Raw genomic sequence first — 57,671 nt, forward strand, 5'->3', positions numbered from 1 at the left:
ATCGTTTGTTTCTGGCTGCCTTGTGCCATTTCTTTCGATTCAATCGCCAAATCGGTGCGCACGGTGTAGTTTTGCAAATCCAATGTCATCTTTCGCTGCCTCCCTTGAACCATTTGAGCATATTGTGTGGGAAAAAGACGGGCTTTATGCACTCTGCTGAACAACCATGCAAAATCTGTTGCAATTTACATTCTAGCGTGATAGAATATTTTAAGTTGTGAAACGTTTGTATTCATGCGAATGCCTTACAGGAGGTGAATGTAATGCCAAACATCAAATCCGCTGTTAAACGCGTAAAAACGAGCGACAAGCGCCGCGCACTCAACGCTTCTCAGAAGTCTGCACTCCGCACAGCTGTTAAAGCTGCTGATGCTGCTCTGGTAAGCAACGAAGTTGAAACTGCGAAAGCTGCGATTCAAGCTGCTTCCAAAAAGCTGGACAAGGCTGTAACTAAAGGTCTGGTTCACAAAAATGCAGCTGCACGCAAAAAGTCTCGCTTGGCGAAAAAACTGAACGCTCTTTCCGCACAAGCGTAAGAAGCGTTACTTATACGAACCAATGGAAAAATCCTGAACAGCATGGGCTTTCAGGATTTTTTAGCATCTGTTCCGCCGAGAAGACACAAAAACATAGCAATAAAAAACCAACCTGAGGCCAATTCCAAGCCGTATGTCAGAATTCATCTGCATACTTTACTTCGGAAAACGCACAGGTTGTTTTTTTGCGATTATTCCCTTGATAGTTTTACATAACCATCACGCGCCAAGTCTTAACAAAAACAGCTCCAGACCCAGCACTTTGTCCACAGCACCCGTTTTCATCTGATAATCGAGTTCGCTCAAGTGACTGAGAATTTTGCGCAGACGGTCCGCTTCAAATTTGCGAGCCTGTTCCCCGGCGATTTTCACGGCATACGGGTGCAGTCCGAGCTGACTGGCAATCTGCTGCTGTGAGTAGCTTTGCTGCCCCAATTCCTTCACCTGAATCATGATGCGAAATTGACGGGCGATGAGCGCTGCGATTTTGATTGGCTCCTCTCGCTGCTTAAGCAGCTCATAGAAGAGTGCAAGCGCCTTTTCCAGCCTCAAATTCGCTAACTCCTCCACCAATGCAAACACGTTTTGTTCGGTGCTTCGCGCCACGAGTGACTCAATATCTGCACGTCGAATCGTGCCGCCGCTGCCAGCAAACAAACAAAGCTTGTCCACCTCGGCAGATAACGTCTGCAGCCCCGTTCCAGCGTAACTGATCAGCGTATCTGCTGCGCCCGCTTCTAAGGCAACATCCCGCTGCTTCGCAAGCTTCACAATCCACTGCACTAGTTCTTCTCCACTTAACGGAGCAAACGCTAATACAACCGCCTGTTTCTTGGCAGCCTTCACCAGCTTTTTCCGCTCGTCCAGCTTATCGCCCTGCGCCAAAAAAACGATCGTGCTGTACTCAGCCGGATTATCCATATATGTAATCAAACGATCGACCTGATGCTCTATTTTCGCTTCTTTGCCCGCAGTAAACAAGCTGGTGTCCCTGACAATAATCAATTTACGCGGAACGAGAAAGGGAACCGTTTCTGCTTCTTCCACAACAGCTTCAATCGGTGTTTCGGAGAGATCATAAGGAATGACAGCAAAATCCTGATGCTCCTCTTCAATGACCTGTGTTTTCAGCATCTCCGTAAATTGCTGGATCTGATACTTCTCCGTTCCGTACAACACGTAGATTGACGCCGGATCTCCACTGCGTATTGCCTTTGTTGCACTTTTGACATCCATTCACCGTGCCTCCTTATGCCTCTTATCCTACCAGAAAAAACACAAGACAACAAAGGGACCTTCATCCGTTTATGGATAAAGGCCCCCGTTCTGCATCTATATAAACGCAAACACCAGCCATTCTAGAAATAACCAGTGCGCGGTCATACGACGTCAGTTGGATCAGTGATCGAATACTCTGTAGTTAATTTTAGTATATGCTTGTCATAACGAAAGGTTCTTTGTTGTAATAAAATAGGTTTTACTTGAGATTTCAGGCTTATTTTGCAGGCGGTGTTTCCGAAGCTGCATTCGGCTTGAATGAATTCTTCGTTGTTGTTCCGTCTTTGTCCGTTTCATAGCTGAACTGTTTACCATCCTGGGACCAGCTTGCGGATTTCAACGTTCCCTCTATATTCCGCTGCTCAATCAGATTCAGCATATCTGGATCATTGGCAGATTTTGCATAAACACTTAACTGGTCACCCATCAGCATAACTACATACGCTCCGTCAGGCGATTTCCATTCTTTTGCAGTTGTTGCATCCGATCCTGTATTTCCCGGATCAGTGGCCGTTAACCCTTGCGATTGTTGTCCGTCAGCCGTATCCCCACCCGCTCCGGAGTCATTGTTGGTTATTCCTCGAGCCGGTGCATCCTCATTAGGAATTATCGTTTGGGCTGAAAAGGTCTCGTCTGCTTGATCATTCTGTTCAGGCATGCTTTTTGGGTCCATGGCATTTGAATCAGCCCCATTACCAGCATTGGTTCCAGGCTGCTTCTGATCTAGGCCCTGATTCGGTTTCTCATTTTTCTGGGAAGGGGCCGCATCCACCGAAGGGCTGCTTTCCTGCTTTCCTTGATCTGGGGCATCCGCTCCTCTGGTAGAAGGTTCCACAGGTTTCTGATCCGCCTGATGATCAGGTGCTTGCGTTTCAGTACCATTACCTGCTTCGGGCTGATCTGCTTGCGGCTGTTCAGAACGTTCCTGAAGCGAATCATTTGAATCAGGTGCAGTTACACTTCCATCTTCCTGAGAAGGTGAGCTGCCTTGGTCATTATTCACTTCCATGCTCAGAGCAGACTGACCAGCATTGCTTTCTTGGGATGCCCCCGACTTCATCATCATAGAGTCTGCATTCTCGATCTGTTCCGGCTTATAACCAAATATGGCGAAACCTAATACAACAGCAGCCGCTGTTGCACCCATCGACATGCGACCTGCCATCGAATTAAACCATTTGGTTTTTGCTTTTCGCTCTCCTGAACTGGAACGCTGCAAATTCTCAAACGCCGCAGGGACAGGACTCATTTCTTGCACAGTGCTGCTTTGTTCCTTGCGTGCTTCATCAATTGCATCCAATTGAGGCATAATTGCATCAACCAGACTGAACCTGGGGCTTACTTTCGGCAAATCTTCCAGTTCTCTGGATAGAGCTCTAAGCATGCTAAAATTTTCGGCGCACTCCGGACACTTGGCCACATGCTGCAGCATTTGCGTCGCTTCCGCCTCGCTCAGATCATGATCCAGATACCGGTGCATCCATTCCACCACCTCTTCGCATTTCATCCTGTCACACCACCTTTCTGATACTCCTGTAGTAGATTCTGTAACTGTTGTCTGGCTCTAAATAAGTAAGACTTCACCGTATTGAGCGGAAGATCGAGACAATCCGCAATTTCGTTGTAGGATAAATCCTGCAAATATCTCAGAACAATGACGGTCCGATGATGCTCTGGCAGCTTGTTGATCGCTTCTTGTATATCCTTCGCCACATAAGTGGACATCACTTCGAATTCCACATTCTGTTTATCCTGAAAAACCATTTCATGCTCATCAATGGATACGGATGGCTTGGTTCTTCTGAACTTGTCAATACAGATGTTGGTAACGATGCGCTGCACCCAGGTTTTGAACTGGGCTTTCTCTTCATAAGAATTAATCTTGGTGTAAATTCGGATCAACGCTTCCTGCGCAGCATCCAAGGCATCCTGTTCATTATTTAGAATGTAATATGCGGTACGATAGACATGCTGTTCAATCTCCCGCAATAGGGTAATTAGAGCGTCGCGATCGCCCGATTGAGCGGCTCTGATGAGTTCCGGCTCTACCACAAAGGATCCCCCTCTCCCTGCAACCTTACTGACGTGATCATCGATAAAATTGTTGCAAAGTTAAGTATATTTTAATTTTCCATCACAAAATAACGGCTTATGTATAGGGGCCGCTGAATCTTATCTAAGAATAACAGAAAATGCAAACGTAGTCACCAGACGTCTGGCTTTAGGGATTCCAGTACTTACACGACTCAAAACAAATGCAATGGCATACATTATAGCCAAGTGCTTTTACTGAGCCAAAAATAAAAAAAGTCGAAATTTGTTCAAATCTTAAGGTTTTTTTAATGCAATTTTCATGAAAATAGTGTATTGTAAATTTACATTCATAACACGAGGTGATGAGCATGCCAGCTCTAGCGAAAATTCAACAATTAAAAGAACAAATGCCAAAAGAATATCAAAGCATTTCCCATTTTGTGGAGCACGCTTTGGAATCCATCGATACACTGGTTGAAGAGCACCGCAAATATGTTGCTGCACAAGCGTTATACGGCGATAAAATTGTCGGATCGGAAGAGCGTTTGTACAGAGAAACCGTACTTGATGTCAGAGCTCAGCTTCTGACTACGCTGGAAAAAACAGTCGAAGACATTTTGCATAAAGGCGACAAACATTGGAACAAACATTTTAAGGACGGCGTGGAGTAATCAACACTTTCATTATTATTCATTGATCAGATCGGATATGAAAAAGCCCCTTTTCCAAAATCCTCTTTTGAAAGAGAGTGTTGGAGAAAGAGGCTTTTTTGTCATGTCCTTATTCAACATCCATGATAAAATAGATATATTAAATAGACTCTATATAAGGAGTATTTTGAAATGAAAGCTATTCTTATTGACGATGAACTGTTAGCCTTGTCTTATTTGGAGTTTCAATTATTGAAGATGGACCATTCCATCCTGGAAATCATCAGTAAACTCACTAACCCTTACGATGCCATCGAATTAGTGAAGCATACCAAAGTGGATATAGCGTTTATTGATATTGAGCTGCCCGAGATAAATGGAATTGAACTCGCAGAAAGATTGCTGGAATATAATCCTGATCTGAAGGTCGTATTTATTACCGCTAATCAAGAATACGCTGTCGAGGGCTTTGATTTAAACGCAATTGATTATATTGTCAAGCCAATTCGTTTTGAACGGTTGTCCAAAACAATGCATCGCATCAACGAAATCATACCATTAATGTGAATGATCGTGTAAGAGACGATATTCAACACTGGTTCAAGGAATGGCAAAAACACCAACTCCCTTAAAGCTTAAAATGATAAGAATGTTTGCTGACCCTACCTATTACGTTTGAAAAGGATTGTTCATGTTGAAATTGCTCACGCGTACTCAAAAAAACTTAGCAAAACATAAAATAGCCTGGTTAATCCTAATCTACTCCGCAGCTTTAATTGGAATGAGACTGTTATGGTATACGGAGTTCTCTCCGCCCAATCAGCCCCATGCAGCACAGGGAAAATTTGATTTATCCAACTGGGTTTTTGATGATAAACATACAATTACACTGAATGGAGAATGGGACTTCTACCCCGAAACCTTCATTTCCCCTGACATAGCCATTAGTGATACATTTAATGCCGCCAATTCGACAATTGTTCCCGGTACATACAATGATACAAGTTCAGGAGCCAATTTCGGTACATATCGACTACAAGTACAACTACCCAAATCAAATACATCCTACGGGATTCACATTCCTCAAATTAAATCAGCTTATCGCATTTATGTGAATGGCAAGCTTTTATATGCATCGGGGTCTCCTGATGAAACGGCGATTCGAACAATTTCCAAGGTCGTACCGTATACAGGTAACTTTACTGTGGATCAGTCCACAATGGATATTATCATTCATGTAAGTAATTTCCACTATCACAACAAAGGTGGCATTATTGAATCCATCAAATTTGGGTCTCAATCCGCAGTTATTAATGAAGTACATTTTAGTGAAAACATGCAATTGCTAGTAGCTATTATTTTGCTGCTTCACATGTTGTATGTCATAATCCTGCTTTTCGTCGGCCACCGAAAGAAGGAACTTTTTTATTTTGCCGGAATTATTTGTTTTGCCTTACTTGTTACGTTATTAGATGACGACAGAATGATGCTCCGTTGGCTCCCGATCAATTTTGAATGGGCGATACGTATGAGAATTATTGGGTACTCAGCCCTTTCATACTGTTTAGTGTTATGTACAAAGCACTTACTAAGGGTGAATAATTTCAGAAAATTTATTTCCGGCTTCTCTATTTTCTTTTATACCTATATAATTGCAACCCTTTTCTTTCCTCTTGCTTGGTTGGATTATAGCTCAAAGATTTTAAGTATTTTCATGTTTTCCGCCATTTTACTTGTACCTATTATTTCAAGACAGGCTGTGAGAACAGGTCAAGAAGCCGCTATTTCCATATTACTTGCCGGCGTTGCCGTATCATTCAATATGGTATTCAGCGGACTGTTCAAGTCATGGATGAATCAAGATTTGCCGTTTTACCCCATTGATCTTATAGTAGCCTTTGTTGTTTTTGCCTCTTTCTGGTTTGTACGCTTTACTAAAACTGCAATTCGTGCCGAAAAACAAGCGGAGGTGCTCAAGAAAGTAGACAAGCAAAAAGATGAGTTTCTTGCTAATACGTCACATGAGCTTCGCAACCCGCTTCATGCGATCATTAATATGACTCAATCCATCATCGTTAGAAGGAGCAGCAAGCTGGATGCACCTGATCATGAAGATTTGAAGCTGATTGCCAAAATTGGACAAAGAATGTCACATCTGCTTGATGACCTGATTGATATTTCCCTTCTTAAAGATAGCCGGCTAACACTGGATACAACAAGTGTGTCGTTGCCTTCAATAGCAAAAGTCGTTGTTCACATGCTGAACTACATGACAGCGAACAGAAATGTGCAGCTACGGAACGAGATTCCCGATTCATTGCCTAACGTGGCAGCAGATGAGAATCGCCTTACTCAAATTATATTTAATTTAGTGCACAATGCTTTGAAATTCACTAAAGAGGGACATGTTTCACTTCATGCAGAAATCGTGAATGAATATGCTCACATCCATATTATCGATACAGGCATCGGGATTCACGAGAAAATGCAACAAAGGATTTTCTATCCGTACGAACAAGCTGATTCCAGCATCACATCTCAAGGCAGCGGTTTAGGCCTGGGTCTCAGCATATGCAAAAATTTAGTTGAACTCCATGGCGGAACATTGGAGCTTAGATCTGTAGTGGGAGAAGGATCAGTTTTTACTTTCACCCTACCTTTGGCCTCTGCCACCAAAGCCTTGGACAACGTTAAGATCATGGATGATTCTATCGTTCTATCAGGACAACACGCAATAATTGGCAATATGGAGTCTGCGTTCTCTTCAGAAAATATGCACGAGATCGACCGTATCGCAGGATCCATTCTTTTAGTGGATGACGATGCCATCAACTTGAAAGTTATTAAGTCTTTAATTGAACTTGATCACTATAAGGTTATCGCGGTAACGAATGCTGATGATGCCCTGCGAGAAGTATCCCATAATCAGTGGGATCTGGTTATCACGGATGTCATGATGCCCGAAATGTCCGGTTATGAGCTTACGGAAAGGATACGTAAAAAATTTACTATTTTCGAACTGCCGATATTGCTATTGACAGCAAGGAACAGACCTGAAGATATTCATACAGGCTTTCTTGCCGGAGCAAATGATTATTTGACCAAACCGGTTGAAATGCTGGAGCTACAGTCAAGAATTCGTGCGTTAATTCATTTTAAACAATCCGTTGACGAGCAATTGCGTATGGAAGCTGCATGGCTACAGGCTCAGATTCAGCCTCATTTCTTATTTAACACCATCAATTCTATCGTTTCGCTTAGTGTGATTGATTCTGATCGCATGATTAAACTTCTTGAGGCATTTGGTGATTATCTGAAGGGAAGTTTTAACTCGAATAATTTAGAACGCTTGGTACCCCTGTCTCATGAGCTTGATTTACTGCGAGCATATTTATATATCGAACAAGAACGGTTCGGAGAACGATTGGAGGTAGAATGGAACTTTGCGGATGATCTGAATGTTAGGCTTCCACCATTAACAATCCAGCCTCTTGCAGAAAATGCAATTCGTCACGGAATATTGAAGCGTGCAAGAGGAGGTAAGCTAACCATTTCGGCTATAAAAAAACAGGATTATGTTCAATTCGTCATTCAAGATAACGGTATCGGTATGGATGAGAAAACACGCTCCTCGCTATTCGACAGCAGGAAAAAAGCAGGAATATCCGGTGTCGGAATAACCAATACAGATCGACGACTCAAGAAAATTTACGGTCAAGGCCTGACGATTCAAAGTATATCCGGCGAAGGAACCACGATATCCTTCATTGTACCAAGGTAAAAAGAATCACGACTCAATTCCACCTGACAGAGTTGAATCGTGGTTCTTTTATTATTTTTGAAGTTCAAGCCACCTCAATACATCCCTAGCCTTCACCTGAATCAGCCCAGGAGCATCGGTTTTCTCAAGTTGTGGAAAAAGTTCCTTATACTTTGAAACATATTCACTCACACACCATCTTACTGCCCAGTTAATATCTATAGACCACGGAATCCACAGGTGTACCTCCGTTTCATTGGCATCCTGCAAAAGCCCGTATGCATACCAACCTCGAACTCCCCCTTCATGCTCCATACGAAGTTGCTTCCAATATAAAGCTCTTTCCTCTGCATCCTTCGGCTTCATCAGAGCATGGACTGCAATCTTTCTAACGATTGAAGATGTATCTCGCGAATATCGCCATAGTTCCTCCCTGTTTATTTGCTCTTGCTCGACGAGCCGGGATAAAGCCAGACCTCTCTCGACTTCATCAGAAGATCGAATTGAAGGCTTAACTGCATCTGATTTCACACTCGATTTCCAAAGGATGCGTTGTTCTGGTTGTCCTTCGAATTCCAGACTTCTTATGGCTCTGCCCACATTAACTCTGGGAGCATTATTTTCATAGTCTACAAACGGGTCTGCATGACGCAGGAGTGTACTGCACAGGTGCTCTTTATTTAACCCTGGGTATTTTGAAAATAAATATGTGGCAGCACCCGCTATTAGCGTGGCTGCTCCAGAGGTTCCTCCATAATAGGAAACCTGCCCCTCTTCACATGTGACAGATTCACAAAACGGTAAGGTTAAATGAAGCCTTGGTGCTAAAATGTCCGGCCTGAAGTGCCCGTCTCCATTTCTGCCGAAGGGTTCATCGGGAAATGGTATGTGCACATAACGGTCCCTGGTTCCACAATCATCGTAACCGCCCACCGCAAAATAGTCGATTGGCGGCATCACATTTCCTAATCTCGTATTTCCATTGGCACAGACCACCAGCACACCTTTCTGCACAGCGGATTGTAAAGCCCGGACCGTGGAATGCTCCTGACTGTTTCTCAGAAGAACGATATCTTCCGAAGCATGCCAGCCTGTACTCAGAATAATTTTGCAATTCCATGCCTTTTGCTCCAATATCCAATCCACACCTGCTTTTAAACGCTCTCCTTCGCCTTCCCTAAAAGCACCATGATCAAGCACAATCATATGGGCCGCAGGGCAAAGTCCGATATGTATGTCTCCGTTGATTGCAAAAGGCTCATGTGATAGTGCCAATACAGTTTGCAAACCATGCATTCCCGCTCCTTCATCCTGTCCTTTCAGGAAAGAGTCAGCATAAGCTTGATAAGCCACTTCCTCGTTACAATGTACAGACAAATCAGGTTGAACCGTAATGTACTTAAGTCGATGGCCCAAATGACGTAGAGCAGGATGCGGCTTTAATCGATCAATGATAATGATACCGACATCTTGACCAGATGTATCAAAATTCGGCGGTTCCAAAAAACCAAGCCGTGCCCATGTCGGATCAGGAATCTTCATTTTATCACCTCAAGAGATCTCTTATCCCATGCAGCAAGCATCAAGAAAAATTTTGAATGGACAATGCCCTAAACATCTGATTAATGATGCCAACAATCTCTTCAACATAATCTTGATAAAAGAAATGCCCTCCATTAAATGCATAATAGTTTACAGTACTGCTAAATATTCTATTCCAATCCTCTATCGAACCAATCATTGAACTGTCTTTGCTTCCATATAATATAGAAACCTCTTGTTCTATTGGCTCTCTCACCTGATACTTATATGTTTCAACCAATCTGAAATCATCCCTTATTATAGGAAGAAAATAATCTAATAGTTCTCTATTTTGAACGAATTCATCTGGTAATCCCCCTAATTGAACGATCTCCTGCAAAAATAATTCATCAGACAGCTTATATCTTTGTGCCCCCGGCTCTCTTATATGAAAGGGGGCTGTTTTCCCAGAAAGATAAACATGAACGGGTTGATTCATACCCGCTTTTTTTATTTGATCCAGCGTTTCATATGCAATTAATGCCCCCATGCTATGACCAAATAACGCATAGTCTCTGCCATGTAAGGTATGTTTAATTTGTTCCACCACGTCCATAGAAGCATTCTGTATATCGGCGTATGGAGATTTTGACAGCATTTTTCCTCGTCCAGGGTATTCAAAAGGCATGCATTCTATTTCTTTGTCCAAAACCTTAATCCAGGAATTAAATAAATATGAAGATCCACCCGCATGAGGCAAGCAATAAAGCACAAAAGGTTTCATGTGGACTCCTTTCTCATAACTATGTTTTAAAATCACCTTAAAATATCTGTACAAGGTTCCATTTCTATATAAGTTGAACTAAAGATCTTACACAATCCACTCCATGACAGAGCTGGAGAGTAGCGGTTATCCCCAGATTTTTTCGATTCCTTTTATAAAGGGGAAAAATAAGCCCTCTACCTTTTAGCTTTTTATTGAACAAATAACATTTTATCTCAATTCATTGCTTTTTCCTAGTAGAGTTTCTTTTAAAGACAATGTTCAGAGTGGGTAGCGGAGAAAGGTGCATTATGGTCCCCTATCTCTTTTCAGAGTATTTTAATACATATGCAATTCAATTTAGAGTCAATAGACCTGTTATTCATATCTATTCTAGTGGTTTTTCGTCCTTCACCAGCTTGTACCGCACATCCATCCTTCCATTCTTCACCTTCATCTGCACCTCGCCCATCTTGTCTGTCCGATAAATCCGGGAACCCTCCTGTTCCAAACGTTTCATCACCTCAGGATTTGGATGACCATAGGTATTGTTAACGCCGGCAGAGATTAATGCAGCTTTGGCATTCCAGTATTGCAGCCATGCATCCGAAGAGGAGGTTTTACTACCATGATGAGCGGCCTTGAGTACATCAATTGATATGGGGGACGATGACGATAAGGGTCTCAGTCCCATTGACGCCTCTGCCAGCGAACCGTCCTGGATCGCATACAGCACATCCTGCTCCGTTGCGGCATCCATATCCCCGGTAAACAGCATAGACGTACCTGCCATCTCCAGTAAAAAAACAACCGACGCAGCGTTCTGATTCTCGTAAACGGGAATCTCCCCCGATGAATCCGGCAGTCCATCAGGTTCAGGTGAGAGGAAGTGCAGCGTCGTCTCCCGATCCGGCTTATAGGCCATGCCTTGACGTATAGCGAACAGCGGAATTTGGCGCTGCGTAGCCGTATCCAGCAGCTGATCAAATTTCTCTTTTCCACTTGTCGTTCCATTAAACATCAATCGTTTCACCGGAATTTGCTCCAGTACCGCCTGTAAACCGCCAGCATGATCCTGATCCGCATGGGTTGCAATGACGGCATCCAGCTGATGAATGCCTCTCTTTTTCAATAAGGGCACAACGACCTTGGCTCCCACTTCATACGGATCACGTCTCGTTTTCCATGATGCTTCATTGCCCCCAAAGTTAATCGTGCCTCCACCATCGACGAGGATATGTTTGCCTCCCGGTGTGGTGATGAGCGTGCTGTCCCCCTGACCAATGTCCAGAAATTGCACCACTCCAGTGCCCGCAGGCTGCGGGGTTTGGTATGCCCACCATAGACCGGCCACAAAACTGATGGCAAGCACACCGCATAACCAGCGTTGGCCCTTGCTGATCTGCACTTCGCTATAAAATCCCGCACCTTTGGCTGTAAAGGCACTGGCATACTCCGGCCAGGCGATACTGGCCCCGAGCGTCGCGAGTGAACCTTGATCTGTGCCAGCTGTTCGCATAGGCTGAGCATGCTGCGCTGAAAGCTGCATAGGATTATGCACCCGCGCTATGTTTGGCGATTCAGTTCCAGCAAAATGAGAAATAGACGAACTCTGTCCCAGCTTAGATCCCATCGAAGCGGCAGCTTGCCCCTGCAAACTATGTGTTGCACTAGCCATTTGTCGATCCATATGAAGCGGAGCCGTGTCCTCTTCTCCTGCTTTTACACCATGCGGTGCATCACCACCGCTCCTCTGATGAAGCAAATATAGCAGCACATACAAGATCGCATAGTAGGCCGTAATCCATAACAGAGAAGGCGATGCCCAGATCATGACAAAACCAGGCAAGCTGTTCATCCATTCCACGGTCAGAAAAGTGATCTGATTCAACTGAACCGCAATCCACGCCAGAATTTTTGCAGCAGGGAGCCACACGAAGGACAGAATCATTGCTACCGTTCCCAGGGGTAACACCACTGCGCTAATCAAGGACACTAGCAGCAAGTTAGCGGCAAAAGAAAGCAGCGAGAACTGGTTAAAGTACAGAATCGTGACTGGAAAAGAAATCAGCTGTGCCGTCACCGTTACCGATGCTGTTGCCGCGAGTGCTTTGGGCCACCTGCTGAACAGTCTGTTGATGAGCGGCATATAGATCATCAACCCTGTCGTCACCAGAAAGGACAGCTGAAAGCTGACATTTAGTAAAAAATACGGATTCCACCACATCATCAGGAGAGCCGCTGCACTTATAATCTGAAGACCATCTCTGGCTAATCCGCGTTTCGTCATATATAAACCGATCATCGACATCATACCTGCGCGTATAACAGAGGGAGAGCCTCCCGATAGCAGCACATATGCCGGAATCAGAATCAGTGCGACAGTCAAGGCTGTCTCTCTTGTCAATCTCAGCCATGACATCAGCGCCAACAAGGATGCAACATAAACCGCGACATGTGTACCCGAGATGGCAAGGATATGTGTCAGTCCAAGTTGAGAGAATTGACCATACGTACCCGGGTCAATATCCTTTGCCATGCCGATGATTAGTCCCTTCATGTAACCGGCATGTGGCTCAGGAAACAACCGATCAACTGCTGAACCTAGCAGCTGCCTTGCCGAATCCGCCCATCGAAATATGTTGATCCGTTCCCATCCTTGGGGAGTCATCGCAGTAACCGAATCAGCACCTTTCACCTTAAACATCCAATGAATATACTGCGTCCTGAGGTAATGTCGATAGTCGAATCCACCGAAATTTCTTGCTTCACCCGGAAGGGCCAAAGAGCCTGATAGTGTAAGCTTGTCTCCCCGCTTCCATGCTGCTGCAATACGCTGCTCCTGCTCTTCCATCAAGCGAACTTGCACGATAATTCGCTCATCGATCATAGTTGAAGGAACTTGTGACTGCGCCTCCTGAGCCATAATAGATGAAAGCTGTAACTCGAAACTTGCCCGATCCCCATCAACCCGCACGTCTGAAGCAAGTTCTCCTTCCACGATGGCATCTAACCCGTCAATGACCTCCGTAGACAGCTGTAAATATTGGGACAGACGGCTCGAATTATGAGAATCGTTCCACTCCCACTGAACTACACCCCCAATGAATGCAGCAAGCAAAAGAATGCTGAGCCACCCGCTCACAGGAATATGAAGCAAACGAAGCACAAGCGGAAGGCAGGCCACAGCTCCGACCATACCCCAAAATAGTGCCCAGCCTGTCAACATACATGCCATACCGCTTCCGCACAGCCAAAAAATTGTAAAGCAAAGCAGCGGTCTGCCTTTCATGCCATCCCCTCTCCCTTCTGGAACCATGCCAGAAAATACACAAAAACCCCCGGAAGCCTGTTCAGGCTTGCCGGAGGTTCTTCCCCGTACTTACTTTTCCACTTATTTTCACTTACTTTTCCTACCTCGACATGCCCAACTTGCTGTTCAGATCAGTTGCTTACCGTCATCATCGTCTCCCGTGGTGGCTGGTAATTGTCCAGTCTACGGAATGTAATGCCTTTCTGCTGCATCATATGGGTCACTTTGCTGGTATCTTTGGGATACGAGCGATGAAAAACAATTTCAGTCACACCGCTGTTTGCCAGCACGTTGGCACATGTCCAGCAAGGCTCATCGGTTACATAGACGGAGGAGCCTTCCCGATCAATGCGATCCGTGAACAAAAGCAGATTCTGCTCCGCATGAATCGTACGAATACAGCGCTGCTTTTTGACCATTTCCTCATGGCCATCCGTTACCACCAGCTCATATTCCTCCGCAATCATGCAGCCTGCCTCGGAACAGTCCAGCACTCCCATCGGCGCGCCGTTATATGCGGTTCCCAGCAGCTTTTTCCCTTGAACCAGCACCGCACCTACATGCCGTCGCGGGCAGCGAGAACGTGTGGACACCATATACGCGATATCCATAAAATACGTGTCCCAATCCTTGCGAAGCTCTACTGTACTCATTCAGTCTCCTCCTCATGCTCTGCCCCATCTTATCCTGTCGAACTTACTGAATCTGTATATATGGAGCCATCTTCTGCAGCATCTTCGTGCCGATGCCCTTCACCTTCGTAAGATCGCTGACCTTCGCAAATGGCCCGTGTGTATTACGGTAATCCACAATGGCCTGAGCTTTCTTCTGTCCGATTCCCGGGAGCTCGGTAAGCTTCGAGACGGAGGCAGCGTTAATATTAATTTTGCCATTGTCGGTTGTTTCAACTGCTGCATCAACGACCGGATCAACCTGAGACTGCTTATCCCCTGCCTCTAATTTAATCTCAGTAGCATTGATACCCGTTCCAGCCTGCTTTTGCACGTTCCCGCCGTCCTGTACTGACACAGCCGCCGCAGTGTTTTCCTGAACCGAAGCAGCCGACTGTACAGCAGAAGAATTCTGCGCACTTGTCGGCTGCTCGATGCCGAGCTGCATCGGTTCCCAGCCGCTAGGCGGCTGTTCACTTCTGCCCGACCATAATATTAATATGCTCCCAACCACCGCTGCAGCAATGGTCATGCCTTTATTCCATCTCATTCTTCGCACTCTCCCTCATATTCAAAATAAATATCATTTCGAACACGGGCGGTGCTTCCGAACCGTTTAATCTTTTTATTTCAACAATTTCATGCATATTTATGTCATTTGAATCAGGACTTCATGCATAGAATAGAAGGAGGATACTGCGCCATTACCGTAAAGCATGAAAGGAGGCCTGAACCAATGAAGGTTGGATTTATCGGAACCGGCAGCATGGGCAGTCTGCTGATCTATGCCCTGATCCAATCCGGTGCACTCGAACCCCGTCAGATTGCAGCAAGCAATCGAACCCCTTCCAAAGTACGGCAGCTATCGCTCCGTTACCCTGGTCTGCATGAATCGCAGAGCAATCGGGAAACGGTGATTCGCAGCAACATCATCTTCCTGTGCGTGAAGCCGCTGGAGTTCAAACATGTTATCGACGATATCCTGCCTGTTGTGAATTCCAATCATATAATTGTCTCGATCACCAGCCCCGTGCAGCTGCGTCATCTGGAATCTTCACTTCCTTGCAAAGTCTCCAAGGTGATCCCGAGTGTTACACATCAGGTCGGCAGCGGAGCTACCCTTTTTATCCACGGAGAACGAATGACTGCTGAAGACCGCTCTGTACTGGAATCTCTGTTAAGTCATATCGGCAGACCCTACCAAGTGGATGAAGCCTGCACTCGAATCACATCCGACTTCTCCAGCTGCGGACCTGCATTCATATCATTCTTTCTCGAAGAATGGATCGAAAGTGCTGTGCGCCTGACGGGTATTAAACGAGCAGACGCCTGTGCTCTTGCCGGAGAGATGCTGCTCGGAACAGGCAAGCTGTTAACCGAGGGAGGGTACACTCCGCAAGAGCTTCAGGCCCGTGTTGCCGTACCTGGCGGCATAACCGCCCAGGCACTTGCCCTGCTGCGAAACAACCTGAATGGTGTATTCGACAGTTTGATTCACACAACACATGAGAAATATGATGAAGATTTAATCAAGCTGGATGAGGTGTTTCGTGCCAGTGAAATTAACCGGCAACAATATTAACCAGTTTGCCTGGAACGGCAATGACTTTGCGAACAGTCTTGCCTTCCAGCGCCTGTTTCACAGGAGTCAGCTCCATCGTGTAATCCTGCATCCCCTGTGCATCCAGATCCTTCGCGATCGTGGTGCGGGTTACAATTTTACCGTTAACTTGAACGACAATCTCCACTTCTGCATCCACAGTCATGGACTCATCATATTCAGGCCAAGCCACGTACGTAATTCCACCCTCATGCCCCAGACGGCTCCACAGCTCTTCCGCCATATGCGGCGCCAGAGGTGACAGCAGCTGAACAAAGTTTTCCATCGCTTCACGAGGCAGTGTATCTGCTTTGTACGCATCGTTGATGAAGATCATCAGCTGACTGATTGCAGTATTAAAACGCAGATGCTCCAGATCTTCCGTTACTTTTTTGATCGTTTTATGAGTTGTTCGTTTGAACTCGTCGGTTCCACCGTCAGCTGTAATCTTATCATTAATCGCGCCAGTATCTTCGTTAATGAAGAGACGCCATACGCGGGACAAGAAACGATGCATCCCCTCTACCCCGTTAGCATTCCAAGGTTTGGTCGCTTCCAGAGGCCCCATGAACATCTCATACAGACGCAGTGTATCTGCACCGAATTCGTTAACAATCTCATCCGGGTTAATGACATTACCGCGAGATTTACTCATTTTTTCATTGTTGGTACCCAGAATCATGCCCTGGTTCACCAGCTTTTGGAACGGCTCTTTGGTGTGTACCACACCCAGATCATACAGCACTTTGTGCCAGAAACGTGCATACAGCAAGTGAAGTACGGCATGCTCCGCTCCACCGATGTACAGGTCAACCGGCAGCCATTGCTGCTGTTTCTCCTGAGAAATCAGCTCCTTGTCATTGTGCGGATCAATGAACCGCAGGTAATACCAGCAGCTTCCTGCCCATTGCGGCATTGTATTCGTTTCGCGACGAGCCTTCATGCCCGTTTCCGGATCAACGGTATTCACCCAATCCGTCACATTGGCCAGTGGTGATTCACCTGTGCCCGATGGTTTGATCTGATCAATATCCGGCAACAGCAGCGGCAGCTGATCTTCCGGTACGGTCTTCATCGTTCCGTCCTCCAGATGCAGAATCGGAATCGGCTCTCCCCAGTAACGTTGACGGCTAAACAACCAGTCGCGCAGACGATACGTTGTTTTTCCTTGTCCTTTGCCGTGCTCTTCGAGCCAGGCAATCATCTTCGCCGCAGCCTCTGCATTATTCAATCCGTTCAGGAAGTCGGAGTTCACGTGTGATCCGTCGCCTGTAAACGCCTCTTTGGTTACATCTCCGCCTTCAATAACTTCGATGATATTCAGGTTGAATTGCGTTGCAAATTCCCAGTCACGTGCATCATGACCCGGAACAGCCATTACAGCACCAGTACCATAACCAGCCAGTACATAGTCCGCAATCCAGATTGGCAGCTTCGCTCCGTTAACCGGATTGATTGCATACGCACCTGTGAACACACCGGTTTTGTCTTTGGCCAGATCGGTACGTTCCAGATCACTCTTGCGAGCAGCCTGCTCCTGATAAGCCTTAACCGCTTCACGTTGTGCTTCAGACGTAATGACATCTACCAGTTCATGCTCTGGCGCCAGAACAGCAAAGCTTGCACCGAACAATGTATCCGCACGGGTCGTAAATACTTTAATAACCTCTTCACGGCCCTCAATCGCAAAAACAACTTCTGCCCCGGTTGATTTGCCGATCCAGTTGCGCTGCATATCCTTGATGCTTTCGGACCAATCCAGCTCTTCCAGATCCTCCAGCAAACGCTCTGCATATTCTGTAATTTTCAGCACCCATTGACGCATCGGTTTGCGCACAACCGGATGTCCACCACGTTCACTCTTGCCATCAATAACTTCTTCGTTCGCAAGCACCGTACCCAGCGCTTCACACCAGTTGACTGGCACTTCATCGACATAGGCCAGACCCTTTTTGTAGAGCTGGATGAAGATCCATTGTGTCCATTTGTAATACTCGGGGTCCGTTGTGCTGATCTCGCGATCCCAGTCATACGAGAAACCGAGAGACTTGATCTGACGACGGAAGTTATCAATATTACGGAAAGTAATGTGACGCGGGTGCTCTCCTGTATCGAGTGCATGCTGCTCCGCAGGCAGACCGAAAGCGTCCCAACCCATTGGATGCAATACATTGTATCCACGCATCCGTTTGTAACGGGATACGATGTCTGTTGCAGTATAACCTTCCGGGTGACCTACGTGCAGTCCGGAGCCCGACGGATACGGGAACATATCCAGTGCATAAAACTTCGGTTTGGACGGGTCCTCACCTGTTTTAAACGTTTTGTTTTCATCCCAGTATTGCTGCCAGTTTTTCTCCATCACTTGCGGCTGATAGCCGTGCTTCGGCTGATGATTCTCACTCATCTATATTCCTCCTTCAGGTTTATACGCGCTTTTAAAGCAACAAAAAAACCTCAGCATCCCGTAGCGTTTGCAGCGCTAGGGACGAGAGGTTGAATTCCCGTGGTACCACCCTAGTTAGCGGACGAACGTGCTTCGTCATCCACTCCCTTTAGACCTGTAACGGCGGTTAACCGATGCGGATTTCCTTCCCGTTCTACACTCAGGGCATAGAACCATGTAATCACCGCATTTCTCCAAGGCGAGTTCGCAAATTACTGTCAATCGGCTTGCACCAACCGCCGACTCTCTGTGATGTACAGAATTTACTACTGATCCTTATCATCGAAATATGTATACAATATCGGGAACATTATATACAAACGAAAGCACAAAGTCAATATGTCCCGTCATATTCATGACTTTGGGCGATAAACCCGCCTCATACGACCTTAAACATTTACAGCAAAACCAAATGCTCAGCTTTGCTTAAAACGTACGATGCCTTCCTCCATATTACGAATCGTTGACTGGATATGTTCCTGATCATCGTACTGGCGGTAGTTACATTCAATGCGCAGGGCCAAATCAAAATACAGATCGTACAGACTTCTGCGCTTATGCTCATTTTCCGTAGTAATTGCCCGGCCATACCCTTTTATAAACCCTGGGGTGTAGTTAAAGTGGCTGAAATAATGCTCCATAAGCGGATCTCCCCACAGTGAGCGTTCAAAATCTATAATGCCTGTAATCTGCTTATCCTGCACCAGTATATTGCCATCCCACAGATCCCAGCTGATCAGAACCGATTCGGTTACTTCATCCAATGCATCCGATTTCTCTTCAATCAAACGTCTCAGCTCATCGTAATCGATCCCGATATTAACTTTGGCCGCTTCGCCATCTGCCAGCATATCCTCCATTAACATGGAAAAAGCTTCTCTCCACGTCGCACGCTGTCTGTCCTTGCCCGAAAAATAACCAAACTGTTCACCTTGGATCTCATTGATCCGCCGATTGTATAATCCTAATTGCTGCTCAATCCCATCCTGTACTTCCTGTGTAAATTCAGCCTTGATCTGGTTGTACGGCTTTCCGGACATAAGGTCCATAACAAAATACTGTGCCGGAGCCATAGTTAATGAATCATCATAAGCGAGCACCTTGGGCACAGGAACATCCCCCAGCTTGGCAACAAGCTGCAGAGCTTGCACTTCAGCCGTCATCAGATCCTGTTCACAACGCATCATATGAGTCGCAGCCGAAGGCGCAATCTTCAGGACAACGTTCCGTTCGTCACCAAGCTTTATTTTATAAGCCTGGTTTGCCCAGCCGTCAATCATTTCCTCATAATGTTGAATCGTGGCGTCCAAGTGATGCTTAATAATCAGATCCAGCTGTTCTTTGCTCAATCTCGTTTTATATGTACTTTCCATGAATGTGTTCCCCCTTTTATTAAAGTTAATCGCATTTCAATCAGATGCTTAAACTTCACTCCAACGAACAAAACAAACTCCGGCTCCCTATAGAAAACGCTTTCTAGACATATTAATTATGTCCCTTTTTACCTTGTGCAGCAATACTTTTATGCATATCTTATTCAAAAAAGCTGCCCCTAGCCCGCATTTTGCATGCAGTCTAAGGACAGCTCGTTATTTTGAATGATACATTATCATTTCACAGCTACATAGAACAAACGCTCCGCATGATCCCCAGCCTCGTTCCATTCAAAGTCAGCATAGACCTTCACATCACGAAAGCCCGCTTTGCTTAACTCCAGCTTCATCCAATCCGGGTCATATGCACGCTGCACATGAACTTCCTCGAACCGCCGATACGTATCCTTGCTGCCATCCTCCACACGCGAGAAAATACTCAAATGATGCTCGATCTCACACCGGTCCTGATCCAGATCGCAGGTCCAGATGTAGGATACGGAGCGCTCATCCAGTACAAAGGGCTGCTCTTGCTCGTATCGGATTAATGTGTTCGGATGATGCACATCAAACAGGAATGTGCCTCCCGGCTTCAGCATCTCATACGTGCGAACGAAGGTACGAACGACATCCTCGGATTCCAGAAGGTAGTTCACACAATCACAGAATGAAATGACCGAGTCTACCGGCTCAGGCACTCTCCAGTCCCGCATATCCTGCTGCACCCAGCGTACGCTGCCTTCCCGGTACAGACGATGTCCCTGAGAAGTGGCTTCCATTTTACTGCGCGCAACAGACAGCATATCAGCCGAGAGATCAATGCCCGTCACCTCAAAACCGGAGTTTACCAGCGGGATTGTGATGGAACCTGTTCCACAGCCAAGCTCTGCCACACTTTTGGGCATGCCATGCTGCTCCCAGGCTGTTCGTGCAAACCTTATCCAATCCGGATAAGGCATATCTTCCATTAATTCATCGTAAACGTAGGCAAATTTCCGGTAAGACATGTCGGCACCGCACTTTCAATTTCATTTACTTCTCTTCTGGCTGCTGCTTCGGTGCGGATTCGGACAGATACGTCCAGTTTTCCTTCTGCACCACCAGACCATCCTTCATCAGCTTGCCAAGAGCCCGCTTGAACGCCGATTTACTGATGCCGAAACGCTGTTTGATAATGTCCGGCGGTGTCGCATCGGAGTACGGCATGCCGCCCATCGGGCGCTCCTTCATAAAAGCAAGCAGCTTGTCTGCATCTTCGTTACGCCCAACCTCTTTGCGCTGTGTCATCGCCAGATTCACACGTCCGTCTTCACGTACCAGCGTAACCCGGCATTTTACTTTCTCTCCCAGACGCAGCATGTGACTGCGCTCGGAGGAATGAATCATGCCAATCGCACCGAAGCCAAGCACACCGCCGTCCACAAGTACAAATGTCCCCATCTGAAGCGGCTTGTACACCAAAGCCTCAACCCACTGGTTCACCCAGGTAGTTGGGGCATGGAAAGCAAGGGGAGCAAGCTCACGTTCTCCGGCCAGTTTGGCGCGCAATCGTCCTTGCTTGTCATGCTCCATGATGACAAACACTTCGTCTCCAACTTGAGGGCGCAGTTCTTCAAGCTCTGGCAATTCACGAATGGGAAGCAGCAGCTGGCGTCCGAGTCCAATCTCCAGAAAACATCCCAGTCTCGGATGCACATCCGCTACGACCAGTTTAGCCATCTCTCCAAGCGTGAGGTAAGGCTTTTTCATCGTAACCGCGAGGCGGTCTTCTGTATCAAAGAAGACAAAAACCTCAAGCGTTTCACCAATTTTGATGTCCCGAGTCAGCTCGGTATAGTGAAGCAGTACATCTTCCGATCCTGTCGTCAAAAAATAGCCAAAAGGAGACACTTCACGTGAAACCGGCAGCGAGACGACTGTTCCTGCAATCAAACTCATACGGTCTCCACCACTTTGGCGTCAGACCAGAGACGCTCGATATTGTAATACTCCCGTTCATCGCGGTGGAATACATGAACCACCACATCACCAAGATCCATCAGCACCCAGCGTGCAGAATCCATGCCCTCGATGCCTTTGATTACCGCACCGGCTGCGTGAGCCTGTTTGCGAATCTCTGTTGCAATCGCCTGTACCTGTGTATCCGAGTTACCGTGGCAGATCACAAAATAATCGGCAACCAGCGAGATATTATTCAGATCCAGCGCTACAATGTTGGACGCCTTTTTATCATCAGCGGCAGCAACCACCATATTCATAAGTTCTTTCGATGATACTGTCATGAACCAACCTCCATAATCTTTAATTGTGCAATTGTGCTATCAAGTCATTACGCGAGAGCACCGTGAGCGGATAAATAACACGGCGCTGGGAAAGCAGCAGACTGATCGTTGAATCAAAGCCGGCAATCAAGCCCTCCTCCAGACTGCGCTGAGCCTGCTCACGAATATGCTCCACGCCCGGGAAATCACGTCCCGGTTCAATATAATCAGCAAGGCATACCACTTTGTCCAGCAGACTCATGCCCACTCTACCTGAAGTATGCCACCGAATGGCATTTATAATTTCGGAATCGGACACACCATAATCACGTTCCGCAACAAAAGCACCTACTTCAGAATGCCAAAGCTGCTTGTCGTGTGATAACAGTTCTGCATTTAATCCGTTATCACGAATGACCGCTTCCATCTCAGCTACAGGCCAATATTTCGCCACGTCATGCAGGATCGCTGCGATGTCTGCCTTCACCGGATCAGCTCCGTACTTTTCGGCGAGAATAACAGCGGACTCCATAACCCCCTGCGTATGCTTCCAGCGTTTGGCGGGCATCTGAGAGGAGACAGCCTGGATTAATTCCTCACGGCTTAACGCCATATAAACCGCTCCTTACAATGTATTGATGCACTGCATCGGGAATCATGAAACGTACGGAATGCCCTTTCGCGAGACGTCTGCGAATAGCCGTGGATGAAATATCAACAAGCGGCATTTCCGCCAGCAGCACCCGATCCTGCAATGGTTCCGGCAGGTCGTCCAGATGCAACTGAAAGCCTGGGCGTCCAACACCGATAAAGGTCAACCTGGACGCCAGTTCTTCGATCTCTTCCCATTTCGGAAGATAGTTCACCATGTCTGCCCCGATAATGAAATAAAACTCATGCTCAGGGTGGCGCCGCCATAACTCACGCATCGTATCAATGGTGTAGGACACGCCGCCAAGCTCCATTTCGATGCCTAATACCTCATACCGGGGAGCATCCTTTACAGCAGCCTCCGTCATCTCCAGACGCTGCTGCCCCGTTGCACCTGCTTCCGGTTTATGAGGCGGGACATGGGAGGGCATAAACCAGATTTCATCCAGTGCATGCGAATCCCTCGCCGCTTCCGCTGCCAGCAGATGCCCCATGTGGATCGGATCAAACGTACCGCCCATGATGCCGATCTTCACCCGCGCCACGCTCCTTATCTTGGAAGTTCGATTTGTTTGTTATCACGTGATTCCTTGTACAGGATAATGGTGCTGCCAATGACTTGCACCAGTTCGCTGCCTGTTTCACGGGCAACCTCTGCCGCAATTTCATTTTTATCATCCAGGTTGTTGTTCAGCACTTGCACTTTCATCAGCTCGCGCTTCTCGATTGCCTCTTCAATGTGGCGGAACAGATGTTCATTCGTTCCCCCTTTGCCAATCTGAAATACAGGGGTCAGGTGATGTGCCTGTGACCGCAAAAAGCGCTTTTGTTTACCAGTTAACATGAATATTCCATACTCCTTATGTTGAGCAGGCCCCATACCGATGAACAGCCCTAAGCTGTTTGGTGGACCTGACCGTTCAATTATTATTCGTAAAACTATCCAATACCGCCCGTCTCATCGTATCGATCGGAGCCGGAATGCCAAGCCAGTGCTCGAATGCAATCGCACCTTGATAGATAAACATGCCCAGACCGCCGTGCACCGTGCAGCCGCGTATACGGGACTCCCGCAGCAGACGTGTCTCCAGCGGGTTGTAGATCAGATCGCTGACCGCAGCTCCTAAGCGAATCCAGGCGGGATCAACCGGCAGATCATGCACATGTGGATGCATTCCGGCTGCTGTCGTATTGATAACGATATCCGCGTCAGCAAGTACAGCTTGTGCTTCGTGCATTCCACTGCCAGAGATGTCTCCCAGGCTATAGCTCCTCAAATCTTCAGCAAGAGCCGTCGCTCTGTCAGCCGTGCGATTCAGGATACTGATCTGCTCCGGCTTCTCCAGTGCGAGCGCGTAGATCACGCCTCTTGCAGCTCCTCCTGCGCCAAGCACTGCAATACGTTTGCCCTCAATCTGAGGAACAGCCTCTTCCTTGAGCGAACGAACATAACCCATCCCGTCCGTATTATACCCTGTCAATGTGCCATTATCGTTCACAATCGTATTGACTGCCCCGATCAAGCGTGCGCTCTCATCAATGACATCCAGATACTGCATGACCTGCTCCTTGTGCGGAATGGTAACATTCACACCGCGATACCCTAGTGCAGTAATTCCACGAACAGCAGCTTGCAGCTGATCCGGCTTCACATGAAGCGGCATATACATCCCTTCCACACCTGCTGCCTGCAAAGCGGCATTATGCATTGCCGGCGACTTGGAATGTGCAATAGGATCGCCCATCACCCCAAGCAGCACAGGAAGTGAAGAATTGAACTTGTTCTCTGCCGACATCGGCTCCCCTCCGATCTGATCCGTTGTTCCAATTAGAAGCTGCATCTCGGGCTAGATCAAGGAAGGACGAATCTGCACCCGAATCCCTTTTGGAACATGAACCGCAATCAGAGCGCCCTGGTCTCCGTTCACCTTGATCCAGCCCAGTCCAGAGATAAATACATCCGACTGGCTGCCGCGTTTAATCCGGAATTCATGTCTGGTCCATTCCGGCATCTCAGCCGCGTTCTCCCGTGTTGGCGGCGTCAGCAATTCTCCCAGATGGTCAAGATACAGGTCGTCGGCTCGTTCCAGCTTCGTCCGATGAATGTTCAGCGCCGTGCTGATAAAACAAGTGAACGACTGACGATCGCCTTCAATAAAGTCAAAGCGGGCCATTCCACCAAAGAACAACGTCTGGCCAGCATTCAATTGATATACCGCAGGTTTAAGCGGTTTCTCTGGCATAATGGCAGCCAGATCCTTACGCGATACAATCTCGCTGAATCTCCATGGGTACACGATTCCCGGTGTATCAATGATCGCTTTTCCATCATCCAGCGGAATATTGACCATATCCAGCGTTGTTCCCGGATAACGTGAGGTTGTGAGCTCCTGCTCCAGATCACTGTAATCTCGAATCAAACGATTGATCAGTGTAGATTTACCTACATTCGTTCCGCCGACCACATATACATCCCGATCACCGCGATACGTGCCAACCAGTTCAAGCAGACGATCGAAGCCCTGATTTTGCTTGGCACTGCAGAGGACCACATCTACCGTGCGCAAACCTTGTTCCTTCGCCTGCTTCTGCACCCAGTTGCGAACCTTGTTCCAGTTGGTCACTTTAGGCAGCAAGTCCGTTTTGTTTACAGCAAGCAGCACGGGATTGTTTCCAACGAAGCGCTGCAACCCTGAAATAATACTGCCGTCAAAATCAAACAAATCAACGATATGAATGACGAGTGCATCCTTATCCCCGATTTTGCTGAGCAGAGCCAGAAACTCGTCCTGATCCACCGTAACAGATGATGACTCATTATAATTTTTGATACGGAAGCAGCGCTGGCAGATGACCGGTTCACGATCAAGTGCTTTCTCAGGGATAAATCCGGGCAATTCCGGATTTTCCGTTTGCAGATGCACGCCGCATCCACTGCATCTTACGGCAATATTGCCGTTATGCGGTTCTGTCATTTCTTCTTTTCCTCCTCGAGCCATAAGCCTTTCTTACGCAAACTTGACAGAGCAATCCGTTCTACTCTCCGATTAAAACGGGTCATAAAGCCCTCATCTCCGATGGAGATCGGCAGCACCAGAACCGTATACAGTCCAAGTCTGTTGCCTCCATACACGTCAGTGAGCATCTGATCCCCCACAACAATGGTCTTTTCGGGAGTAAGCTCCATCATTCGCATTGCTTTACGAAACGGTACATTCGATGGTTTGCGTGCACTATGCACAAACTGGATATCCAGCGGAGTCGCAAACAGGGATACACGATTCAGATTGTTATTGGACACAATCATCAGCTTGAATCCTACCTCTTTAACACGCGCGAACCATTCGATCAATTCGGGTGTAGCATCGGGTGCTTTGGCTCCAACAAGCGTATTATCCAGGTCAGTTATAATTCCACGATACCCTTGAGCGTACAGTTCTTCCAAATTGATGTCAAAAACTGTGTCTACACGCAGCTTGGGCAATAACATTTTAAACAAAGAAGTCACCTCAGTTTCATACGACACACTATATCACAAATCCGTCTTTCCTGAAAATGCAAACTGCCTTTATCGCCAGGAAAAAAGGAAAAACGGGACGGGCACTGTTATGCCCGTTCCGCTTTCAGTTCCTTCCGCAGCCTCAGGGCCGCCTGATACACAACCTTCCAGTCATCGGCCGTTACTGTTGCCGGACTGTAACGTGTCTGTTCAAACTTCATCAGCAGCTCTTCCAATGTGCCCCGAGCTGACGGTCTGACCTGGCTCCAGCGAGTTACGGACTCACGCAGCGTTTCGTCACCACTACGCGTCAAGCCCTGCCGTCTTGCGTAACGAATCCAGCGCTCTGTCTCAGCCAGTACCTTCTGTTCCGGTGTCAGCGGCTTGCCTGTTCGCAGGCGAAGCAGAAGGAATCGCAGGGACAGACGATTGCGCCAGAACATGTAAGCGACCCACAACACAATGACAGCACCCGCAGCCCAGATAACAAAAGCAGGGATTGCGGCTGTTGTCTGTTCAGGAGCCTGTGTTTTGGTCTCTTCCTGAATCGGCTCTTCCTCCGGCTGCTCCTCGGGCTGATCCACAGACTGCACATCCGGCGTCTCGGTCAACAGCGGCATGTCAAAGCCAGGTGTTGCTTCAACCGGAATCCATCCATATTCGCCAAAGTACACTTCAGCCCAAGAGTGGGCATCTGCATTCGTTACGGTGTAGGTTGTCTCAATAGGTGCGCCAGGCTGGCGAGGTGCCTGCATGTCCGAGTTCAGGGACATCTGTCCAGGCGCGTACCCTTTAACCCATCTTGCCGGAATACCTTCCGAGCGTGCCATCATCACAAGTGCAGTGGAAAAGTAGTCACAGTATCCTTCACGAATATCAAACAGGAAACCTTCGACAAAATCATTGCTCACTTTCCGGGACAGATCCGGATTGTTTGTGTAATTGAAATTTTGTTGTAAATAGTTTTGCAGTAATGCCACTTTTTCATACGGCGTATTTGCAGATGCTGTAACCTCTGCTGCAAGATCCTTCACTCGCTCAGGGAAGCGGGACGGCAGCTGCAAATATTGATCGTCGGCCGGGTTGCTTGAATACAAAGCGTCGGCTGTATTGGTGCGCAGTTCATCCTCAACAATGATCGGCACTTCGGACACAATAGTGTAGTTTTTCGGATACTGCGGCTGCTGACGTGTGGTTACTACATGTAATTCAGCCTGATCCGCATTCCACAACATCCGCCCCGCTCTCTCTTCTCCGTTCACCGAGATGACCTGGGATATGGAATACGATCCAAACAGAATCGGATATACGTTGTCGTTCAGCATTGTCACTTTTTGCGTGACCTGCTTGGTTTTCACTTTTCCGGCCTGATTATTCTCCAGCTTCTGATCGGCCTCCACATTATCCATCGATACACGTCCGGGCTCATCCCAGCCTGTTCCGGTATATTCCGAGCGCGTCTCACCGCGCCAGTAGCCCCGGTCGCTTGTTGTTACGGACATGACAGGGGTGTAGTCAAAATTAAAGCCCCCGCCAAGCTTGTTGTCCTCACGGCTGTAGCCGGATTCTGTTGCAGTCGGAATATCCAGCACACCGTTACCCGCTTGGGTAGAGGAAGTACCGGTGTAATTCCGCCAAGCGGTATACGGATCTGTCAAGGTAGGCGGAACTTCCGGCATGTTCACACTGGCTACAATAATTAATGAAAAAATGATAGCGATATTCGCCAGTATTTTGTAAGGATGCCGTATCATTCGTTTCCAGCCCTGCGGATATTGCAGCTGATAATTACGGAAGTGCTGACATACAAGCCAGCCCATGCCCGCAAACATCACCCAGGCAATCTCTCCCCAAAGCGGAATTTGAGTGTACGAATCCAGAATGCCCAAGGATATAATATTAACGCCAAGGAACACAAGGATACGTTTGGTTGAAGTCACAAGTCGAAGCGCAGCTTCAAGCATCACCCAGGCACATAAGGAAAACCAGATATATGGCGGCAAATGCAAAATGAATTGCTCGATCCGTTCGGTTAAAGTACCGAAGGGGATATATACCATGTAATCAATCAACGTTTTATGCAAAATATACAGGACTGCAGCAGCCTTGATTATGGTTCGATACAGCATTTTAAAGGGAAGCACAACCTCCAGAATGCTCACCGCCGCCAGTGTCCACAGTACCAGCGAAGTGGTCTCTGTATACCACGATTCCTGTGTAAACGATATCCACTGCAGCGCAATCAGAAATATCCAGAGCAGCGATGCTGCATTGTACCAGGATCTTTTCATACCCGGACTTTCGTTTCCTCTGGCGTTCATACCGAACCTCCTCCCATCACTGTAGGAAGCTCCTGCAGATGGGCAACGGTAAATGATCTCGTGCCCCGTCCGCGCAGCATGGCATTCCATTCGGAACTCCGCCGTGATTCCGCAGGGTCAATCAATATATGACATGGAGTCATCCCGCGAGTATCCGCCCAGCGGAGCAGCTCCAGGATTTTGTCATCCTTTTGGGGAGAAACCACAACAAAGTAAGCTCCTTGCGGGAACTGTCTTGCTATTTTCTCCACTCCTGGCAGCAGGGATTGATCCTGTCCGTTATCCTGAATATCCACCAGATGATGGATCATCTTCTGACGTTCGATCAAGCTTTCACTCGGAGGCATGAAGCAAGGCTCTTCAGACAGGGTTAACAACCCCATCCCCATGCGTTCCCTTGTACCGTACTCCAGCAGAGAGGCTGTCGTAGAAACAGCGAGCTCGAACGCTTCCCCATGCGGATAACTGCCTGCCATAGCGTCCAGCACCAGGATTGTTTTGGGTACTGACTCATGCTCGAACTCTTTCGACTTCCAGTTGCCTGTTTTGGCTGTAGCATTCCAGTGGATACGAGACAGACGATCCCCGTAAACATAATCACGCACACCGTTAATCTGTGTTGTTTCCCTGCGTGAACGAGTCAAGGCTGTCTGCGGACCCGATAAACGAGACTTGCGGTCGTATAGCTGCCAGTATGGAATAAATACCGTTCGAGGAAGTACACGGAACTCCCCGCTCGCCTTGAAGGTTCCCCGATGTTCAATCAGACCGAAGATATCCTCGCTGGCACATTCGGTATCGGAAAAAACATATTTCCCCCGCTCCAGCGGCGGAGTTTGAAAAGAAAGCTCCCCATGTCCGCGCATACTCGGAATAAGGCTTTCTTTAAAGGACCACGATTCTCCATTATGCCGATGCAGCATCTCGCGTACGACGACATAAGGAAGTGGAAGAAATCCGGGAATCGTCAGGCTGAGCTGCACCTGAACCTGATCACCAGCATGAAGCAGCTCCTCGTGATTATGGCCGGAGGACAACCTGCGAACGCCTCTAGTCCGTTTGACGCCACTGAATCCGGCAATCGCCAGATACAGGCAGAGCAGCGTCACCATGGACAGCAGCATAAGCGAGGTCTTTCCTCCCTGGAACAACACATACGCGAGACAGCACATCCACACCATTGCGATGCCCCATACGCGTGGGTGGCGCAGGCCTCGATTGACAGTTGTCAAAAGCGGTCTCATCAATTATTGCCCCATGGACACAGGCACACGAACCTGCTGTAAAACCGAATTGAGAACAGCCTCTGAGCTCATGCTGTCCAGTCTGGACTCAGGACGAAGCACGATACGATGAGAAATAACATACGGAGCCATCGTTTTGACATCATCCGGCAGTACGTAGTCTCGCTCCTGCAGGAAGGCAAAGGCTTTCACAGCCATCATGAAGGAAATAGCAGCCCGCGGGCTTGCACCCAGGAGTACAGACGGATGTGAGCGCGTGTGACGAACTACGTCCAGCAAATAGTCCACCACCGGATCACCAATAAACACTTCTTTTATCTCCTGCTGAATCGCCGAGATTTGATCCATATGCGTTACCGATGTCAGCCGATCTACCGGCTGCCCGGATTGATGCTGCTTGAGCAGCGTTTTCTCAATATCCTTGTCAGGATAACCCAGGCTGATCTTTAACATAAACCGGTCAAGCTGTGCTTCAGGCAGTGTATACGTGCCCTCAAAATCAATCGGATTCTGGGTTGCACAGAGCATGAACGGATGAGGAAGATCATACGTGTCTCCATCCACGGTCACACTGCGCTCCTCCATCACTTCGAGCAGCGCGGACTGTGTTTTGGTTGTGGCACGGTTAATTTCGTCCGCCAGCAAAATATTGGTCATGACAGGGCCAGGCCGGAAATAGAAACGCTCATCCTTTGGATGAAACACCGATACTCCCGTAATATCACTTGGTAAAATATCAGGATTACATTGAATACGCCGGTATTCACCGCGCATGGATTTGGATAGTGCCTTGATTAACTGAGTTTTGCCCGTTCCCGGTACGTCTTCAATCAGAACGTGCCCGCCTGCAAGCAAAGCAGTGAGTAAAAGTTGAATCTCAAAGGACTTCCCCATAATGCAGGACTCCAGATTCGAACGAACTGCAGATATAATTTGGATCGACTCTTTGCGCACAGGCATGTGGTCTAACCTCCTAAACAAGCATACAGATTTCCTTTTATTGTACATGATCCGGGGGCACGAGTACACTCGAAGCAGCTCACAATTTGTTTCCAGCCGTCATATACAACGCAGTTCATGCATAAATACGACAAAAAAGCCCCGGATAAAATCTATCCGAAGCCCCTGCATATTTTAAAAAATTTAACCTTTAGGTCGAACAACGAGCGCCGCGAGAAAAGAAAATATAATCGCTGACGATATCCCGGCAGCGGTCAGATCGAAAATACCTGTGATTACACCGATCCAGCCCTCTTTTTCAAGTTCGGTTAAAGCACCGTGTACAAGGGAATTGCCAAAACTCGTAATTGGTATGGATGCACCTGCACCAGCGAATTTCACCAGCGGATCATAGAGACCAACTGCATCGGCAACCGCTCCAGCGACCACAAGTGTACTCATCGTATGTGCGGGTGTCAGTTTTACCCCGTCCATCAGCAGCTGTCCAATGACACAGATCAGCCCCCCGACGATAAAAGCCCACAGAAATTGCATGTCTTCACCCCTCCTGTTCAATAGCTACAGCATGTGCGATACAAGGAATACTTTCACCCTGCTGATATGACAGCGGGGACAGCAGTGCGCCTGTTGCAACGACAAGCACCCTTTTCAGATCACCCTTCTGCATCCGATTCAGAATGTGACCATACGTAACGGTGGCCGAACACCCGCACCCGCTTCCACCAGCAACGACCTGCGGCTGATTCTCACGATCATAGATCATGAGTCCGCAATCATTAAAAACCGTCTGTTCCATCGGAATACCTTCTTTGTGCAGAAGTTCTTTGGTAATAGGCAGCCCGACAGAAGCCAGATCCCCTGTAACGATGAGATCATAGTATCCCGGCTCCAGACCGGTATCCCTGAAGTGAGAAATGATGGTGTCCGCTGCTGCCGGGGCCATAGCTGCACCCATATTAAAAGGGTCTTTAATGCCCAAATCCATAATTCGGCCGATGGTCGCTTTAGCTACAACGGGCCCTTCACCTGTACGGGAGATAATCCCGCATCCAGACCCGGTTACGGTGTACTGCGCATAGGGAGGTTTCTGAGAGCCGTACTCTGTCGGATAACGAAATTGCTTCTCTACGGTACAATTGTGGCTCACCGTACCTGCGAGCACATAATCGCCTGCCCCGGAATCCACGATCATGGAAGCCAGTGCAAGTGTCTCCATCGAGGTAGAACAAGCTCCAAACACCCCGAGATACGGAGCCCCGAGCTGTCTTGCAGAGAAAGAACTGCTGATAATCTGGTTCATCAAATCTCCGCCAACAAAATAATGCAGTTCTTCCTTGGTTTTATTCGCGTTAATAAGCGCGAGCTGGGAGGCTTGCTCGAGTAATTTTCGCTCCGCTTTTTCCCACGTTTTCTCCCCAATCTCGAGGTTGTCATACACATAGTCAAAATCGGAGGCTAACGGTCCCTGGCCTTCATCGGGCCCCACCACGGTTGCTCTGCCTATAATGCGCGGCTGATGATCATACTCCCACGTCTGACGCCCCAGCCGTTTCATAGGTGTCCACCCCCGAATCCAAGAAAGGCATACACGATCCCCACAATAAATGCGGCCACAACTCCAAACACAATGACTGAGCCGGCGAGCTTGAACATGTTTGCACCTACCCCCAACACCAGCCCTTCAGCGCGATGCTCCAGCGCAGCGGAGCACATGGAGTTAGCAAATCCGGTTACGGGGACAGCGGTGCCCGCTCCTGCCCACTGTGCAATTTTGTCGTACACACCGAGGCAAGTCAAAATAACCGAGATCAAAATCATCACTGCCACGGTAGGGCTTGCAGCTTCCTTGGATGTCATGTCCATCCCCGCCATAAATGCCTCTTGAATCGCTTGTCCAATCAAACAAATCGTTCCCCCGACAAAGAAAGCCTTGAGGCAGTTTTTGAAAATCGGTCGTGAAGGCTCATGTTTTTTGGCGACTTTCTTATACTCCTTCTCATCCATTGACAGTGATGAGGTTTTCTTTTTTCCAGTTGCAGATTGTACCGGCAAGCACAGGACCTCCTTTATGTGAATGTGGATTCAAACAGCTGTAGCTGATTGTCTATGTGTAATTTCTTTATTCATTATTTGTAAATTCCGGGCAGGTTATGTATCTTGCGAGCAACAGCATATAGTTTCCATAATAGAAGCTTTTTAGATATTTCGAATAGAAGCTTTTTAGATATTTCTGTGGTATGAAGCTTGGGGCACTTCATTCAATTATGGAAGGTTTGGATAAATTGCTCACGAATAAGGGGTTTGAGAATATGGCTCACGAATCAAAGGTTTTGGTTATAAATAAAGAAGAATGATAACGAGCAAAATAAATAACACAATAAACAGCATCTTCTCATGACCTTCATCTGGAGGCTTCATCTCATATTCAACTCCTTTCCTAATCATCTCATATTCAAATCATTCCTTATAAAACAAACGTTTTGAAGAATATCCTCTGGAAAAAGCGACAGGGTTCCCTTTATCCAAGTATATTCACAACATCATGCTCAGGATTAAGACGAAAGCGGAGACAAGGTGCATGAAACTGGCGTGATCATCTAATAACATGCCTGAAAAACGTAATATAATCATGGACAATCACTTGTACAAGGTTCATACTAGATTGTGACCAGTGGTTAATAACAAGTCCTTAATATTTATAAGGACATCAGGCCAGTAGCCGTTCTGCTGAGCCCTGATCTACATACCCAACAGAGGAGTTGTTTGCACATGAATGAAAAAACGTTGGACATGTTCCGAACGTTAACAGAATTCCCTTCTGCTTCCGGCTTTGAACGTGAACTGCGGGGTTGGATGAAGGAGCAAATGTCCGCATATACGGATGAATTTGTACAGGACCGTCTGGGAAGTCTCTTTGGTGTACTGCGGGGAGATGAAGCCGGCCCGAAAGTGATGGTAGCCGGGCATTTTGACGAAGTAGGTTTCATGACAACGGGAATTACAGAAACAGGCATGATCAAATTCCGTCCACTGGGCGGATGGTGGAGTCAAGCGGTTCTATCCCAGCGTTTGCAGATTATTACACCTGAACGCCGCATTACTGGTGTTGTTGGCTCTACGCCTACTCATCTGCTGGATGAATCACAGCGCAGCAAGCCCGTCGATCTTAACAGCATGTACCTGGATATCGGAGCAGATGACCGCGCAGAAGCAGAAGCGTGGGGTATCCACCCGGGCATGCAGATTGTGCCAATTTGTGAATTTACGCCGATGGCAAACCCTAAGAAAATTATGGCAAAGGCATGGGACAATCGTTACGGAGTCGGACTGGCTCTTGAACTGGTTGAAGCGCTGCATAAGGAAAAGCTGCCGAATACGCTTTATTCCGGTGCAACCGTTCAGGAGGAATTAGGGCTTCGCGGTGCACGTACAGCGGCAAATCTTATCCAACCAGACATTTTCTTCGCACTGGATTGCAGCGCAGCCAATGATATGACAGGTGACAAGCAATCCTTCGGCCATATCGGTCAGGGTGCATTACTTCGCATCTTTGACCCAGGCATGTTTACCCATCGGGGTATGGTTGAATATGTACAGGATACAGCTTCTTCCAATCAGATCAAAATGCAATATTTCATCTCGCCAGGTGGAACGGATGCAGGTCAGGTTCATCTGAGCGGCATCGGTGTACCATCCACCGTTATTGGTATCTGTGCTCGTTACATTCATACCTCTTCGTCCATTATTCACACCGACGATTATGATGCAGCCAAAGAGCTGATTGTGAAGCTGGTGAAGGGCCTTGATCGCACCACGATGGACACCATTATCAATAATGCTTGATTAGTTATATACACTTTTGTGAACTAACCACAGAGATACCTTACCGAATTTGCTTCGAGGGTATCTCTTTTTCTATGAATCACACAAATAGAATGTAATTATTGAACATAATGAGGACCAGATACATAAGATAGGATAATCAATTATCAACCAGCGGGGGACCTTTATATGGCAGCAGGCAGAAATGGAAAATCAAATAAAGGTTCCAGAAAAACCAATGCTGCGAACACCCTTCTGGGTGGGAATCTTAGCGGAAAAAAACTAGAACTGATTGTTGCAGCATTATTAGTTAGTGGAAAGTTGAGAGTAGATGCCGTTACGTTGTTTCGCGAAGCTACATTAGTTGTGGAGTTAGTGGGGCAGTACAAGACACTTCAAAAGGTCACACCCACCAATTCAGATAAACTGGTACAGTTCCTTGATGAAACAGGCCGTGATATGACGCTGAACGATGTCATTCAGGCGTTTCAGCAGCGTATAAATTCCTAAATGTCAAGAACGAAAAGAGGTGCATGTGATGTCTGAATTCGATGGCATCGGTTTCGCCGAAACGTTAATTATACTTATTCTAGTCGTATTATTTGTGTTTGGTTCGACAGACATCGAAACACTCAGTAGTACACCTACAAATACCTAAACCCGCCCCTTTTTGGCGAGATGTCCAGCCAACAATGTTCAGAATGGATACCGCATTTCGCATCGCATTCTTATAAGAAGACCTTAAATTTGAAGAACGCCAGTCCATTCATCGGGCTGGCGTTTGGCTTAATTGTTGTGATATCTACAAAAATAAAGGGGAAAATGCAAACCAGGCTAAAATGAACGTGAGCACTACGCAAACATTCTCAACAACGGCTCCGTGTTTGGTCCCCGTACTCATCAGGTTTGCTCTGATACGCAGCTTTAACGGCGGCAAAGGGCGAATCCCCCGGTTGGTCAACGAATCAGCAAGCAGGTGAATCGCATAAGCCGTTCCTCCAGCCACCCATATTTCCGGGCCTTGCTGCTGGGTCGTACTGTACAGCAAACCGGTCCAAACGGCGGTTCCATATAAGGTATGTGTCAGCCCCCTGTGTGTCAGCGTAGTACATAACATCAGCAGACTGCCTCCAATCAGATTCCACGGGGCAAAAGCATGTCCGTAAAAAACCAGCCCCAGTCCAATGACAAACATCAGCACTTTACGCAGTGATCGTGAAGGCAAAAAGGATACAAGCCCGATCAGTACAGCAAGCAGCAGATTCCAAGGCTTGCTCGGAATGTAGAAATACACAAAAACTGCCGCAGGTAAAAGAATCGTCTGCAGCAGCCGAATCAGGCTACTCGGCAGCGCTTTGGATACCAGCAGTGAATTAGGCTCGTCGATATCGGGCAGCAGTGAGCCGATCAATGCAACCGTTACCGCCGGAGCCGTGACCGGCATGCCCAGCAGCTGCAGCACTGAAAGGGATACGCCTGTGCCGATAATGAGGTGGGATCTTCCCATCATGGTGCAATAACGTCCTTTCATAGAAATAGGGAACTTATTCGTATTTGATCCCGTACCGATCATACAATGAATTAATAACGAGAACAATAGTTCGTATTTCTTATTTCTGAAAATTTTTTTAGTTTCCGTGAGCGTCATCACACTTCTTTTGATATGAATGATCTATCTTTATTAGTGAAATAAATCACATTAACTTCAAGGCAAACCTTTTACAATTCAAATATAAGCCATTAAAAATGCAGGTAAATGAACAGGATTTACCCAAGGAGGCCATTCACATGAACGGAAACAAGGAGAAGCTGGTTGTCATTGGTAACGGTATGGCTGGAATCAGCACCGTTGAACAAATTTTGAAGCTGTCTACACGTTTTGATATTACTGTAATCGGTACAGAGCCCTATCCGAACTATAATCGCATTATGCTCTCGTACGTGCTGGAAGGCAGCAAAACGCTGGACGACATCGTGCTTAATGACCTTCACTGGTATGAAGATTACGGCATCACCCTCCATACCGGCACTACAGTTACCCGAATCGATGCTGAAGCTCATGAAGTCATTACAGAAGCTGGTGCTCGTGTTCCTTATGACAAAATTATTATTGCAACCGGCTCCAGTTCCTTCATTCTGCCTGTTCCGGGTCATGACAAGCAAGGTGTTGTCGGGTTCCGCGATATTGCGGATTGCAACGTGATGCTGGAAGCGGCCAGACAGTACAAACGGGCGGCGGTCATCGGCGGTGGGCTTCTGGGACTTGAAGCAGCCAAAGGGCTGGTACAGCTTGGCATGGATGTAACCGTGGTTCATCTGATGGAGGATCTGATGGAGCGCCAGCTGGATTCACAGGCTTCAGCCATGCTCAAAGCCGAGCTCGAGCGTCAAGGCATTCGCTTCAAAATGGGAGCGCAGACAGCCGAATTGCTTGGCGGCGAACGGGTTGAGGGGCTTCGTTTTGCCGACGAATCGGTGCTGAATGTTGATTTTGTAGTTATGGCGGTAGGCATCAAGCCTAATGTCGAGGTCGCTCGTGCAAGTGGCATTGAAGTGAACCGCGGAATTGTTGTTAATGATTACATGCAAACGTCTCTGGAGAACGTGTACTCCGTCGGAGAGTGTACAGAACACCGTGGTGTATGTTACGGCTTGGTGGCTCCCCTGTTTGAGCAAGGCATGATTCTGGCGAAGCATATCTGCGGCGTTGAAACAGCCCCTTATGAAGGCTCGGTTGTATCGACCAAGCTCAAAATTTCGGGTGTAGACGTGTTCTCTACTGGCGAGTTCATTGACAGACCGGAGCATACGGTGATCTCACAGAAAGATGACTGGAAACGAACCTACAAAAAAATTCTGCTGCATGACAACAAAATGGTCGGTGCCGTACTCTTCGGTGACATCACCGATTCGGCCGAGCTGCAGAAGCTGATCAAAAACCATACGGAAATGACCGAGGAATTATACAGCTCCCTCATGGGTACAGGCTGCGGAGGTCACAAAAAAACAGCCTCTGTTGAAACGATGCCCGAAGACGAAATTGTCTGTGGATGCAACGGGGTAACCAAAGGAGCCATCGTGGATGTAATCACCAATCAGGGGCTCACAACGGTTGATGAAATTAAAGCTTGCACTGGTGCAACCCGCTCTTGTGGTGGATGTAAGCCGGTCGTGGAACAGATTTTGCAATATGTGCTTGGAGATGGCTTCACAGCCGGATCCAAACAGGGGATTTGCAGCTGCACCTCCCTCGGAAGGGATGAGATTGTAGCCGAAATCCGGGAAAAAGGCTTGCAAACGAGTAAAGAGGTTATGAATGTACTGGGCTGGAATCAGCCTGAGGGATGTTCGAAATGCCGTCCGGCAATCAACTATTATCTGGGCATGATCTATCCGGATACACATGAAGACGAGAAAGAATCCCGTTTCGTGAACGAACGGATGAACGCCAACATTCAAAAAGATGGAACCTACACGGTTGTGCCTCGGATGTACGGCGGGGTAACGACTCCGGAAGACCTCAAACGGATTGCTGACGTTTCAGTCAAATACGATATTAAAGCGGTCAAAGTAACGGGCGGTCAGCGGCTCGACCTGATTGGTGTCAAAAAAGAAGACCTGCCTAAAGTCTGGGCGGAGCTGGATATGCCTTCAGGTTATGCTTACGCGAAATCGCTGCGTACCGTCAAAACATGTGTCGGCTCCCAGTTCTGCCGCTTCGGCACACAGGATTCCATGGCGATGGGGGCACGGATTGAGCGCAAATTCGAACGTCTCGACCTGCCAGCCAAATTCAAGTATGCTGTTAACGGCTGCCCGCGGAACTGTGCAGAGGCTTGTACGAAGGATATCGGCATTGTCGGCAATGACGGCGGCTGGGAAATCTTCATCGGCGGGAACGGCGGTATCAAGGCAAGGCTGGCAGATCCACTGTGCAAAGTCAAAACGGATGAGGAACTTATCGAGCTGTGTGGAGCCATCATGCAATATTATCGGGAAACAGGCAACTATCTGGAGCGTACATCCGAGTGGGTTGAGCGCATGGGTCTTGAACAGATCCGTTCGGTTGTTGTAGATAATCCGGAGGAACGCAAAGCACTGATGGCACGCATCGAGTTTGCTCTGGAGCATGTCGAAGACCCTTGGAAGAAAGCACTTCGGAACGAAGAAGGACAAAGCAAAATGTTCCACGGAATTGAAGTCACGGCCCAACCATAAGCTGTATCACTTACAGACTTGATATTATATAAGTAACTTAACGGAAAATTATAGAAAAAGGAGTGGTTATACCATGACGACCAAACAAACAGGTACGTATTTTCCGGCTGGTACGGTAGATGAGTTCTTGCCCCGTATCGGCAGAGTTGTCGAGATTGAACATCAACAGCTCGCAGTATTTCGTACTTCGGACGGCACCATCTTTGCTGCTGACAACCATAACCCCCACCCCAAAGGTGGGCCGCTGGCTGAAGGCATCGTTTCCGGGCACTATCTGTATGACCCGCTGTACGATTGGAAAATTGATCTGACAACCGGTCAGGTGCAAGCACCCGACAATGGTCAAGTGAAGATGTACCCCGTCAAGGTGGAGCATGACCAGGTCTGGATCGCTGTATAACGTGAACCAACTGGACGTAAGGATTGAGATTGATGTTGACTAATGGGGGAAACCGTGATGTATACACCAGGTGTTGAAGGAATTATTGAAGCTGCCGTTAAAAAAAGAGACCAGATGAACACAAGCCTTCCCAGATATATGGTCGCTGCCTTGATGGCAGGCGCTTATGTGGGGCTGGGCATCATCTTGATTTTCAGTATCGGGGCTCCGCTGCTCGCCGCGCATTCGCCGCTGCAAACGATGCTGATGGGTATGTCCTTCGGACTCGCGCTGACACTTGTTATCTTTGCCGGGTCGGAGCTGTTCACAGGGAATAACATGTTTTTCACGATGAGCACCCTAGCTGGACGAACAACCGTGAAGGATACGCTTAAAAACTGGGGACTTGTCTTCATCGGCAACCTGATCGGTGCCGTACTGCTCAGCCTGCTGATTGTTGGCAGCGGCCTCTTCAAAACAGCCGCACCCGAGCATCTGCTGTTTGTCGTATCTGCCAAAAAGATGGCTGCACCCGTATCCGAGTTGTTCTTCCGCGGCATTCTCTGTAACTGGCTTGTATGTCTGGCGATCTGGATGGCTGCGCGCTCCAAAGAGGATATCGCCAAGCTTGTGCTCATCTGGTGGTGTCTGTACGCCTTTATCGCAAGCGGATATGAGCACAGCGTAGCCAATATGACTTTGCTGTCGCTGGCCTGGCTGCTGCCGAATCACCCGGATACGATCTCTTTGGCTGGCTGGTTCCACAACATGATTCCGGTAACCCTTGGCAACATTATCGGCGGAGCTTTGTTTGTAGGCATGGCTTACTGGTACACTTCACCGGTGCGCAAAAAAGCGTAAATCATACTCCGGGGTTACGATACAACATGATACCTGATATCTTCTCGTTTGCCGCGAGGCGTGCTGAACCTGTTCAGTATGCCTCGCGGTTTTTAATCTGCATTTTACAAATTTACAAAGGGCGCATACATCTTTAATCTCCGGTTAACATAACAGCAGTATAGTCGGTGTATATACTACCTAAACTTGCAAAGGATGATCACTATCTATGGGTATTCATACGTACTTCCGTTCACTGAACGATCTCGAACGTATTATTCGCACCCCTGGCAAATTCAAGTTCGAAGAGCATTGTGTATCCGCCCATTCCTGGAAAGTTGTGCAGTATGCCAAAACGTTAGCTGACATTGAAGAACAGCAAGGCATAAGCATAGATTGGAAAAAGTTGTACGAGATCACCAGCAGCCACGATTACGGCGAAATTTTCATCGGTGATATCAAAACACCTGTCAAGCATTATTCACTTGAGCTTCGTTCCATGCTTCAGCAAGTAGAAGAAGGCATGGTCTCTCATTTTATTAATGAGAACATTCCGGAAGAGTTTCAGGACATTTTCCGCCGACAGCTTCGTGAAGGCAAAGACAACTCCGTCGAAGGGTTAATCCTTGAGGTGGCCGACAAAATGGATCAGGTCTATGAAGCATTTGCAGAGCTGCAGCGGGGCAATACGGAAAAAGAATTTATCGTCATGTACCGCTACGCACTGATCAAGATCAAAAATATCGACCTCCACTGTGTCCGGTATTTCCTGAACCACATCCTGCCCGACATTATCGAAGAAGGTAATCGTTCCCCGTTTGATATCCGCAAAATAACCGAAGAAGCGTTACAGCAATAATGAAGCTCAGCCCATCTGGATTGAATAGATCCATGGACAAGAGCTTTTTTATTTCAGCTGCTGACGATATTCACTCGGATACAGACCCGTTTTGTTTTTGAAAATTCTGCTGAAATAATGGGAATCGGCGTACCCTACTGCCCCGCCAATCGTCTTGATATCCATGTGCTCATATGCCGCAAGCAGGCGCTTGGCCTCATTGATGCGAAGACCCGTCAAGTATTTCAAGGGTGTCTCCCCTGTTACCTTTTTAAAACATTTGCCCAGATAATCTACACTGAAATGCATCTGGGCCGCCATATCCTGCAGCGTAATTTCATGCATATAATTTTGTTTGAGATACAGCTTGACGGCTTCCGCAATATCTTCAATTGTCACCTGCTCATCCAGTATGGCACTCACATGAGACAGGGAATCCACTGCACTTCCCAGCTTCAATTCCATCGTATCCAGCAGGGTGCGAAGCTGTTCCTCCGCCAGCGGTTTGAGCAGGTAGTCCTCCACTTTATAGTGAATGGCCTGCCGTGCATATTCGAACTCATGATACCCGCTAAGAATGACAATTTTAACGTGAGGATAGGCAAAATATAAGTACTTAGCCAGTTCAAGCCCGTTCATTACGGGCATCTGAATATCCGTGATCACCAGATCAGGCACCTTCTGCTCGATGAGCTGCAGCGCTTCCTGACCGTTTCTCGCCTCCCCGATGACTTCAAACCGCGTATTCAGCTCTTTGAACTTACGGGAGACGTTACGACGAATTAACGCCTCATCCTCAACGATAATTGTTCTGTATTTTCTCTGCATATTCATATGTCCCCCCCTGATCCTTTCGAATGGAACCCCCGATACAAATGCTCACACCACCGGTTGCTTTGTTTTGGATACACATCCTGGCTGCCGGACCATACCATAACTTCAAGCGGGCCCATATATTTTTGAGTCCCATCCCGTTAATCTCCAGCTCAGGCATGCGATCCACATTCTGAAGTTTTTTGATATAGAGTTCGATGTGTTCCAGCGCTTCGGGCTCCATCCCCGGGCCGTTATCTTCGACATAAATCTGCCACGTCTCTTGTATGATATCCAGCTCACCCGTGATATGCAGCTTCCAAGGCAGGGTATCACCGAGGCCGTATTTCATTGCGTTTTCAAGTAATGGCTGAATGATCAGCATCGGAATCCGAATATGCTTCATTTCATCAGGGATGGATAATTTATAGTGCAGATCATCCTCAAAGCGAATTTTCATACATTCGAGATAGCGCTCACAATATTCAAGCTCCTGAGATAACGAGACACCGCTCTGGCCCGGAGCAGAGATATAACGAAGCATGGATGCAATGTGACCACAGAATGCCACAATCTGCCGGTTCATGCCCTCCTCTGCCATAATGCTTATATTTGTAATGTTGTTGTATAGAAAATGCGGATTCATCTGTGACTGGAGTGCCAGCAGTCTCGCCTCGGTTTCTCGCGATTTGATCGCCATCTGGTCGTGAAAAGACTGCACCAGCTGCTGATTCAGCCGGATGAACGTATCATTCAGCTCCGCCATCTCGCGAATCGAGCCGGGATGCTCCAGCTTGAACAGCAGCTGACCCGAATCCTGACCTGACATCAGGTCATTTTCGCCGGTTTTCTGAATAATGCGCTGCAAGCGATGAAGCGGCAGGGTGACCCTTTTCGAAATCAGATATGAAAGCATCAAAATAATGATCAGGGTAGCCAATGTAGCGCCTGCAAAGATCAAAGCCATCCGGTTCAGATTCGCAAAAAGAGAATGTTTGGACTGCATGACAACAACAGTCCAGCCGGTTTCCTGCGACGTCATATAGGTCATCATCTGCTTGGAATCGTTAAGAGCATCGTTAACCTCCTGCATCGTTTCAGGCGGGGAGGTACGATGCTGAATCAGCTTCATCTCTTCTGCATAACCAGTTGGAGCATCAGCAGCAGGTGAAGCTGCGGGAAGCGGATATAACAATACATCCCGCTCATCCAGCACATAGATTCGAAGCTCCTGATTACTCGCCTGCAGCTCATTCAAATGCTGGAATAAATCATCAGCACGCTGCAAAATCTCGACCACACCCTGGCTGACATAATTGCCATCCTTATATACTCGAGTAAGTGAGATGTACGGCTCATCCCTTTTGCCCTCTCCCGTAGGCATCGGCAACGCTTCGCCCTGCAGCAGACGAATAACACGCCAGCCGCTCCGCTCCCACGTTTCCTTATACCAGGGACGCTGCTTCAAATCTACCGGCAGCTGTCCGTTAAACAACCCGGCCCCCAGCATTTTTCCATTCACATCGTAGATGTTAGCCTGCTTGGCTGTATTCGAGCTGCTAATGATCGCCAAAATGACGTCAATCAGTGTTGTTGTATCCTTATACAGCGCAGGGTCACTTAACATCGTCTGTTCAGTCCCCTCCGCAGGTGCGAGATAATGACTGAAATGCTCCTTGACCAGATTGGAATATACGATGTTCATGGAGAAATTATTCATTTTCACAACTTCCTGATCCAGATGTCCAACGATAGATAAACCCAGTTGTTTCTGCTGCTCTTCACTCCGCTGGCGAGTATCACTCGCGAGAAAGACATATAACAGCCCTGCCACAATAAGAGAAAAAATAACGAATACAGCTGAATAATAAGCAAACAAACTCTGCTGTAATGTTCTGAACCGATAGCGCATTCCATACCCCCGTCTTTGTTCATCCTTCAAAACTTCAATCTTCTTTTGCGCTTCTACGGTGGCTTCGAAAATGTCCACCCATAAGAACGCTTTTGTCTATTGAGCCCATTCGGTATTCCAAGTAAAGTTATCCACATAAGAATACGCTTACATAAAGCGTTTACGCAAGTCATAATATGATCGAATTTTAGGGAGGTTTCAAAATGAGAAAACGATTTCTTTTTTCGCTGACAAGTGTGCTGCTTCTCTCCACCCTGCTCATTGCCGGCTGCAGCTCGGAGAAAAGTGCAGAAGGTAATGGCAAGGTCACGCTGACCTTTGGCACGAGCCAATCCGGTATTCCTCGAACGGGCATTATGCAAACGATGGCGAAGCAATACGAGCAGGAAACCGGCGTCAAAATTGATTTTCAGGTGGTGCCTGACGCGCAGTGGCGTGATCTGATCAAGGTAAAGCTATCCTCCGGCGAAGCTCCGGATATTTTCAATGTGGATGTTGATCCGCTGAGCATGCCAGCCAATGTCAGACCAGAGGAAAATGCCATTGATCTGACCAATGAGGAGTTTACAGGCCGGATGTCGGAAGAGATTCTGCCCACTGTAAGTCATAACGACAAGGTATACGGGGTTTCTTTTGCCCCTACGAAAATCTGGTATGTGTACTATAACAAACGTATCTTTGCTGATCTCGGTATTGAGCCGCCTGCCACCTATGCCGAATTCAAAGCGATCAGCCAGAAAATCAAGGATAAAGACATCATTCCATTCTATCAAGCTCCGGCGAGCGGCTGGTACCAGGTGCTGCCATTGTTCGAAACCGGGCCGAATTATGAGCAAAAGGCCGCAGGGACCTATGAGAAGCTTAATAATAATGAGATGAAGGTCGCTGATCTGACCCAGCTGAAAACAGTGATTGAACAATTAAAGGAATTTGCAGATCTCGGCTATTTCGGCAAAGACTTTTTATCCAATACGGTAGAAGCAGGCATTGAAGCCTTTGGTCAGGAAAAAGCAGCGATGCTGCTGCGGGTGCCAGGCACGGAAAAGGAAGTAGCCGAAGCTTATCCCGCGATGAAGGATAATATGGGATTCTTCGTCATGCCATGGGGAGACAATCAGACGATTGGCGTCAATCCTGGCGGTTCAGCTGCCATGTTTGGCAATAAAAACAGTAAACATCCCGAAGAAGTGCTGAAGTTTTTCCGGTGGATTACCGAGCATGATCATCTGCAGCAGGTATTTGACGGAGGCGAAGGAAATCTGACAATTTGCTGGCCGGAGATCGAACCGAAACTGACACAAGACTATATTGATTATGAGAAGAAACATGAGAAAGGTACCGTCATGCAGGCTGCTGTGAAATATATTGATCCACAGTGGATGGACATCGGCAAAGACTTGTCAGGCATGTTTGCCGGAGCGATTACCCCGGAGCAAATCCTGCAAAATATTGATAAACGACGTGCCGAGCAAGCCAAGGTGCTGAAGGACGAGAAGTGGCAATAACAAGCAACAGATACTTTATATCAGGCGGGCGCTGCCCGCTTGTTCATTTGCACAGGAAGGACTGGTGTTACGGGTTATGAATGCGAACAAAATCTATCCCTGGTATTTCTCATCCGGCGCGATTCTATTATATCTGCTGTTCATCGTCGCTCCTGCTCTGCTTGGCATTTATTATTCCTTTACCGATTGGAACAGCTATAGTTCAGAGAAAAATTTTATCGGTCTGGAGCATTTCCGCACCATTCTCACAGGTGATCCAACCTATCTGCTATTTATTAAAAATACCGTGCTGTTTACGCTGGTTACCTCCATCGCCAAAACCGTTCTCGGTTTGTTTCTTGCCCTGCTGCTGGTTAGCGGTGTCAAAGCCGCCAATTGGCATCGAATGATCATCTTTTCACCACAAGTATTGTCTTTTCTGATTGTAGGTCTGGTGTTCAAAAGTCTGCTTGATCCAAACAACGGGTTCGTTAATGTGACCCTGCGCTCCATCGGCCTGGATGTACTTGCCCAAAACTGGCTGGGCTCGCTCACCTGGGCCATGCCATCCATCATGGCTGTGGATACCTGGAAAGGCATGGGGTATATTATGGTGCTGTTTATCGCGGGACTGCTCGCTATTCCACGGGATTACTATGAAGCTGCATCAATAGATGGTGCGGGCTTTATGCAAAAGCTGTTTCGTATTACCATTCCGATGCTGATGCCCACCATCACCATTGCCACAGTGCTTAATATTACGTATGGTTTGCGTGTCTTTGACGCGGTATATGTGCTGACCAACGGGGGGCCGGGCAACGCTACAGATGTGATTAACACAGCCGTTTATTCCTCTTTTGCCAAAGGGTACTGGGGACTCGGGAGCGCCCTGTCTACCATTCTCTTTGTCATCATGGCGATGATCTCGCTTTTTATCATTCGTCTGATGAACCGAAAGGTGGAATACTGATATGCAATTACGAAAAAAGCTGGCTGCTCTGTCGTTGAATGTACTGGCTTGGCTGTTAAGTCTGGTCGTACTGATTCCATTTGCCGTCATCCTGTTAAATTCATTCAAGTCAGATGCGGAAGCCAAGGTGCTCAAGCTTACCCTTCCCGAGAAATTTGTGTTTGAAAATTATAAAATCGTCTACGAGCAGGGACACTTGGGTGGTTCCTTTTTCAACAGTCTGCTGCACTCTGGTGCCTCATCTCTGCTGCTGGTATTTGTCGTGGCATTCTCTGCGTTCACGTTATCCCGCAATCATTCCAGGCTCAGCAAGTTCCTGTACTTCTTTCTGATTCTGGGCATTACGCTGCCGCTGAATTACATTCCGCTCATGGAAGTCATGAAATCATTAGGTATGATCAACTCCCACCTGGGCATGATTCTCCTCTATACCGCGATGGGGATTCCGATCTCTCTGTTCATCACCTATGCATTTGTCGGCAACATTCCGAAAGAGCTGGACGAAGCGGCAATTATGGATGGATGCAGCGGAATCAAGCTATTCCTTCGAATTATCGTGCCTTTATTGACTTCGGTGCTGGTGACTGTATTTGTTCTGAATTTTCTGAGTGTCTGGAATGAGTTCACTGCGCCGCTCTATATGCTGAATACGGTGGAGATGTGGCCCATGACTCTGGCTGTTTATAACTTCTTCGGACAATTCAGTGCCAAATGGAATCTGGTCAGTGCCGACATCGTGCTTACCTCTCTGCCCGTGCTGATCGTATTCCTCATTGGACAGAAGTACATTGTAGGAGGTCTAACCTCTGGTGCAGTGAAGGGATAGATTGATTCAAATATCGGACACAAGATATGAAGCAGCACACTCATGTACTAAAAAGCCCTCGTCTGAACGACATGTACACCGTTTTGATTTCAACGGGTACATGCATCAGACGAGGGCTGTTTTGATTACGGTAACGATATAATCATACTAATCATGCGCCAGTCCGCCTACATCGGGAGGTGAGGCAATATCGCCGTTCTGCTCCAGTGACTTAATCATTTTCAGACGTGATGTGACAAGGGCAATCAGAATAACGAAAAGACCTGCAATGATAAACAGCAAGGCAATGCCTCGCCCCGGCCCCGTTCCGATAATCTGACCTACGGAGGAAGCCAGCGCCCCCCCCTCCACCATCAGTGGATTAAATACGTGGTCTGCTAGAAATCCAGCCAGGCTGTAGGCGATAATAAAGCCGAGTTGTGACAGAATGCCGATGATGCCCCACACTCTGCCCTGCTTTTCATTCGCAATATTGTTTCGAACCAATACATCAGCGCTCATATTAACAAATGGCAGCGAGGAAAGGAACAGAAAACCTGCAAAGATGATAAAATAAATATTGGTCGAAACGCCCAGCAGCGAGAACGCCAGACCACACATGATCAGCCCTGCCACCAGCACACTTGCATATTTCTTGGTCATTGTAAATATACCGATGCACAAGCTGCTGATGAGCATACCGATCGCACTAACGGATTGAAACGTTCCAAGGGTCTTCGCATCTGTAAACGATAGCAGCATCGGGCCAATGAGCGTTTCCAGAAAACCGAGATAGAAGGTAACCAGGGAGATAATAATGACGAGCAGCAGCACGCCCTTGTTGGTAACCACCTCTGTCCAGCCTTCCTTAATATCGGTCATCCAGTTATGCTTCTCTTTGTCTTCACGCTCTACCTTCATGCTCTTGCGAATGACCAGCACGGCCAGAATCGCAATTAGAAAAGTCGCGATATTAATCATCATAATCACTTCAATCGTTGTCACACTAAGCAGAATACCTGCAATAATCGGTGAAAATAAAAACTTGGAGGATTCCGCGAGCTGTACAAGCCCGCTGCCTTTGGAGAACTGATCCTTATCCAGAAGGTCTGTCGCTGACGCCTTATATGCCGGACTTTGCAGTGCCGAGAATACAGAACTGAAGGCCACCCCCACATAAATATGCCATAGCTGAATGTCCCCTGTAAGCATGATCGACAGAATAAAAACCAGCCCCGCAGCAGAGCCCAGGTCCCCGATAATCATCATTGTACGCCGGTCAAACCGGTCTGCGAGCACCCCGCCAATTGGACGAAGCAGAATGTTTGGCAGAAATGTAAACAAGGTAATCAGGGCAACACTGGTTGCCGTATTTGTTTTTTCGAAGGCGTATACCCCCAGTGAGAACGCGGTAAGTCCGATACCAATCATCGAGATCAGTTGACCGAACCAGACAATCAGAAATTTTCCAAATGATTTATGAACAGTTTGTTCCATATTTAATACTCCTTTCGCGATTAAGCCTGATGTGGGAAATACAGTTCTGTTACATATGCAAAACTACCCTGTTCAGCACCCAGAACCCGTTCCATAATGTGGCTGAATGCTCTGACCTTCTTCTGAAACTCTTCTTCTTCCCATTGAAAAATGCCCTGATCCAGCAGAAACTGTGAAGACACCAGTAAAAACTCAATGCTCTCTTGCGGAGCCGGGGTGTGAAACACCCCCTCCTGAATACCCTGTTCCACCACGTTCGCCAGAATAGGACTTAGACGAATAACCGTTTCAACCAGACTTTTCTGATGCATTTCAACGTTCTGCACACTGTGCAGCTGCTCAATGACGCCAAGCTTTCGATCATCAGGCTGATTTTGAGTCATAATGATACGGAAAATTTTCTCATGCGCACTAAGCTCGGGATCGGCAACTACACGTCTTGCCGCAGCCTCACCGTTCATAATAAAACGCATGACAATGGCATGCATGACCTCCTCCTTGGACTGGAAGTAATAATAAAATGTGCCCTTCGCAATCTCACAAGCCTGGAGGATATCCATAATTGTTGCTTTGTTATACCCTTTGGTCACAAACAGAATTTCGGCCTCATCCAAAATTTCGTTCCTGCGCTCCTCCGGATTTTTCATCAATCTCATATGCTGTCCTCCAATACTTCTCGACCGACTGTCGGTCTATTCTAGTCATGAAGCTCTAAATTTAGAACCCCATTTCGCTTAACCATTGTGCCAATCGACTTTCTCTCGCCTTCAAATCCTGTTTGTCCTTGTCATATTTCCCGATCTTTTTGTCCGCAACCAGATGACCATCCATCATAAACAGAACTCGTTCCGAGCGGGCCGCAACCTTGACATCATGAGTAACAAGCAGAATGGTTGTGCCTGCCGCATTAATATCCCCCAGAATATCCATGATTTCATGTGTTGATTTGGAATTCAGTGCTCCGGTTGGCTCATCACCGAACAGAATATCCGGATTGTTGATGAGTGCCCGGCAGATGGCGATCCGTTGCAGCTGTCCCCCTGAAGCCTGGGTAATATTATGCTCAGCCAGCCCGTCAATGCCCATTTTTTTCATCAATGACATCGCACGATTGTTAATGGTGTCTCTATTACTGTTTTTGGCCAGATAAGCCGAGAGTATGATGTTGTCTAACAGATTTAGATTTTTGAGCAGATGGATATTTTGAAAAATAAAGCCCATTTTGGTCAGCCGCAGACTTGCCAGCTCCTTCTCGGGAAATGCCGAGATTTGTTTGCCGTTAAAATAAACACTGCCTGTGCTGATCTGATCCATTCCGCTGATGTTATAGAGCAGAGTGGATTTGCCCGAGCCGGACGGGCCCATAATGGACACAAACTCTCCCTTTTGCAGCTGCAGATTGATATCCTTGAGAATACGCTGTTCTTCATTCTCGCCCATAGCTACGGATTTATTCACTTCTCTGGCTTCAAGTATCGTTGTCATGGTTATACCTCCCTATTCCACAATCATTTTTGAAATGCTGGTTTCCCGAATCGACTGAATGCTGATCCAGGCTGTAATGATAATTGTTCCTGCCAGGAGTAATGGACATAATACATACGCCTGCATCGGATCAATAACAAACACAATGTTGGAAGCTCCAAATGATGACATAATGCCACTAACGAGCTTGGGCCCAAGCGTATTGGAAAGAATGGTGCCTGCTGCCACGCCCACAATCAGAATGGCAAGTGACATCACAACATACTTCAGCTTGATCTTTGATAAGGCAAATCCGAGACTTCGCAAGACGGCGATATCATTGTTATCCTTGGCAACCAGCATCTGCAGAAACAGAGAGGTAATGAGGATGGATATAAATACACCTATCGCAAGAGCCAGTGTGGTGACCAGCTTCAATTGCTGAATTGTACCGCCAAGCGTCTGATGTAAATATCCTTGAAGATCCGTAACTCTCGCAGGTGAAAAATCCTTCTCATATGCTGCAACCTTGGCAGCCATGAGACTCCGGTCCTTCAGATCGAGACTGACGACATACCACAGTACACTATCTTTGTTATAAGGCAGAAGAGCCTTCGCTGTTTTGCCGCCATTCGTTACATCCTGGTAGATGCCGCTGACCGTCATCACCTGATCTTTGCCATCCACCTGCAGGGTCAATTGATCCCCTGTTTTGAGTTTAAGCTCACTGCTGTTAGCATCGGAAAGGGCAATTTCGTGATCTGTTGCCGGGGCATTCCCGCTGAGATAAGACAACGGAAAGATACTGAAATCTCCGCTTTCCACACTCAAATTATCATAGCTGCCTTCAGCATTACGGATCTTGAACTGACTTGTGACGAGAGGCGAATATGCTTTGACATCCCCGTCGTTTTTAATCTGGTTAATCAGGTTGGCGTAACGCTGCTCAATATCATCGGTATGCCTGAGATCAATTCGAATGTCACTTTGCCCGACACCCATATAGGAAATAAAGCTTGGCGCCTGAAGTGTATTCAAAAAGTTAATGGGCACAATCATAATAAAAGAGCTGACGATGAACACAAACAATAACAACCGGAACATTTTGACACGCTGCATCACTTCCTTGAGTCCAAGAAATACAGGTACGGAGGACCAGCGATTACGGGATAGACTTAACCGGTTCCGAATGATCTGTGTATCCCCCAAGCTTCCGGTACGAAGTGCTTCCACTGCCGATATGGAACGAAAACGTCGCAGCACCGCTCGGCAAAACAGAACCACCATCGTGAAGATTACTGCCGCCGCAAGCAGAGGCACTGCAAAATGCAGCAGCGTTGCTGGTGCTTTCCCCATATATAACATGATATTGGAAACGAATAGTTTGTTTACTCCGAGTGAAGCCACATATCCCAGCACCGAGGCTACCCCGGCCATAAACACATACTTGACCAAATAGAGCCGCTTAATATCTTTTTCCGCGATACCGATCGCTTTCATCACACTAATCTCGCGGTAATCCTCTTCAATGGTCGCCAGCATCGTGAACCGAATACATAACATGGCAATCAGGATCAGCACGAGACTCACGAGTATAATCACGGCTGCGATAATCCCGTCTGTCATGGCATTGAGTACCTGAAATAGACCATAAGTCACCACTGGACCCGCGTTAGGCAGCCCGGCATTTTGATAGGCTTGCGTGAACTCACTGGTCTTGGCAGGATCATTCAGACGGAATTCAATCAGATATTCCATCTCTCCAACACCCTGCTTCAATTCCTGCCAATCATTCGGGCTGACGATAAAACGCTTCGAGTGCACGACAGACGGATTCATCTGTGCATCACGCACAAAATCAACAATGGTGTAGGCACTCTCAAATGCCCCATTATTGATTCGAACTTTGTCACCGATCTTTAATTGGTTTTGCTGCAAATAATACACAGGCACGGCAATCTCACCATCCAGAACCTGAATGATCTCACTGTTCAGATTCAGCAGATAGTCGAATTGCTGATTTTGTGTAACCAGGTCAATGTCCATGACCGTATTTTTCTCCGACTCCGCACCAAGGTAGAGATTGGCTCCATCAATATTCACCATCTCGACAATCTGATGCTGCTCAACCAGCGCATTACCCTCGGCCCATTGGTTCACTTTGGCCTGATCCAGCTCCCCAGAGTGCATTTGCACAAAATGCGGTGTTTTGGATTCAGAGAACAAATATTGGATGGAGCTTGTGAGCTCCATAATCATCCGCGAACCGGAGGACACCAGCAGGGCGGCAAGCAGTACAAAAATAAACAGCGCGGCTGTAATTCCCTTTTTCCTCATTAAATCGTTTCTCAGCATTCGTAGCAGCATAAACTAACATGGCTCCTCTCATCTACTCTACTAGATTCATTCCTTCTAACTCTGGAGTCATAAAACTTGTCAGATGATACGCCACCGTCGAAGGTTGGTGCATGATGAACATGTGAGTACCCTCTCTAATGGTCTGAAGCTTCATCGGTGTATTCAAGTACTGTCCCCACTTCAGTGCCGATGGAAGGGAAACGGCATGATCCCGTTCTCCCCACAGATACAGCACCGGTATATACACAGGATGATGCTCAATCGTTGCTGCGGATGTCAGCACTCGAAAATCTGCCCGAATGACAGGCATGAAATACTGCAAAAGCTCTTTTTCGTGAATAAGCTCCTTTGGCAGTCCATCATAGGAAAAGAGATGCTCGAGCAGATCGTCATCTGACATCTGATCATAACGGGTTATCCCGCATTCAGCAGGTGTACTGCACGCAGACAAGACAAGCCGTAAAGTGCTTGCTGTATCCGGAAGCTTCTCCTGCAGCCGCTGGGCGACAAAGTAAGCTGCAAGTCCGCCAAGACTATGTCCCAGAAGTACGGCTCCAGGCTGAATTACACGCAACAGCTCGCCGGTGTAAAGCTCGACAAGCTGCTGCATATGTGACAAAGGCGCTTCCGAGTTTAGACCATGACCGGGAGGCGTAAATGCCCAGATCTCCACATCCGGAAGGCAGGACACCAAAGGCTGAAAGCTCTGGGAGTGTCCGCCGAGGTAAGGGAAACAGATCACCTGTCTGTTTCCCTTGCCCTTTTGCAGCTGTTCAAGATAAGTCTGTCCCATCACTCCGTCACCCCCATTCGTTGATCTACTTATTTCGCTTCCTTCCATTCGAGAACATATGCGGGAAAGGTTTGAAGCGTAGTGTCCACCTTTTTGAGCTTGAAAACAATGTGAATGATGATGGCTGATGTTACAAAAAAGAAAAATTGCATGATCTGTACTTGCGGATTAAAGTAATACAGATCAATCTGACTTCCGGTAGCCACAAGCCAGAAGGCCAAAAGGTAAAATAACAGCGTGCCTCTCGTAGCATTAAAGATGTAGCTTTGAAATACGATAAATGCCATAAGCTGAACCACGTAATATATGTAGGTCGTTGAAGTGCCGAAGGAAGAGATCAGATATCCCGGAAGCACCCACAGTCCAAACAGGAAACCTGTAATCAGACCACTTGCTACATTGTTTTTCAACTTGCCCTGCAGGAACGGAAGTAAAAATCCAATCCAGCCAAACAGTCCGCCGATGAGTCCGGTTTCCTTGAACAGGTTCAAAATACCGAGCCAGATCATTTCCGGTACACTATATGTCAGTTCAGGAACCGGTATGCCGAACAACAGGGAGCCGAAATGCATGGAGGAGGCAAATACAATTGAAATTCCAATAATGATTGGAATCCAGAACAGATCCTTTTTTCGTGGAACCAGCTTCAAAAACATGCCTTTCAGTGCATCCTTGCCACCCATCAGATAACATGTAATCAAGCCGGCAATCGAAGGAGAATACAGTGCAACGATAGCCAGCGGGTGCATAAGGTGCAATTCACCTGTGATTGGCACAATAAAATCAGGGAAGAACATGAACAAGCTCGCAATACCGTAGCAAGTCCCGAAAGAGATCGCCAGAAACAGAACCATATATTTATTGGATGGATTGGCAGCAGGGCTCGCTACTGGACGGAGTGATGGCTGATTGGCGGTTATCATTGGGCCACCTCCTTCGCAGCAAGCTTTCTCTCAATCAGATCATGCAAGCGATTAATGGTACTGAAATTGGCCAGGTCCAGATCCTCATTCCCGATCTCAATCTGGAATTTGCGCTCAACAAAATCCACCAGACGCATAGCAAAGAGCGAGTTCACAAATCTCATTTCAAAATAATTGTCATTGTCGCCAATCTGAGCATCCTCATGCTCCATAGTGAGGTTATTTCCGATAAACTCCCGAATGTCTTGACGATAATCCACTTCTCTTCCCCCTTGTTATTAATGTAGTTTTTCAGGCACACAAACTTCAATATAGTCTGGAAACTCCACAACCTGCTTCAAATCATGTGAAAAGACGATCTTTCCATCTGCATCTGAAGACTGCTGTGTAAATCCGGCAAAGCGATAGCTGATATTCATCATTCGATTTCTCCCGGTATCTCTGAAATCAGCGAGCATCTGCTTGCCCTGCCGCTGTGCTTCGCGCATGATGTACGTGAGCAGCACACTACCTGCCCCCCTCGACATCACTCTGCAAGACATCAGCAGCATGTTCAGTCTCCAGAGATCCGGCTGCTTGTGAATAAGCGCAAGCCCAATCTTTCCGTAAGTTCCGTACTTGTCTTCAAGTTCACACACCAATAACAAGTGATCCTGCGAATTCATCAATTGATGCAGTTCTTCATAGCTGTAAGTAATCCCCGTAGCATTGAGCTGATTGGTACGAACCGTGAGCTCTTCGGCACGTTGAAGATCATCCTCTGTCGCTTCATAGATCGTAAACTTCATACCAAGCGAAGCCAGAAATTGCTCGGAGGGCCCTTCATACTGTTCTTCAGCCTGCTTTCGCAGTGTATCCGCCTGATACATCTGCCTTCTGCGGGAGGAATCAGCCGTAATAAATCGAGGCATTAGTCTCGGATCTTCCAGCATCGTCTCGTAGTCGTCTGCATGAAGCACCTGAATATCGTCGTGTACACTTTTTACTTCCTCCAGCTCAAAGGGCTGATCATCTACAAACAAGAGAGCATTCATGCCAATGTTCAGGTTTTGCTGAATCCGTTGAATGGATATGGACTTCGCGTCCCAATGGATTTCGGGGTACAAAAAATAGGTTGCCAAGCCAAGTTCCTCAAGTTTGGCCCAAGCCAGCTCGGCATCATTTTTGCTGGCAACGGAATGTAATATCCCGCGTCGGTCTAACTGTTCAATCACCTCCTTTACATGCGGCCTTAACTGCACATCACCGGACTCTAGCAAAACTCCGTTCCAGATCGTATGGTCCAGATCCCATACGACACATTTGACATCCTTCGTTCGCTCCATGGACATGCCTCCCTTTATGTTAATAGGCATAGAACCCCTGACCGGTCTTACGCCCCCATTGTCCCGCATCCACCATTTTTTGCAGCATTGGACAACAGCGGAATTTCGGGTCCTGATAGCTGTCGTATAACACTTTAAGTGAGTGTACAACGGTATCCAGACCAATCAGATCAGCTGTTTCCAGTGGGCCCATCTGATAATTGAAGCCTTTTTTCATAATGGCATCGACCTGCTCGGCTGTAGCAATCCCGTCCTGAACGATGAAAGCTGCTTCATTCATTAACAAATGAGAAAGCCTGTTGGATACAAACCCTGGCAAGTCCTCAATGACAACCGGATTTTTGCCAAGTGACTCGAGAAACGTCACCATTCCCTGCTCCGTTTCCAGCGTTGTATGATGCCCTTTGATTACCTCCACCATTGACTTGACCGGAACTGGATTCATCAGATGCACGCCAATCGCGCGCCCCGGGTCAGGCAAGAAGGAGGCCAGCCTGGTGACCGATATACAGCTTGTATTCAATGCAAAGAGTGCATCCGTACGCACCTTCTGACCGAGCCGTGCATAGACTTCCTTTTTGTAATCCAGCTGCTCTGTTACGTTTTCAATAATGATGCCTGCCTCTTCTATCCCGTCGTCATGCAGCTGGAACGAGATTCGCTCGATAATTGCCTCAAGCGAGACTTCGCCGTATCCTTGCTTTAAGAAACAAGCTGATCGGTACTCACGGCGTATCCGATCGGGAGCAAGGGCCAGGACTGACTCTGAATGATCCTGCAAAATCACACGATACCCGGCTCTCGCGACATCCAGAGCGGTGGCACAGCCCATAACTCCCGCGCCAATAATCGCGATGAGTTGATTATGCATACTTGATCTCTCCCCTGTTAATCTGTCATTAGACAAGCTCGTCATAGATCTCTTTCATCTCGGCAATCGCCACAGGCACACGCTCGCTGAACCAGGCCACATCCTCCATGTCCAGCATAATATTGGGATACATACGAGATAGCGTAGATACCAGAATTCCGTGCTCGGCAAGCTTGTTATTTAACAAAATGTCAAAGGACATCAATTCAAACGTGTAATCGGCCGTATCCAGCAGCGGCTCTGTACAGCAATGGTACGAAGCACATCCCGGCGGACCTTGTACAACAAGTGGCAAACCTGCCTTTGCCGCCTCTTGCTTGAAAATGTCATGAATCATCTCGGCATGACGATTCATACGATTCATCGCTTCTCCTCCATTGCGGCCCAGCATTTCCAGCGTTGCCTTTACCGCGGCTGTGCCTAACGGATAACCGTTAAACGTTCCCGCATGAATGACTTTTTTGTCCACTAGAAGCTTCATGATATCCGCCCGTCCAACCAGCGCAGAGACAGGAACGCCGCCGCCAGCAATAGCTTTTCCGAGTGTGGTCAAGTCAGGTGTGACGCCGAAGAGCTGCTGGGCGCCGCCAAGTCCCATGCGAAAACCCGTAATGATTTCATCAAAAATGAGGACAACCTGGTGATCATCACACAATTTTCGAACAAGCTGCAGGTAACCGGGAGCTGGCATGACCCCTCCGCCATTCACACAGACCGGCTCCATAATTACAGCCGCAATGTCATGCCCGTGCTCAACAAACAGCTGCTCCAGACGGGCGGCATCATTCCAGGGCAGGAGATAAGATTGGGATTCCATCACATCTCTGGCCCTTCCTTTCGTCCCTTTCATGTCGCCTGGATAGTCGGAAGGTACAGGCAAGCCTGTACGAGGTGTCTTGCCCCCCATTATGTTGTCCGAGTTGCCATGATAGTGGCCTTCAAAACGGACAAAACGATTTTTGCCTGTCCAAGCTCGAGCAAGACGTAATGCATTCTGTACAATCTCCGTACCCGACAGCCCGAATCGAATCATCTCTGCTGAAGGCACATATTGGTGGATCAATTCCAGCGCCTCCGCATCCAGATCACAATGGCTGACCGAAAGAACACGATCAATCGTCTCCTTGAGACTGTCGTTATATTCCTCGTTACCGTGACCTACAATAAGCGCACCGAAGCGGGCATACAGGTCCAGATACTCGCGGCCGTTCATATCCGTCACTCTGCTCCCGGCAGCGCGGGTGAAGTGCAGCGGCGTCTCTTCCCACGGAAGATGAAAATTGTAATGCACGCCGCCGGGAAGCCGCTGCTTTACCCGCTGGTTATACTCCATCATCTCTGTAATCATCGGGCTCCACCTCCTCCAAATGGTTGAAACTCTGCCTTGCAACGTTCCAGCAGCCTTGATTGCTCCTGCGGATCATCCAGTGAGTAAACATTCATCAAGTTATCGTACTCGCCAAGCATATTTTTAACAC

Annotated in this window: 54 protein-coding genes and 1 other annotated feature (2 of these 55 cut by a window edge); of the genes, 14 read left to right on the forward strand and 40 right to left on the reverse strand. The window is 47.5% G+C overall.

Features of this window, described 5'->3' with window-relative positions; all coding sequences use genetic code 11:
• Positions 1 to 89 carry the start of a GPR endopeptidase gene (gene gpr, locus IEW26_RS03620; protein WP_188591262.1) on the reverse strand. Its footprint begins 913 nt before the window's first position, so the window shows 89 of its 1,002 coding nt (coding positions 1-89); the start codon lies at positions 87 to 89; the stop codon falls past the left edge of the window.
• A gap of 174 nt (positions 90 to 263) precedes the next feature.
• On the opposite strand from gpr, the gene rpsT reads away from it, so the two are divergent.
• On the forward strand, positions 264 to 536 hold the full coding sequence (gene rpsT, locus IEW26_RS03625) for a 30S ribosomal protein S20 (RefSeq protein WP_090914815.1): 273 nt from the start codon (positions 264 to 266) through the stop codon (positions 534 to 536).
• Between the two features lie 219 nt (positions 537 to 755).
• On the opposite strand, the gene holA is transcribed toward rpsT, so the two are convergent.
• From holA to IEW26_RS03640, 3 genes are all read right to left on the reverse strand, one after another.
• Entirely contained in the window at positions 756 to 1,772 is a 1,017-nt protein-coding gene (gene holA, locus IEW26_RS03630) for a DNA polymerase III subunit delta (protein WP_145404139.1), read from the reverse strand.
• Between the two features lie 259 nt (positions 1,773 to 2,031).
• On the reverse strand, positions 2,032 to 3,321 hold the full coding sequence (locus tag IEW26_RS03635; RefSeq protein WP_188591263.1) for a zf-HC2 domain-containing protein: 1,290 nt from the start codon (positions 3,319 to 3,321) through the stop codon (positions 2,032 to 2,034).
• Positions 3,318 to 3,866: an RNA polymerase sigma factor gene (locus IEW26_RS03640; protein ID WP_111272157.1), complete on the reverse strand. Its 549-nt coding sequence runs from the start codon at positions 3,864 to 3,866 to the stop codon at positions 3,318 to 3,320. Before IEW26_RS03640 ends, IEW26_RS03635 begins: the two co-directional genes overlap by 4 nt.
• A gap of 350 nt (positions 3,867 to 4,216) precedes the next feature.
• Here IEW26_RS03640 and IEW26_RS03645 point away from each other — a divergent pair, with 350 nt between their 5' ends.
• From IEW26_RS03645 to IEW26_RS03655, 3 genes are all read left to right on the forward strand, one after another.
• Positions 4,217 to 4,519, forward strand: coding sequence for a hypothetical protein (locus IEW26_RS03645; protein ID WP_111272158.1), 303 nt, complete (start codon positions 4,217 to 4,219; stop codon positions 4,517 to 4,519).
• Positions 4,520 to 4,690: 171 nt separating this feature from the next.
• A complete protein-coding gene (locus IEW26_RS03650) occupies positions 4,691 to 5,065 on the forward strand; it encodes a LytR/AlgR family response regulator transcription factor (protein ID WP_188591264.1) in 375 nt (124 codons plus the stop codon).
• A 124-nt stretch (positions 5,066 to 5,189) separates the two neighbouring features.
• Positions 5,190 to 8,279 carry a hybrid sensor histidine kinase/response regulator gene (locus IEW26_RS03655; RefSeq protein ID WP_229729630.1) on the forward strand — a complete coding sequence of 1,030 codons (3,090 nt, stop codon included), beginning with the start codon at positions 5,190 to 5,192 and terminating at the stop codon, positions 8,277 to 8,279.
• Positions 8,280 to 8,330: 51 nt separating this feature from the next.
• Here IEW26_RS03655 and IEW26_RS03660 read toward each other — a convergent pair whose 3' ends face one another.
• The 5 genes from IEW26_RS03660 to IEW26_RS03680 form a co-directional block, all read right to left on the reverse strand.
• Positions 8,331 to 9,800, reverse strand: a complete 1,470-nt coding sequence (locus IEW26_RS03660) for a S8 family serine peptidase (protein ID WP_188591265.1) — start codon at positions 9,798 to 9,800, stop codon at positions 8,331 to 8,333.
• 40 nt (positions 9,801 to 9,840) lie between these two features.
• Positions 9,841 to 10,563: a thioesterase II family protein gene (locus IEW26_RS03665; RefSeq protein WP_188591266.1), complete on the reverse strand. Its 723-nt coding sequence runs from the start codon at positions 10,561 to 10,563 to the stop codon at positions 9,841 to 9,843.
• Between the two features lie 367 nt (positions 10,564 to 10,930).
• The gene (locus tag IEW26_RS03670) at positions 10,931 to 13,834 is read right to left on the reverse strand and encodes a ComEC/Rec2 family competence protein (protein WP_188591267.1); all 2,904 of its coding nucleotides are present in this window, start codon (positions 13,832 to 13,834) and stop codon (positions 10,931 to 10,933) included.
• Between the two features lie 152 nt (positions 13,835 to 13,986).
• Positions 13,987 to 14,508, reverse strand: coding sequence for a deoxycytidylate deaminase (locus IEW26_RS03675; RefSeq protein WP_188591268.1), 522 nt, complete (start codon positions 14,506 to 14,508; stop codon positions 13,987 to 13,989).
• A gap of 43 nt (positions 14,509 to 14,551) precedes the next feature.
• A complete protein-coding gene (locus IEW26_RS03680; protein ID WP_188591269.1) occupies positions 14,552 to 15,076 on the reverse strand; it encodes a ComEA family DNA-binding protein in 525 nt (174 codons plus the stop codon).
• Between the two features lie 186 nt (positions 15,077 to 15,262).
• Between IEW26_RS03680 and comER the strand changes: the two genes are divergently transcribed.
• Entirely contained in the window at positions 15,263 to 16,108 is an 846-nt protein-coding gene (gene comER / locus IEW26_RS03685) for a late competence protein ComER (RefSeq protein WP_188591270.1), read from the forward strand.
• Here comER and leuS read toward each other — a convergent pair.
• The 17 genes from leuS to spoVAC all read right to left on the reverse strand — a co-directional run bounded on the left by leuS (position 16,089) and on the right by spoVAC (position 32,885).
• Entirely contained in the window at positions 16,089 to 18,533 is a 2,445-nt protein-coding gene (gene leuS / locus IEW26_RS03690) for a leucine--tRNA ligase (protein WP_188591271.1), read from the reverse strand. The genes comER and leuS overlap by 20 nt on opposite strands.
• Before the next feature lie 74 nt (positions 18,534 to 18,607).
• Positions 18,608 to 18,864: a binding site (T-box leader), on the reverse strand.
• A 124-nt stretch (positions 18,865 to 18,988) separates the two neighbouring features.
• Positions 18,989 to 19,945, reverse strand: a complete 957-nt coding sequence (locus tag IEW26_RS03695) for a phosphotransferase family protein (RefSeq protein ID WP_188591272.1) — start codon at positions 19,943 to 19,945, stop codon at positions 18,989 to 18,991.
• A gap of 236 nt (positions 19,946 to 20,181) precedes the next feature.
• Positions 20,182 to 20,952 carry a class I SAM-dependent DNA methyltransferase gene (locus tag IEW26_RS03700; protein WP_111272167.1) on the reverse strand — a complete coding sequence of 257 codons (771 nt, stop codon included), beginning with the start codon at positions 20,950 to 20,952 and terminating at the stop codon, positions 20,182 to 20,184.
• 25 nt (positions 20,953 to 20,977) lie between these two features.
• Entirely contained in the window at positions 20,978 to 21,883 is a 906-nt protein-coding gene (locus tag IEW26_RS03705) for a CvfB family protein (RefSeq protein WP_188591273.1), read from the reverse strand.
• On the reverse strand, positions 21,880 to 22,227 hold the full coding sequence (rsfS, locus tag IEW26_RS03710) for a ribosome silencing factor (RefSeq protein ID WP_111272169.1): 348 nt from the start codon (positions 22,225 to 22,227) through the stop codon (positions 21,880 to 21,882). Before rsfS ends, IEW26_RS03705 begins: the two co-directional genes overlap by 4 nt.
• 19 nt (positions 22,228 to 22,246) lie before the next feature.
• Positions 22,247 to 22,819 carry a bis(5'-nucleosyl)-tetraphosphatase (symmetrical) YqeK gene (gene yqeK, locus IEW26_RS03715; RefSeq protein ID WP_145404152.1) on the reverse strand — a complete coding sequence of 191 codons (573 nt, stop codon included), beginning with the start codon at positions 22,817 to 22,819 and terminating at the stop codon, positions 22,247 to 22,249.
• Positions 22,803 to 23,393, reverse strand: a complete 591-nt coding sequence (locus IEW26_RS03720; protein ID WP_111272171.1) for a nicotinate-nucleotide adenylyltransferase — start codon at positions 23,391 to 23,393, stop codon at positions 22,803 to 22,805. Before IEW26_RS03720 ends, yqeK begins: the two co-directional genes overlap by 17 nt.
• A 14-nt stretch (positions 23,394 to 23,407) precedes the next feature.
• Positions 23,408 to 23,701 carry a ribosome assembly RNA-binding protein YhbY gene (gene yhbY, locus IEW26_RS03725; protein ID WP_090914936.1) on the reverse strand — a complete coding sequence of 98 codons (294 nt, stop codon included), beginning with the start codon at positions 23,699 to 23,701 and terminating at the stop codon, positions 23,408 to 23,410.
• Between the two features lie 76 nt (positions 23,702 to 23,777).
• A complete protein-coding gene (aroE, locus tag IEW26_RS03730) occupies positions 23,778 to 24,653 on the reverse strand; it encodes a shikimate dehydrogenase (RefSeq protein ID WP_188591671.1) in 876 nt (291 codons plus the stop codon).
• A 51-nt stretch (positions 24,654 to 24,704) separates the two neighbouring features.
• Positions 24,705 to 25,832, reverse strand: a complete 1,128-nt coding sequence (gene yqeH, locus IEW26_RS03735; protein ID WP_188591274.1) for a ribosome biogenesis GTPase YqeH — start codon at positions 25,830 to 25,832, stop codon at positions 24,705 to 24,707.
• Positions 25,829 to 26,356, reverse strand: a complete 528-nt coding sequence (locus tag IEW26_RS03740; RefSeq protein WP_111272174.1) for a YqeG family HAD IIIA-type phosphatase — start codon at positions 26,354 to 26,356, stop codon at positions 25,829 to 25,831. Before IEW26_RS03740 ends, yqeH begins: the two co-directional genes overlap by 4 nt.
• Before the next feature lie 107 nt (positions 26,357 to 26,463).
• Complete coding sequence (locus tag IEW26_RS03745; protein ID WP_188591275.1) at positions 26,464 to 28,677, reverse strand: DUF4129 domain-containing transglutaminase family protein; 2,214 nt, start codon at positions 28,675 to 28,677, stop codon at positions 26,464 to 26,466.
• On the reverse strand, positions 28,674 to 29,921 hold the full coding sequence (locus tag IEW26_RS03750) for a DUF58 domain-containing protein (RefSeq protein ID WP_186323034.1): 1,248 nt from the start codon (positions 29,919 to 29,921) through the stop codon (positions 28,674 to 28,676). The genes IEW26_RS03745 and IEW26_RS03750 overlap by 4 nt, the downstream gene beginning before the upstream one ends.
• 3 nt (positions 29,922 to 29,924) lie before the next feature.
• Positions 29,925 to 30,881: an AAA family ATPase gene (locus IEW26_RS03755; protein WP_145404156.1), complete on the reverse strand. Its 957-nt coding sequence runs from the start codon at positions 30,879 to 30,881 to the stop codon at positions 29,925 to 29,927.
• Between the two features lie 183 nt (positions 30,882 to 31,064).
• Complete coding sequence (gene spoVAE, locus IEW26_RS03760) at positions 31,065 to 31,415, reverse strand: stage V sporulation protein AE (RefSeq protein ID WP_111272178.1); 351 nt, start codon at positions 31,413 to 31,415, stop codon at positions 31,065 to 31,067.
• Between the two features lie 4 nt (positions 31,416 to 31,419).
• Positions 31,420 to 32,436, reverse strand: a complete 1,017-nt coding sequence (gene spoVAD, locus IEW26_RS03765; RefSeq protein ID WP_111272179.1) for a stage V sporulation protein AD — start codon at positions 32,434 to 32,436, stop codon at positions 31,420 to 31,422.
• Positions 32,433 to 32,885 carry a stage V sporulation protein AC gene (spoVAC, locus tag IEW26_RS03770; protein WP_145404342.1) on the reverse strand — a complete coding sequence of 151 codons (453 nt, stop codon included), beginning with the start codon at positions 32,883 to 32,885 and terminating at the stop codon, positions 32,433 to 32,435. Before spoVAC ends, spoVAD begins: the two co-directional genes overlap by 4 nt.
• A 765-nt stretch (positions 32,886 to 33,650) precedes the next feature.
• On the opposite strand from spoVAC, the gene IEW26_RS03775 reads away from it, so the two are divergent.
• Positions 33,651 to 34,724 carry a M42 family metallopeptidase gene (locus IEW26_RS03775; RefSeq protein ID WP_188591276.1) on the forward strand — a complete coding sequence of 358 codons (1,074 nt, stop codon included), beginning with the start codon at positions 33,651 to 33,653 and terminating at the stop codon, positions 34,722 to 34,724.
• Between the two features lie 168 nt (positions 34,725 to 34,892).
• Positions 34,893 to 35,213 carry a hypothetical protein gene (locus IEW26_RS03780; protein WP_110898046.1) on the forward strand — a complete coding sequence of 107 codons (321 nt, stop codon included), beginning with the start codon at positions 34,893 to 34,895 and terminating at the stop codon, positions 35,211 to 35,213.
• 292 nt (positions 35,214 to 35,505) lie between these two features.
• On the opposite strand, the gene IEW26_RS03785 is transcribed toward IEW26_RS03780, so the two are convergent.
• Complete coding sequence (locus IEW26_RS03785) at positions 35,506 to 36,213, reverse strand: metal-dependent hydrolase (protein WP_145404158.1); 708 nt, start codon at positions 36,211 to 36,213, stop codon at positions 35,506 to 35,508.
• 278 nt (positions 36,214 to 36,491) lie between these two features.
• On the opposite strand from IEW26_RS03785, the gene nirB reads away from it, so the two are divergent.
• From nirB to IEW26_RS03805, 4 genes are all read left to right on the forward strand, one after another.
• Positions 36,492 to 38,921, forward strand: a complete 2,430-nt coding sequence (gene nirB, locus IEW26_RS03790; RefSeq protein ID WP_188591277.1) for a nitrite reductase large subunit NirB — start codon at positions 36,492 to 36,494, stop codon at positions 38,919 to 38,921.
• Positions 38,922 to 38,994: 73 nt separating this feature from the next.
• The gene (nirD, locus tag IEW26_RS03795) at positions 38,995 to 39,321 is read left to right on the forward strand and encodes a nitrite reductase small subunit NirD (RefSeq protein ID WP_188591278.1); all 327 of its coding nucleotides are present in this window, start codon (positions 38,995 to 38,997) and stop codon (positions 39,319 to 39,321) included.
• 57 nt (positions 39,322 to 39,378) lie between these two features.
• Positions 39,379 to 40,161, forward strand: coding sequence for a formate/nitrite transporter family protein (locus IEW26_RS03800; protein ID WP_188591279.1), 783 nt, complete (start codon positions 39,379 to 39,381; stop codon positions 40,159 to 40,161).
• Between the two features lie 208 nt (positions 40,162 to 40,369).
• On the forward strand, positions 40,370 to 40,999 hold the full coding sequence (locus IEW26_RS03805; protein ID WP_188591280.1) for a YfbR-like 5'-deoxynucleotidase: 630 nt from the start codon (positions 40,370 to 40,372) through the stop codon (positions 40,997 to 40,999).
• A 48-nt stretch (positions 41,000 to 41,047) separates the two neighbouring features.
• Here the strand turns inward: IEW26_RS03805 and IEW26_RS03810 are convergent, their stop codons facing one another.
• Positions 41,048 to 41,812, reverse strand: a complete 765-nt coding sequence (locus IEW26_RS03810; protein ID WP_229729631.1) for a response regulator transcription factor — start codon at positions 41,810 to 41,812, stop codon at positions 41,048 to 41,050.
• Entirely contained in the window at positions 41,775 to 43,733 is a 1,959-nt protein-coding gene (locus tag IEW26_RS03815) for a cache domain-containing sensor histidine kinase (RefSeq protein WP_229729632.1), read from the reverse strand. The genes IEW26_RS03810 and IEW26_RS03815 overlap by 38 nt, the downstream gene beginning before the upstream one ends.
• A gap of 173 nt (positions 43,734 to 43,906) precedes the next feature.
• Between IEW26_RS03815 and IEW26_RS03820 the strand changes: the two genes are divergently transcribed.
• From IEW26_RS03820 to IEW26_RS03830, 3 genes are all read left to right on the forward strand, one after another.
• Positions 43,907 to 45,208 carry an ABC transporter substrate-binding protein gene (locus IEW26_RS03820; RefSeq protein ID WP_188591281.1) on the forward strand — a complete coding sequence of 434 codons (1,302 nt, stop codon included), beginning with the start codon at positions 43,907 to 43,909 and terminating at the stop codon, positions 45,206 to 45,208.
• A 76-nt stretch (positions 45,209 to 45,284) separates the two neighbouring features.
• Positions 45,285 to 46,157, forward strand: a complete 873-nt coding sequence (locus IEW26_RS03825) for a carbohydrate ABC transporter permease (protein ID WP_188591282.1) — start codon at positions 45,285 to 45,287, stop codon at positions 46,155 to 46,157.
• A gap of 1 nt (position 46,158) precedes the next feature.
• Complete coding sequence (locus IEW26_RS03830; protein ID WP_111268273.1) at positions 46,159 to 46,983, forward strand: carbohydrate ABC transporter permease; 825 nt, start codon at positions 46,159 to 46,161, stop codon at positions 46,981 to 46,983.
• A 147-nt stretch (positions 46,984 to 47,130) separates the two neighbouring features.
• Here the strand turns inward: IEW26_RS03830 and IEW26_RS03835 are convergent, their stop codons facing one another.
• From IEW26_RS03835 to IEW26_RS03885, 11 genes are all read right to left on the reverse strand, one after another.
• Entirely contained in the window at positions 47,131 to 48,459 is a 1,329-nt protein-coding gene (locus tag IEW26_RS03835; RefSeq protein WP_188591283.1) for an MFS transporter, read from the reverse strand.
• A gap of 20 nt (positions 48,460 to 48,479) precedes the next feature.
• Positions 48,480 to 49,115 (reverse strand): TetR/AcrR family transcriptional regulator, encoded by a 636-nt coding sequence (locus IEW26_RS03840; protein ID WP_188591284.1) that lies wholly within the window; start codon positions 49,113 to 49,115, stop codon positions 48,480 to 48,482.
• Between the two features lie 61 nt (positions 49,116 to 49,176).
• Positions 49,177 to 49,944 carry an ABC transporter ATP-binding protein gene (locus IEW26_RS03845; RefSeq protein WP_111268276.1) on the reverse strand — a complete coding sequence of 256 codons (768 nt, stop codon included), beginning with the start codon at positions 49,942 to 49,944 and terminating at the stop codon, positions 49,177 to 49,179.
• Between the two features lie 12 nt (positions 49,945 to 49,956).
• Positions 49,957 to 52,290: an ABC transporter permease gene (locus tag IEW26_RS03850; RefSeq protein WP_188591285.1), complete on the reverse strand. Its 2,334-nt coding sequence runs from the start codon at positions 52,288 to 52,290 to the stop codon at positions 49,957 to 49,959.
• Positions 52,291 to 52,312: 22 nt separating this feature from the next.
• Positions 52,313 to 53,074 carry a thioesterase II family protein gene (locus IEW26_RS03855; RefSeq protein ID WP_188591286.1) on the reverse strand — a complete coding sequence of 254 codons (762 nt, stop codon included), beginning with the start codon at positions 53,072 to 53,074 and terminating at the stop codon, positions 52,313 to 52,315.
• A 29-nt stretch (positions 53,075 to 53,103) separates the two neighbouring features.
• Positions 53,104 to 53,997 carry a hypothetical protein gene (locus IEW26_RS03860; RefSeq protein ID WP_188591287.1) on the reverse strand — a complete coding sequence of 298 codons (894 nt, stop codon included), beginning with the start codon at positions 53,995 to 53,997 and terminating at the stop codon, positions 53,104 to 53,106.
• Positions 53,994 to 54,257 carry an acyl carrier protein gene (locus IEW26_RS03865; protein WP_111268279.1) on the reverse strand — a complete coding sequence of 88 codons (264 nt, stop codon included), beginning with the start codon at positions 54,255 to 54,257 and terminating at the stop codon, positions 53,994 to 53,996. The genes IEW26_RS03860 and IEW26_RS03865 overlap by 4 nt, the downstream gene beginning before the upstream one ends.
• Before the next feature lie 18 nt (positions 54,258 to 54,275).
• A complete protein-coding gene (locus IEW26_RS03870) occupies positions 54,276 to 55,322 on the reverse strand; it encodes an HAD-IIIC family phosphatase (protein ID WP_188591288.1) in 1,047 nt (348 codons plus the stop codon).
• A gap of 19 nt (positions 55,323 to 55,341) precedes the next feature.
• Positions 55,342 to 56,193: a 3-hydroxyacyl-CoA dehydrogenase family protein gene (locus tag IEW26_RS03875; RefSeq protein ID WP_188591289.1), complete on the reverse strand. Its 852-nt coding sequence runs from the start codon at positions 56,191 to 56,193 to the stop codon at positions 55,342 to 55,344.
• Positions 56,194 to 56,221: 28 nt separating this feature from the next.
• Positions 56,222 to 57,541, reverse strand: coding sequence for an aspartate aminotransferase family protein (locus IEW26_RS03880; protein WP_111268282.1), 1,320 nt, complete (start codon positions 57,539 to 57,541; stop codon positions 56,222 to 56,224).
• Positions 57,538 to 57,671: the end of an ACP S-malonyltransferase gene (locus tag IEW26_RS03885; RefSeq protein ID WP_188591290.1), read on the reverse strand. 847 nt of this gene lie beyond the right edge of the window; 134 of the gene's 981 nt are visible here — the last part of the coding sequence; its start codon lies off the right edge, out of view; the stop codon is at positions 57,538 to 57,540. Before IEW26_RS03885 ends, IEW26_RS03880 begins: the two co-directional genes overlap by 4 nt.

The organism is Paenibacillus silvae, assembly GCF_014639235.1.
GTDB classification, from domain to species: domain Bacteria; phylum Bacillota; class Bacilli; order Paenibacillales; family Paenibacillaceae; genus Paenibacillus; species Paenibacillus silvae.

Bases quoted from the DNA above. Each gene is read 5' to 3' on its own strand.
- rpsT (WP_090914815.1), top strand. From the start codon at position 264: ATGCCAAACATCAAATCCGCTGTTAAACGCGTAAAAACGAGCGACAAG.
- holA (WP_145404139.1), bottom strand. From the start codon at position 1,772: ATGGATGTCAAAAGTGCAACAAAGGCAATACGCAGTGGAGATCCGGCG.
- IEW26_RS03635 (WP_188591263.1), bottom strand. From the start codon at position 3,321: ATGAAATGCGAAGAGGTGGTGGAATGGATGCACCGGTATCTGGATCAT.
- IEW26_RS03645 (WP_111272158.1), top strand. From the start codon at position 4,217: ATGCCAGCTCTAGCGAAAATTCAACAATTAAAAGAACAAATGCCAAAA.
- IEW26_RS03650 (WP_188591264.1), top strand. From the start codon at position 4,691: ATGAAAGCTATTCTTATTGACGATGAACTGTTAGCCTTGTCTTATTTG.
- IEW26_RS03655 (WP_229729630.1), top strand. From the start codon at position 5,190: ATGTTGAAATTGCTCACGCGTACTCAAAAAAACTTAGCAAAACATAAA.
- IEW26_RS03660 (WP_188591265.1), bottom strand. From the start codon at position 9,800: ATGAAGATTCCTGATCCGACATGGGCACGGCTTGGTTTTTTGGAACCG.
- IEW26_RS03665 (WP_188591266.1), bottom strand. From the start codon at position 10,563: ATGAAACCTTTTGTGCTTTATTGCTTGCCTCATGCGGGTGGATCTTCA.
- IEW26_RS03670 (WP_188591267.1), bottom strand. From the start codon at position 13,834: ATGAAAGGCAGACCGCTGCTTTGCTTTACAATTTTTTGGCTGTGCGGA.
- IEW26_RS03675 (WP_188591268.1), bottom strand. From the start codon at position 14,508: ATGAGTACAGTAGAGCTTCGCAAGGATTGGGACACGTATTTTATGGAT.
- IEW26_RS03680 (WP_188591269.1), bottom strand. From the start codon at position 15,076: ATGAGATGGAATAAAGGCATGACCATTGCTGCAGCGGTGGTTGGGAGC.
- comER (WP_188591270.1), top strand. From the start codon at position 15,263: ATGAAGGTTGGATTTATCGGAACCGGCAGCATGGGCAGTCTGCTGATC.
- leuS (WP_188591271.1), bottom strand. From the start codon at position 18,533: ATGAGTGAGAATCATCAGCCGAAGCACGGCTATCAGCCGCAAGTGATG.
- IEW26_RS03695 (WP_188591272.1), bottom strand. From the start codon at position 19,945: ATGGAAAGTACATATAAAACGAGATTGAGCAAAGAACAGCTGGATCTG.
- IEW26_RS03700 (WP_111272167.1), bottom strand. From the start codon at position 20,952: ATGTCTTACCGGAAATTTGCCTACGTTTACGATGAATTAATGGAAGAT.
- IEW26_RS03705 (WP_188591273.1), bottom strand. From the start codon at position 21,883: ATGAGTTTGATTGCAGGAACAGTCGTCTCGCTGCCGGTTTCACGTGAA.
- rsfS (WP_111272169.1), bottom strand. From the start codon at position 22,227: ATGACAGTATCATCGAAAGAACTTATGAATATGGTGGTTGCTGCCGCT.
- yqeK (WP_145404152.1), bottom strand. From the start codon at position 22,819: ATGGCGTTAAGCCGTGAGGAATTAATCCAGGCTGTCTCCTCTCAGATG.
- yhbY (WP_090914936.1), bottom strand. From the start codon at position 23,701: ATGTTAACTGGTAAACAAAAGCGCTTTTTGCGGTCACAGGCACATCAC.
- aroE (WP_188591671.1), bottom strand. From the start codon at position 24,653: ATGTCGGCAGAGAACAAGTTCAATTCTTCACTTCCTGTGCTGCTTGGG.
- yqeH (WP_188591274.1), bottom strand. From the start codon at position 25,832: ATGACAGAACCGCATAACGGCAATATTGCCGTAAGATGCAGTGGATGC.
- IEW26_RS03745 (WP_188591275.1), bottom strand. From the start codon at position 28,677: ATGAACGCCAGAGGAAACGAAAGTCCGGGTATGAAAAGATCCTGGTAC.
- IEW26_RS03750 (WP_186323034.1), bottom strand. From the start codon at position 29,921: ATGAGACCGCTTTTGACAACTGTCAATCGAGGCCTGCGCCACCCACGC.
- IEW26_RS03755 (WP_145404156.1), bottom strand. From the start codon at position 30,881: ATGCCTGTGCGCAAAGAGTCGATCCAAATTATATCTGCAGTTCGTTCG.
- spoVAE (WP_111272178.1), bottom strand. From the start codon at position 31,415: ATGCAATTTCTGTGGGCTTTTATCGTCGGGGGGCTGATCTGTGTCATT.
- spoVAD (WP_111272179.1), bottom strand. From the start codon at position 32,436: ATGAAACGGCTGGGGCGTCAGACGTGGGAGTATGATCATCAGCCGCGC.
- spoVAC (WP_145404342.1), bottom strand. From the start codon at position 32,885: ATGGATGAGAAGGAGTATAAGAAAGTCGCCAAAAAACATGAGCCTTCA.
- IEW26_RS03775 (WP_188591276.1), top strand. From the start codon at position 33,651: ATGAATGAAAAAACGTTGGACATGTTCCGAACGTTAACAGAATTCCCT.
- IEW26_RS03780 (WP_110898046.1), top strand. From the start codon at position 34,893: ATGGCAGCAGGCAGAAATGGAAAATCAAATAAAGGTTCCAGAAAAACC.
- IEW26_RS03785 (WP_145404158.1), bottom strand. From the start codon at position 36,213: ATGATGGGAAGATCCCACCTCATTATCGGCACAGGCGTATCCCTTTCA.
- nirB (WP_188591277.1), top strand. From the start codon at position 36,492: ATGAACGGAAACAAGGAGAAGCTGGTTGTCATTGGTAACGGTATGGCT.
- nirD (WP_188591278.1), top strand. From the start codon at position 38,995: ATGACGACCAAACAAACAGGTACGTATTTTCCGGCTGGTACGGTAGAT.
- IEW26_RS03800 (WP_188591279.1), top strand. From the start codon at position 39,379: ATGTATACACCAGGTGTTGAAGGAATTATTGAAGCTGCCGTTAAAAAA.
- IEW26_RS03805 (WP_188591280.1), top strand. From the start codon at position 40,370: ATGGGTATTCATACGTACTTCCGTTCACTGAACGATCTCGAACGTATT.
- IEW26_RS03810 (WP_229729631.1), bottom strand. From the start codon at position 41,812: ATGAATATGCAGAGAAAATACAGAACAATTATCGTTGAGGATGAGGCG.
- IEW26_RS03820 (WP_188591281.1), top strand. From the start codon at position 43,907: ATGAGAAAACGATTTCTTTTTTCGCTGACAAGTGTGCTGCTTCTCTCC.
- IEW26_RS03825 (WP_188591282.1), top strand. From the start codon at position 45,285: ATGAATGCGAACAAAATCTATCCCTGGTATTTCTCATCCGGCGCGATT.
- IEW26_RS03830 (WP_111268273.1), top strand. From the start codon at position 46,159: ATGCAATTACGAAAAAAGCTGGCTGCTCTGTCGTTGAATGTACTGGCT.
- IEW26_RS03835 (WP_188591283.1), bottom strand. From the start codon at position 48,459: ATGGAACAAACTGTTCATAAATCATTTGGAAAATTTCTGATTGTCTGG.
- IEW26_RS03840 (WP_188591284.1), bottom strand. From the start codon at position 49,115: ATGAGATTGATGAAAAATCCGGAGGAGCGCAGGAACGAAATTTTGGAT.
- IEW26_RS03845 (WP_111268276.1), bottom strand. From the start codon at position 49,944: ATGACAACGATACTTGAAGCCAGAGAAGTGAATAAATCCGTAGCTATG.
- IEW26_RS03850 (WP_188591285.1), bottom strand. From the start codon at position 52,290: ATGCTGCTACGAATGCTGAGAAACGATTTAATGAGGAAAAAGGGAATT.
- IEW26_RS03855 (WP_188591286.1), bottom strand. From the start codon at position 53,074: ATGGGACAGACTTATCTTGAACAGCTGCAAAAGGGCAAGGGAAACAGA.
- IEW26_RS03860 (WP_188591287.1), bottom strand. From the start codon at position 53,997: ATGATAACCGCCAATCAGCCATCACTCCGTCCAGTAGCGAGCCCTGCT.
- IEW26_RS03870 (WP_188591288.1), bottom strand. From the start codon at position 55,322: ATGGAGCGAACGAAGGATGTCAAATGTGTCGTATGGGATCTGGACCAT.
- IEW26_RS03875 (WP_188591289.1), bottom strand. From the start codon at position 56,193: ATGCATAATCAACTCATCGCGATTATTGGCGCGGGAGTTATGGGCTGT.
- IEW26_RS03880 (WP_111268282.1), bottom strand. From the start codon at position 57,541: ATGATTACAGAGATGATGGAGTATAACCAGCGGGTAAAGCAGCGGCTT.